Raw genomic sequence first — 57,671 nt, 5'->3', positions numbered from 1 at the left:
GCGAAGCTCGTCGGGGGCATCTGCTTGCTGTCGCCCACGACCACAACGGATTTCGCCCGTCCCATCGCGCCGACGGCATCGGCAACCCTGATCTGGGATGCCTCGTCGAATACGACGATGTCGAAAAGGCCCGGCCTGGCCGGGAAGAACCGTGCCACCGAGTCCGGGCTCATCAACGTACACGGCAGGATGTCGGTGATGAGATCTCCGAAGTTCTCCATCAGCGCGCGTATGCTCATGCCGCCGCGCCTTCGCTCCAATTGGCGGCGCAGCCCTCCGACCTGGCCGCTGGACGCGTCGGCGTTGAAGCGACGCCTGCTCAGCAGTTCGGCGGGAATAGCCCTGCGCAGCTCTTGACGAACTTCCTGGGTGCTCGTCGTGAAACGACGAATTGCTTTGTTGTGCGCCTCGATGTCGAAAGCGTTGAGCGCGCTGGCTTCCAAGCGTTCTGCAATCGAGGCGGCGGCCACGCCTCGGTCGAACGCCAGCGCGGCGTCTTCGGCAACAAGCTGCCCAGTGAGAATCGCTGACCGCGCAGCGTCCATGCCCGCGGCCCGCAGCGGCTCGATGTGACGCAACAGGTCGACCCAACGCTCGATTGATGCCGGACTGTCCAACTTTCGCGCGTCTCGCGTAGCCCACCAGCGGGTGATGAAGTTGTCTTGCTGCGCCCACGCCTGTTGCTGAGCCGGACTGGCGCCCGTCACCGTCGTGAGCGCGTTCCAGGCTATGGCCAGTCTGTCCAGCGGTTGGGCGAACGAGCCCACGGCCGTGTTTGCGTAGTACTCACGCAGATCGGCCCCGTGCGGCCGGTGACTGCTGGCTGACAGCGTGGCGAGGATCCACGTCACCGTTTCGATCCCGTGCTCGAGCTCGACGACGTGTTCGGGAATCAGGGGGTTCCATTGGTCACCCACCAGCATCAGAGGAATTGTCGCCACGCGGGCACGCAGATCACTCACCGCCGCGAAGGTCTCCGCCATCTCACCGGTGATCTGCGAAAGTGTCTTGAGTGGAACGGTTTCGGGAGCTACCACCAATGCGTCGGAAAGCATCGCCAGCACGGCACGACGGCGCTTCTTGCGCCCGAAGAAACCCGACTCGTCGGCGGCCACCGCCGCCTGGTGAATAGCCGGAATGTCCAAATCCATCGCAGCGGGGCTCGCAACGGCGAGCCAGTTAGGCCGCGCCGCTTGCAGTTTCTTCGCCAAAGTCCGAATAGTGGCCAAAGCCGACTTCCACGCGTCGCTTTGCAGCTGGTCCAGGCCTTCCAGGGGATAGCGTGGCGCATCGGCCAACGCGGCCCACGCCGCCAGTGCGGCTGCGCTTCCCGCACGCGCTATCTTCTCGAGTCCCAGCCCACGCTGTTGCAGATCGGCCAGCGCTTGGTCGAACTCGACTGCGGCCTGGTAAATCCGTTGCGCGTCCAGGCTTTGCGGCGATGGCGTATCGATGAAGCCCCACGGATGTCCCGGACCGGGCCGGGCGAGATCGGCTTTTTCGGGCAGCGACCGTAGAACGTCGCCCACGACCTTGAAGGTTTCCGGGCTCCCACTCGCGACGAGGCTGCGGGGCACCTCAAGCGGCGGCACCTCGTGGTCGGCGGCCAGCTCCGAAGAACGAGCCGTGTACAAAGACAGGCCCGCGGCATTTCTTTCGTGCAGACGCTCGGCGTACCGGGCCAGGCTGCGCCGGCTGGATTCGGCGACCTGACTGTTGGTGCGGAGCTTCTCTTTGTCGTGGCTAATGTGCAGCTCAAGTGCGACTTTGATCTGTTCCCGCACGGCCGCGGGCCGGGCCGACTTGTTGTGCAGGTCCAGCGAAAGTTCGCCGAGTCCAACCTCTTCGAGTCGTTTCTTGACGACATCGAGCGCGGCCCGCTTCTCGGCGACGAACAAGACGCGGCGGCCCGTCGCCATCGCGTGTGCGAGCAGGTTGGTGATCGTTTGGGACTTGCCCGTCCCGGGCGGGCCCTCCAGCACGAAGGTGCGTCCCCCAACGGCCTCGGCCACCGCGGTCAGTTGGGACGAGTCGGCCGGCACCGGCACGCGTGTGCCGAGTTCGTCGAGGTCGACGGGCGGGATATGGTCCACCGGGTCGCGGAACCGTTCCATGGGCGACTCGATGAGATGCGCCACCAAACTGTTGCGCGACAACTGCTTCCAAGATTCGTCAAGATCCTTCCACAGCGGGTACTTGGCGAACTGCAGCACCGCCAGGTGGACGCTCTCCTCCACCCGGAAGTGCAATCCCGCCCGGGCGACGGCGTGACGAACCGCGTCGAAGGTCTTCACCAGGTCGATGCCCGACGCATCCTCGGTAGGGTTCAGCAAATCGGGTATTTCCAACCCGAACGCCACGCGTAACTTTTCCACCAAACAGTAGTTGGGAGTTGACATCCCGGTCTCGTCGATCGTGAGCACGTAGCGCTCACCGCGGTTCGCTGTCGTCAGAGTTACCGGCACCAACACCAGCGGTGACCGAAGGTCACGGTCCGCGAAGTGCCAACTGAGCATCCCGAAGGCGAGGTACAAGTTGTTGGCGCCGGTTTCTTCGACGATGGTCTTGGCCTTGTAGGCCAGGTAGCGCAGCTTGCTCTTGTAGGCGGCTTCGGTGATGTCGATGTAGGCGCTGTGCTTCTCGGCGAGGAGAAGTTCACGCTCGCGCTCGGGAAGGTCTCGGCCGAAACGGATTCCCCTGGCCGTATCAACGCGGGGTATAACGTCGGACGCCAAAAGGTTGATCTTCGCCCCGGCGTTGACGGCGTCCTCGAAGCGGCCCAACGCCGGCCCCGGCACCTCGATGCGGTAACCCGCCCGTTCGGTGTAGTTGATGAGTTTGTTGCGAAGGCTCAAGTCGAGCAGCGCATTCTTCCATTGGCTGACCCGACGTGGGACATCGTCTTGTGCCGTGGGTGTTTCGGTACCGGGACGAGCTACATAGGGCGCGATGGTCGGGCCCGCTCCCGGCTCGTACTGGGTGACGATGACGTTCCCCTCGGCATCGGTCGTCCTGCTCGGTAACGGGAAGATCCGAGCGTTGCGAGCCTGCCGAATGTCGGTCACACCAAGGATTTCCGAGAGATCCCCCGCAAGGAACTTCATCCGAGGCGCACGCGCGGCGTCGGCAAAGGTGCACCCAGCGTGGGCTTGGGTGACCATGGTCGTTTCGATAAGGCCGATGTGTCCGAGATCGACCTGATTGGCGACGTCGACAACTTCTGTGGACGAGATCATGTCCAGAGCGGCGTCGCTGCGCCAGTACCCGAGGAAGGCGTGGCCCTTCAACACCCACAGTGTCGAGTTGATTCCGGCCTCTTCCAGTGCGGCTGCCATCGTGACCGTCGTGTCCAGGCAGGTGCCGAGCCTTCCGTCCAGCACTTCGGCTGGGGTGCGGACCTTCTGACCATCGGTACCCCAACTGGCCGGCGGCTCGGCGTAGCGGATGTCTCGAGCGCGCATCGCCTCGAAGACCGCCTGGGCGATGGCGTCGACCCGTTCGGGGTTCTCGCTCTGGTAGCCGTCGATCGACGAGTTTCCAGTCGCGTCGAGCAACCGGTCCGAGACGTCGGTCATCAAGGCCCTGATCGCGGCCGAGTTGGGCTGCACGTGCGCCGCCAGCATCTCCAGCGCGAGCTGCAGCGGGGTGGCCTTCCACTGATTGGCCGCCAGGATGGTGACGTCTTTGGATTCCTCCGCCAGAACGTTGCCGGCAGCGTCGCGCAGGACGACACGGATTGCGCCGGGGCCCTGATCCTCCACACGCAACATCGACGCCGGGTCGAGTTTCAAGTCGACGGTTTGAAGGATCGTCGGCTTGTGAGCTGCGAGATCCACGAACACCTGCTGCGGCCCGCCGAGTGACCCTTCGGCACTGACGACGTCAACTTCCACGACCGCGCTACGCACTTCTCCACCGCTGTATTCGATGGAGATGTGGTCGATGACAGGAATCCGGCAGTGGGCCATCGGGTAGCTGAGATCGGCGACGGCATGAATCTCGATGCGCGCCCTGTGCGCGGCGGCAGGCGGCACCGGCGGCTTGGCGACCGCCTGGGGTGGAGTGGCCAATCTGAACGGTTCGGCGTCCGGTTTCTCGGCTGGCTCGGGCTCCGGCGAGCCGCGGCCGACCAGCGCGGGAGATACCCCATGCTTCAGTTCGGCCACCTGTTCGGCCTGTGTTTGCTCCCCGATGGCGCGCAGCAGCAACTCGATCGTGTCGATCGCCCGGTAGGCGTCGGCCGCGCTGAACGCTTCGTTATGGGCCCACCGGTTTCGGATGTCGCGCAGTTCGCTTGCGTAGTTCTGCGCCTGCCGGGACAGATGCTGACTGAACGGGAAGCCGACGTCCCCCAGCCGTTCGGTCATGGCCCGGAGCATCAGCGAAAGATCGCGCTCCTGATACATGCCCACTCGACGTCCGGCGGCAATGTCCTTGCGCCGCAGCAGTTCCGTCCAGGAGACGCCAGGAGGCAACGCCTCGGTGAGCACGCGTTCGACGAAGGGCCTCAACCCACCGATCAGAATGCCGAGCGCCTCCCCCACCTGCTCGTGGTAGTCAACCTCGTCCACGGCCATTCCTTCCTAACCCGCCACTGTCTCCGCTACAGGCATGGTGGCGAGCATAGAACTGCGTTCCGACACACTGTCGCCGAGTAAGCACAGCGAAGACGTCGAGTGGGAAAGCTTCCAGACCTCGCTAAAAACGTCGACGGCCGGGCTGCACCAAGCTCACGCGATCAGGCGAAGACCATTCCGAATCTGTCGGTGCGGGCGCGCATACTGGCCGTTCAAGCCCCAGGACGATACAGACGAAGACTCAACAATTCCATCGCGGACAAATCGCCAACATCGACTCAGCAATCAGTAGGTTGGTGCCTGGACGCACTGCGACGAAGGGGTAGCTCACTGGTGAAGGACGGCCGTCGGGTCACCATCGCGGATTCGCAGTTTGCCCACGAGCAGCAGGGCCTGGACATCATCAAGCAGCTGCTCCCCGACGCTCCCCCATTCCGGGCCTGGTCCAATTTCGAGTTCCGCGACAACCGCGGCCGCTGGCATGAGGTCGACCTGCTCGTTCTGGCCCGCGACACGCTCTACCTGATCGAGCTCAAGCACTACCGCGGAATTCTCCGTGGCAACGACCACGTGTGGATGCGAGACGGCTACCGCGCCGAGAGGTCGGCGAGGAGGCCATCAGCAGAATCCCATATGTCCAGGAACTGGTGTTCCTGCACCACCCCGAGTTCAGGTGCGAGCTTCCGGAAAGTTCTAAAATCAATCTTTACGGCCTGGATAGACGCGAAGATTTGACCGGTCTCCCCGGCATCTCGGAACGCCTGCTGGCCCTGGCCAGAAACGAGCCGATCACCGAGCGCAACAGCCTGCTCATCGCCGGCCTGATGAAGGCCATCGGTCTCACTCCCCGCCGGCAACGCGAAGTCGGTTCCTGGATCATCGACGAACATCCGCTTGCCGACGGCGACGGCTGGCAGGACTGGCCGGCATTTCACCACGTCGACAGCGAACGCCACGCCCGCATCCGCTTCTACACCATCGGTCAGGGCACGACGTCCGCCGACGCACATGCCCGCAAGCAGGCCGTCACCCACGAATTCCACCTGCTGAACCGCCTGCGCTACGACGGGCTGCAGGTGCCCGAAGACATCGTCTATGAGCCGGAGCTGGGTGTCGGTCTGGTCTTCCCACAGCCCCAGGCCGACACACCTCTCGATCTGTGGCTGGCCGACAACAAGGCCAAGCTGTCCCTGTCCAGCAGCTCAATCTGATCGCGCGGATCGCCGACATCGTGCACTACGCGCACCGCCACCGGGTTGTCCATCGCGGGCTGAACCCCCGCTCGGTGACCATCCGGGAACGCGGTGACGAACTGCTCCCCCAAGTCGTCGACTGGGACAGCGCCGACGTCCTGCCCGCCAACCCCGATACGGCGGTGAGCCGGCTCTCCTCCGGGTCGCTGACGTTGATGGCGGGAGCCTCTAGCGACATCGCCCGGCTCTTCGCCGCACCAGAGGGCCGCTGCTGTTGCAGAAAACGACATGCCGAAAAACATCCATGCGGCGATTCGCTGACGGGAAGAATACTGCGGGGCGCCGCCAGCCGGAAAGTAAATTCGCGTATTGAAACGCGGGGGGACCCGGGGCGCCTCGGCAGCGTTCACGCTTAGCGCGTCACGCGGAATCGCTTCAGCCGGGCGGTTTCCCCGGCCACCAGCTTTACCTGCCCTTTGGGCACGCCGAGATGGCTTGCGAGAAGGCGGGTTACGGCAGCATTGGCCTTGCCGTCCACCGCACGTTCGGGCACGTAGATTGTCAGGTCGGCGTCGGTGCCGACCTCGACCAGTGGACCCTTCCGGCTCCCGGGCTTGACCCTGACGCTGATGATCTCGCTGCCTTGCACAACGCTCCCACGGGTACGAATTGGCTCCATCAGGCTAGCGCGTCTTCTCCCCCCGTCCCGCTGGGGACTTACACAAAGTAATGCATTCTGGCCTGATAGCCACTCCTGATTGCGTTTCCGTACAGTTCTCGATCGCACCGCGAACAGTGCTGTGCCCGGATCACTTTCGATTCAGCGGGCGAAAAGCGGACGAGCCTCCGTAAAGGGCTGAGCGCACATGTGACTAACCTCAACCCGCCTCAGTGACGCACCTCATAGCCTGACCGCCGCGAATTAGGGCATCCTAACTACTCGCTTGTTTCCAACAACTTGGACCCCGATGGCTTATCTCCACGTTGCTTATGACCTGACCCGCGACGAGGCGCGCCGACGCAGCGCCGTACTCGACGCGATTGGCAACGACTGGGATCCCATTGCTGCTCTCGCCGAGGAAGAGAAGGCCTACGACATGCTGTACTCCAACCTGGACGAGGAGCAGCAGCGGATCTACGACGAACTGGTCAGCGCCGGCGTCCTACCAAGGAGGACGGCCGACCGTGTTACCGATTGATCCGACCGCGGACCGAAGCCGCCGTGCATGGCTGCCCTGCCCGTGCTGCGATCACGGCGCCGAATGCGGTGTCTGCCGGGATAGCCGAAACTGCGATACGCACTGGCAGTACTTGCTGAGCAACAAGGGGACGGTGGTGCACCTGCAATGTCCGGATTGCGGATATCTCTGGTCGACCGATACCCGTCGGCGCACACCTCGACGGGCCGCCTGAGTCCTGCAGATTTCGGTTTCGGGTTTCGACGGGCGCAACGGCGTCCCGACGTACGAAAGATTCTGTCGGACTGACATATTGGCGTCTGGTGCTGCGACGTCGTCACCGTTTGCATGACTGTGCCGTATTCCTTCGTCGTAATGTACGGCCGCTCAACATATGGCCCTCTCGACCATATGCAGATGTCAGATCTGGGCGTGGTTGGGTGGGGGGACATCGGCCAGTTCCCAGGCTCCGATGTGGTGGTATTTCCAGTCGACCGGGTCGTGCACGCTGTGGGTACGCGCGTTGCGCCAGTGTCGGTCGAGTGCGAACCGCCGGTCGGTGCCGCTGGCCCCGGTCAGGGGGAACAGTTGGCTGGCGACGTCCACGGCGGTGTCGCTGGCAAAAGTCTTGGCTTGGGCGACCGCGATCGATCCGCGTGCCGCGGCTTCTGGGTTGGCGGGGTCGAGCCCGAGTTCGTCGAGCACCCCGGCGGCCCAGCGCAGTAGCTCGACCGCGGCGCGGGTGTGGGTGGCCAGTCGGCCGAAACGCCACCGGGTGTGCGGATCGTCGGCGGCGGTGCTGACCTGGCCGGCCCGGACCGCCTCGAAGAACGGTCTACTGCGGGTGCGCACGAACTCGCGGGCATCGGCCAGCGCACCCTGCGCGATCCCCGCCTCGATGGCGGCATGAACGAGTTGGGCGCGCGCCCCGAGCAGTTGTGGACGGGTGAACACCGACCAGTACGGCGCGACCAGCGTGTCCTCGACGCGGACCCCGTCGAAGGTGGTGGTCCCGCTGACGGTGGCGCGCTGTCCCATCGCCGCCCAGTCCTCGTCGACGAACACGCCGGGCGCGTCGCGTTCGACAAACGCGAGCACGACGCGGTCGTCGGGATCCAGTGCGCTGGCCGCCAGCCATCGGGAGGTGATCGCGCCGGTGCAGTAGTACTTGGTGCCTTCCAGTCGCCATCCGGTCGTATCGGGAATGAGGCGGGTTTTGAGGTCTTGGGCGTGATGGCCCCCGCGCTCCGCGAGCACGGGCGCTATCCGTCCGCCCGAAACTACTGCGGGCAGGATGCGTTCACGCTGCTCGGGGGTGCCGATGAGCCCGAGGATGTCGACGGCGAGATAGTGGCCCTGGGGAATTTGGGCCAGTGCCGGGTCGGCGGCGGCGATGATCCGGGTCACCTCGGCCAGGGTGCGTGGCCCCAGTCCGGCACCGCCGTCGGTCACCGGCACCGTGACTGCCGGCAACCCGGAGCTGTCGAAGGCGGCCAACTCGGCGTACGGAACCGCCCCGGCCTGGTCCCGCTGCGCCGCGCCCGCTCGTACAGAGGCGGCGAACGCTTCGGCGGCGGCGACGGCATCGGCGTGAGCAGCCGATGGCGACGACCCAGGCGTCATCGGACCGCGGCGGTATCGGCGGTATCGAGTGCTTCGGCGGCTTCGAGCTCCCGCACGAGCGGCAGCACGGTACGGCCGAACGCCTCGACTTCCTCCTGGAAATGCAGAAACCCGGCCAAGATCAAGTCGACACCGAGCTTGCGGTAGGCCACGATGCGTTCGGCGACCTGCTCGGCGGTCCCGATCAGCTGGGTGCGGAACCCGTCGTTGTATTGGACCAGGTCCTCGAAGCTGGAGTTGGCCCACATCCCTCGCTTGTCCGAGGTCGACGCCCCGGCCTGTTGCACCGCGGCGCCGAAGCTTCGGACCGCGGGCGTGTCGGCTTTGGCAATGATTTCTCGTAGGACCTCGCGTGCCTCGGACTCGGTGTCGCGGACGATCACGAATCCGTTCAAGCCGAATTTGGGACGCTCGCTGCGGCCGGCGGCGGCCGCAATGCGTTCCAGATCGTGCAACTGCTCGCTGACCCCGTCGAAGTCGTTGCCGTTGGAGAAGTACCAGTCCGAGTACCGCCCGCCGTTGTTGCGCGCCGCAGTGGAATTCCCACCCTGGAAAATCTCCGGGTGCGCCCGTCCCGGCACGGGCAGGGGCTTGGGTTGCAGGCTGAAGTCGCGGATGCGGTAGAAGTCGCCGGCCAGATTGGCGCGGTCCTGTGTCCAGATCGCCCTGAGCGCCTGGATGAATTCGGCGCTGCGCCGGTAGCGCTCGTCGTGTTCTAGCCACGGCTCGCCGAGCTTGGTGAACTCGTCTTTGAGCCAACCGCTGACCACGTTGACGGCGATCCGCCCGCCGGACAGGTGATCGGCGGTGGCCACCCATTTGGCCAGCACCCCTGGATGCCAGAGCCCTGGATGCACGGCGGCGATCACCTTGAGCCGCTGCGTGGCCAGCAACAGCGCCAGACTGAAACTTGTTGACTCGTGCTGGTATTCGGCACTGTAACTCGCGGTGTAACGGACCTGGGTCAGCGCATACTCGAAGCCGGCCTTCTCGGCCAACCGGGCCAACTCGACGTTGTACTCGTAACTCCAGTCGGTGCGCTGCTCGATGGTCGAGGTCACCAGGCCGCCGCTGACGTTGGGCACCCAGTAGGCGAACCGCAGGGGGACGCTGGGTCCGGTGTTCACTCTGCTATACCTCCGAAGTTGCGGTGAGCAGTCCACGCTCGGCGAGGATGGGCACCACGCCCTCACCAAAGGCGTAGGCCTCTTCCAGGTGCGGGTAGCCGGACAGGATGAATTCGTCTAAGCCCAGCTCGTGATATTCGGCGATGCGGTCGGCGACCTCCTCGTGGCTGCCGACCAAAGCGGTGCCGGCACCACCACGAACCAGCCCGACACCGGCCCACAGGTTGGGGGACACCTCCAAGCTGTCGATGCGGCCACCGTGAAGCTCCGTCATCCGCCGCTGGCCTTCCGATTGCGAGCTGCGCTGCACCTCCTGGGCGCGGCGGATCTGGTCGGGATCGAGCCCCGCCAACAGCCGATCAGCCTGAGCCCACGCTTCAGCCGCGGTGGGCCTGCTGATGACGTGCAGCCGGATGCCGAACCGCAACTCGCCCGACGCCGCACGCTGCGCGCCCAGATCCTTGACCCGCTTCCGCGCCGCATCGAGTTTCTCCGCCACTTGTGCCGGCGGCTCGCCCCAGGTCAGGTAGACGTCGGCGTGCTCGGCGGCCACATCCAGCGCAGCCGACGATGAACCGCCCAGGTAGATGTCGGGCCAGGTCGCGGCCGGCACGATCGTCGCATCCTCGACGAACAGGTGTTTCCCGGAATACGTGACGCGTTGCCCCGACCACAGGCGGCGGAAGATTGTCAAAAATTCGGCAGCCCGCTCATAGCGTTCGGTTTTGCCGAGGTCGTCGCCGAACCGGCGCTGCTCAGCGTCGTCGCCGCCGGTAACGACGTTGAGCAGCAACCGATTTCCAGAGATTCGCTGGTACGTCGCCGCCGCCTGGGCAACCAGGGTAGGCGCCTGCAGTCCCGGTCTGAACGCCACCAGGTACTTGAACCGCCGGGTGCGCTGGGTCAGTGCCGCGGTCAGCACCCATGCGTCTTCACACCAGCTGCTCGTCGGGGTCAGCGCCCCGGTGAATCCAAGCTGTTCGGCGGCGCTGGCTACCAGCGCCATGTAGTCGAGGTCTGGGGCGCGATCGGTGCCAAAGGCGTCGACGCGGCTGCCCTCGGCGCCGACGGCGTTGCCCAGGCTCAAGTCGGTGCGCGAATCACCGTTGGTGGGCAGAAACCAGTGCAGGGTGATGGCCATCTCAGCGGTACAGCGAGAACTCGGGGTGGCGGTGGTTGAGCACCCAGTCCCCCACTTCGCGGGCTTTGTAGGCCACCGGGTCGTGCAGGGTGTGGGTGCGCAAGTTGCGCCAATGTCGGTCGAATCCGTAGGCGCTGGTGGTGGCCCGGGCACCCTGAATCTCGAACAGACGGCTGGCGGTTTCCAGGCTGACCTTGGTGGACAGGTACTTGGCCTCGTAGACCGCGATGGCGGCTTCCGCGCGCTGGTCCTCGGTCAACGACGGACCGACGTCGACGGCCGCTTGCAGCGCGTCCCCAGCTCGGTCGGCCAGCAGCGCCGCGGCCCGCACCTCGCTGACCAATTCGCCCACGGTGTGCAAGATGTACGGGTCATCGGTGGCCCGTTCGACGCCTGAGCTTTCCCACGGCGACGCGTGTGCACGCGTCCACTCCAACGCCTCGGCGAGCGCGCCTTCGGCCGTGCCGACATAGAAGTTGACGAACGCCAGCTGCCAATGCGGGGTGATCAGCGTTTGATGCGGGGTCAGGGTGTTACCGATGAACGGCTCCTCGCCGAGCACCTCGTGATGTTCGATGCGCGCATCGACAACTCGGACCCCACCAGAATCGGTGAGTCGCTGCCCGATGTTGTCCCAATCGTCAAGGAAGGTGAATCCCTGACGTCCGCCGCGCACATCGAGCGACAAGAACACCAGTTCACCGTCCAACGCGGCCGTCACCGAGAGCTGATCGCCGGTGCTGGCGCCGCTGGCGAAGCTGCGGTAGCCGTTGAGGCGGAATCCGTCGCCATCGCGGGTCAGGACCAGGGCTGAGCCGCCCCGGGGATTCTGGATTCCTCCCCAGAACAGCTTTTCGCTCGCGTTGCGGCGGGATTGGGCATCAGCTTGGGCCGCAGTGCCGAACAGCCCGGCCACCCGGGTCTGGGCGTAGTGGTAGCCGATCAGGTGCGCGATCGAGGTGTCGCCCCGTGCAATCCGCCGAACGATCTGCACGGCCTGCGCGAAGTTGAGCCCCGAGCCGCCGTATTCGGCCGGCTCCTGGACCTGAAGGAGATCGTTGTGGCGCAGCAGCTCGATTTCCGCGCGTGGAGTCGCATTGGCCTTGTCGCGTTCGGCGGCGGTCCGTCGCAGCTCGTCGGCGACGCGATCAGCAGTGGCCAGCAACCCGGTGAAGACCTCACGGGAGGCAGGTGTGGCGGTGGCAGCAGCGGTGGCAGTGGCGGTGACAGACATGCCTTGATCCAATGCCGAGGGCGCGGCACGAGACAAACGCCGCGGCCATGTTTGCGTTGCGTCTTCCCGCGCTGAGCACCGGAATCAGCCTCTTCGGCCAAAAAAATCTACGTCGATTTAAGACGCGACGTTTGGCCTCGTCGCCTGCGCCGCCGGTTCAAGCGCCGAGCCGCCGGACTGCCATCGTGCGGAGGAACGTGGCACCCGTTGGTGCCAAACGACTTTCGCCAACAAACAGACCATCGCGTTTGCCCGGCGGTTGCTTGTTGAGCGCGCGGGCGTGCACGAGCGCGATCGTGCGAGCACGGAACTCGGCGTATCAAGCTGCACGGCATGCGCAACACGTCCATTCACTGATGCTCCACCAGGGCACCCCGATGCATATCGTCGCGGCGTGGCACGGCCACGACCCGGCGGAATCGCTGTCGATCTACAGCGATACCAGGCCGACGAGTTGCGGGCGGCGGGCGTGTCACTCTTCGGCTGAGCAGGTGCGTCACCGCTGACGTGCGGATAGCGGGACTCGTCGGTGCCGCGTTGCAGAATGAGGGCGTGTCCAGTCCACCGCGCGTGGACATGTCCTATTCGCACGACGATGACGAGCACAAAGATTGGGTCCTGCAACTCGCATATGGGTTGCGCGGCAGTCTGTCTCGATCGATGGGACAGTGCGCTGTGCAACCTGACACACTCCATGGAACGCACGACGACGCATATCGCGTGCTCGCCGTCGTATCCGAGACGTACAGCAAGAAGTGCAACGACCGTAGTGGCGGAGCGGCGATCGAGGCGCAGATGTTGTCAGCCCGGTTATTCGCCCAATTGGACTCCAACGCCGTCATACCCATCATCAGGAACTGCCCCCGACGCGGAGTTGCCTGCATTTCTCAGCGGTCGATCGGGCAGGACTTTCGACCGATGCGTCGCAATTCGACACCAGCAGCCGGACTGTCGAGCCTGGGATAGGCGACGCCGTGGTTCTACGCAACCGCAAAGAGCACTCCCCAGGAAACGACAAACCCGCTCCGATGCAGGTCAGAGCGGGTTTCCGCTAGTCGGGCTGACAGGATTTGAACCTGCGACCACTTGACCCCCAGTCAAGTGCGCTACCAAACTGCGCCACAGCCCGATGCCACCGAAACCACCGGCGGCAGGACGAAAGCCTACCGTAAACCGATTACTGCCCCACTACGCGACCTGCGAACCTGCGAGGCCCCGTCCTACAGACTGCGGAAGTCGTCGATGATCGACTGCGTCGCCTGCACGAGTACGATGGCTTCGAAGCCGGCCGCAATGCTGAACAGCGCGATGTCCGCCGCAATCGGCTTGCCGATCGCATTGACGAACCCCACCGGGTCACCGCTGAGCGCTTGGCCGATCCCTTCCGCGAAGAGCATGCCGTTGTAGGCCGGAATCGACGTCAGGGCCGCGGTCGCGAAGTCCGCAGTCGGCAGCAGCACCGAATAGCCGGTGGAGATCGCGCTGGTCAGGGCATTGGTCACCGACACCGGGGACACCGTGGCAAGCGGCGGCGCAAGCGATGCAGTCGCCTGCAGCAGCCCGGGCAGCGACGCGCCCGCCGCAGCCTCGGGCAGGTCGGCGACGAATGCATTCACTCCCTGCTGGGCGCCCTCCCCTAGGCGGGTTAGGACATAGATGGGATCGACCTCCGGGAACAAGCCGAACGGGGTGTGCACGTTCGGTGGCCCGGTCGACCAGCCCTGGTCGGGGCTGCCGTAGCCCAGGTTGACCAGGATCCTCAAGACCGGGTCGACGAGGTCCGCGAACGGCTTCCCGACGACTGGTATCGCGCGCAGACCCTGCGTGAGCGGCAGGTTCGGGTTGGGAATTATGTGATAGGTGTTCGTGGTGGGACCCACCGTGTTCGTCAGCGGAATGGCCGTCGCGATCTGCTCGGGCGTGAGGTCCGCATAGGTGCCATGCGCGAAGTAGATGCCCGCGAGCGCGTTGAGGTCGGCAAGGATGTTGATCGGGTACTGCGGAAAGTCGGCAAAGCCGTCGTACTCGATCGTGTAGACGTTTGTCGTAAAGCTGTTCGACGGGGTCGCGCCGTAGAACGTGAAACCCAAGCTCGGCATCACCAGACCGCTGAACCGCGAGAGCAGGCCGCCGTTGGGGTTCATGGGATCACCGAGCAACGAGAAGACGATCGGCAGCGGGCTCGGCGTCCCACTGGGGTTGAGCTTCATCATTTCCAGCGACGCGATGATGGAGCTTTGCGAAAAGCCCACGACGGCAACGTTATTCCCGGCAGTGAGTTGCTGCTGGATCGCCGCGTCCAGGATGGCGACGCCCTCGGACACCGAGATGTCTGGAATCAGGTTTTTGATTCCGGTGACCGGATAGAACGCCTCCGGAGTGAACAGGGATATCGCGTTGGCGACGGTGAAACTCGGGTAATGCGGCGTGATGTATTTGGAGACAACGGCTTCCACGTAGCTTGGTGATGGGATCGGGTTGCCGCTGCCACCGATGGCCAGCGTGACGTCTACCGCGGCGAGCGCGTTGACCGCCTCGGTTTGCGTATAGGCAGTCGTCGCGCTTGACAATGTCTGAACGAACTCGTTGTGAAACACCGTCGCCTGGTTGAAGACCGCTTGGGATTCCACGCCGAGCGCGCTCACCAATGTCGCGGCCGCCGCCGAGACCTCATCGGCCGCGGGGGCCAGCACACCGGTGGTCCACTGCGCCGCGGCGGTGGTCGCCTCGTTGATCGCCGTCCCGATCCGCGCCGCATCCGCTGCAGCAGCCGTCAGCATCTCGGGTTGGACGATCACGCAGGTCATCGGCCGATCCTTTGTGGCTGGAACTGGTTGGCGTGCGGAAGATCTGGTTGGTCAGACGATCCGACAAAACCAGGCCATCGCAGTGCGGTTGAAGAGAGCCTAGGACCAGATCGTCGGCGTGTCCGAGGTTTCGACGATCGGCCCCGAAAGCCGGGCCAAGCGCCAGCTACGGCCCATCCGGCTCACCCGTGCGCGCTCAGCGGCGCTTGGCGCCCCGCTTCTCACGCACCCGCACATTGATCCGGATCGGGCTGCCCTCGAACCCGAACGTCTCGCGCAGCCGACGTTCCAGGAACCGCCGGTATCCGGCCTCTAGGAAGCCCGTCGTGAACAGCACGAACGTCGGCGGCCGGGCGGTGGCCTGGGTGGCGAACAGGATCCGAGGCTGTTTTCCGCCCCGCACCGGCGGCGGCGTCGCCGCCACCACCTCTTTGATCCAGGTGTTCAGAGGCCCCGTCGCGATCCGGGTATCCCACGACTCCAACGCGCTTTCCATCGCCGGCACGAGCTTCTGCACGGCTCGCCCCGTCTTGGCCGAGATGTTGACCCGCTGCGCCCACCGCACCTGCACCAGTTCGCGGTCGATCTCGCGATCGAGCAGGTCACGACGGTCCTCGTCGACCAGGTCCCACTTGTTGTAGGCCAGCACCAGCGCCCGACCGGACTCGATGACCATGCTGAGCACCCGCAGATCCTGCTCGGTCAGCGGCTGCGACGCATCAATCAGCACGATCACCACTTCGGCGGAGTCGATGGCCCCGTGGGTGCGCACGGACGCGTAGTACTCGTGGCCGCTGGCCTGACCGACCTTGCGGCGCAGGCCCGCGGTGTCGACGAACCGCCAGATCTTGCCGCCAAGTTCAATGAGCGAGTCCACCGGGTCGACGGTCGTCCCCGCGACGTCGTGCACCACCGACCGCTGATCACCGGCCAGCTTGTTCAGCAACGAACTCTTGCCCACATTGGGCTTGCCAACCAGCGCCACCCGGCGGGGACCGCCCGTGCCTGCGGCCGACTCCCCCACCTCGGGCAGTGCGGCAAGCACCTCGTCGAGTAGGTCGGCCACGCCACGCCCATGCATCGCGCTGATCGGGTGCGGTTCGCCAAGTCCCAGCGACCACAACTCGGCCGCGTCCGCCTCGCTCCTGTCACTGTCAACCTTGTTGGCCGCCAAGAAGACTGGCTTACCCGAACGGAGCAGGATGCGCGCGGCCGCCTCGTCGGCCGTGGTGGCGCCGACAGTGGCGTCGACCACCAAGATCACCGCGTCAGCCGTGCGCATCGCCACCGAGGCCTGCTCGGCCACCAACTGCTGCAAGCCTTTTGCGTCGGGCTCCCACCCGCCGGTGTCCTGTACGACGAAGCGGCGTCCGGTCCACAGCGCGTCGTAGGAGACCCGGTCGCGGGTCACCCCCGGAACGTCCTGCACCACGGCTTCGCGCCGGCCCAGGATCCGGTTGACCAAGGTCGACTTGCCTACGTTGGGCCTGCCCACGATGGCCACCACCGGCGCGGGTCCGGCCTCGTCTTCGAACTCCTCTGATTCGCTGAGTTCCCAGTCGCTTTCGTCAACCCAGGTGCCGTCTTGGGTCATGACATCGCCCCGGTACGTTGCTTGACCAAATCCACTAGATGGTCGATCACCTGGGCCTCGGTCATGTCGCTGGTGTCGACGATCACCGCGTCGGAAGCCGGCCGCAGCGGTGACACCGCCCGGGTGGAGTCCAGGTGATCGCGCCGGCGGACGTCGGCGAGCACTCCCTCGTAGTTGTCGGCCAGACCCGCGGCGATGTTCTGGGCGTTGCGCCGCTGGGCGCGGGTCTCGGGAGATGCGGTGAGAAAGATCTTCACCGGCGCATCGGGGAACACCACCGTCCCGATGTCGCGACCTTCGACGACGATGTCGCCCGGCCCCTCGGCCATGGCGCGCTGAATGTCGACCAACCGGGTGCGCACCGACGGTACCGCCGACACCGCGGACACATTCCGGGTTACCTCGTCACCCCGAATCTGCGCCGAAACATCCTCTCCCGCAAGGAAAAAACTACTGGCGTCCGGGTCATACCCCACCGACAACTCAACCGTCGACGCGACGTCTCCGACCGCCTCGGGATCCTCCGGGTCAACCCCTGCGCGCATCACCGCCAAGGTCACCATCCGGTACATCGCCCCGGTGTCCAAGAACCTGGCACCCAGCCCGCGGGCCAATCCCCTTGACACAGAGGATTTCCCGGTGCCCGCCGGGCCATCGATCGCCACGACCATGCCCGTCACAGTCCGACCGCCTTATACAGTTGCCCAATCTCGTCCAGCCGCAAGGCACGAACGCTACCCGGACGCTGCTTACCCAGTGAAACCGCTCCGATGTCGGTGCGCACCAGCGCTTCCACCGGATGCCCCACCGCCGCCAGCATGCGGCGCACTATGCGGTTGCGTCCCTCGTGCAACGTAACCCGCACCAATGTCTTACCCGGAATCGCGTCTACCACCGCGAAATCATCGACCCGCACGGGCCCGTCGTCCAAATCGATGCCCGCGCGCAGTTTCTTGCCGACGCCACGCGGCACGGTCCCCGTCACCGTCGCGAGGTACGTCTTGGGTATCTCATGGGACGGGTGCATCAGCCGATGCGCCAGTTCCCCGTCATTGGTCAGCAGGATCAGGCCTTCTGTATCGGCGTCCAGACGACCGACGTGAAACAGCTTCTTGGTGCCACGGACTTTCCGTTCGATCAAGTCACCGATACATGGTCGGCCGCGATCGTCGGACATGGTCGAATGCATGCCGCGCGGCTTGTTCAGCGCGAGATAGACCAATGAGTCGTCGACAACCACCCGCGCACCGTCGACCTTGATCACCGAGGCATCGGGATCCACCCGGGTTCCCAACTCGGTGACCACCTGGCCGTCGACCTCGACGCGGCCCTCGATGATCAGCTTTTCCGCGGCTCGGCGCGACGCAATTCCTGCCTGGGACAAGACTTTCTGCAACCGGGTGCCGCGCGTTTCGTCAGACTCGATCATCAATCGTGGTCCACATCGAAGGCCAGGGATTCGTCGCTGGTCGAGCCACCGGCGAGTTTGCGGAAACGTGGCTCGCTGTCCAGGGATTCGGTCAGGTCGTCGATCGTGTCGACATCGGGAAGCAGCGGCGCGATATCGGGTAGGTCGGACAAGGACGACAGCCCCAACCGCTCCAGGAACAGGTCGGTGGTGGCGAAAGTCGTCGCCCCGGTGTCCTCGTCGGTGCCGACCTCGGTGATCAGGCCGCGCGCCAACAGCGTGCGCATCACGGCGTCGACGTTGACGCCCCGCACCGCACTGACCCTGGCCCGCGTGACCGGCTGGCGGTAGGCCACCACCGCCAGGGTCTCCAGGGCGGCCCGGGTCAGCTTGGTCCGCGTGCCGTCCAGCAACAGCTTCTCGACGTACGGGGCGAACCGCGCGCGGGTATAGAGCCGCCAGCCCTCACCGGTCTGGCGCAGGTCGATCCCGCTGTCACGTTCGGTGAGTTCCTCGGCCATCAGCCGCAATTTGGCCTCGATCCGGTAGACCGGCTGCTCGGTGGCGGTGGCCAGCGCTTCGGCGGACACCGGGGTGTCCACCACCAGCAGGAGTGCCTCCAGCACCCGGCCCAGCTCGTCGGGATCGAGCTCGGCCGGCTCAGCAATGTCCGGAAGGGCACTGCCCAGCTCATGAACGGGCGACTGGTCGGTCATCAATTGTCTCGCACTTCTACCAAGGCCTCGTGACTAGGTCGTTCCCCCGTCCACGAAACCTGGAGCACGCCAAGGGGCTCTGACTGGTCGAATGCTACCGCCCGCGACCGATACAGCTCGAGCAGCGCCAGGAACCGGCCGACGATCTCCACGGGCGCCGCGCAGTCCGCGACGAGCTCGGAAAACGTCGCCCACTGGCCAGTGCCACGTGCCTCGAGGATCTCCAAAATGCGTTTTGCCTGCTCGGGAACCGAGACCACCTGCTCGTGCAGGTGCCCGAGACCCACCGTCGGCACCGGACGCGGCGTGAACGCCACCGCGGCGATCTGCGCGAACCGCTCGACATCGACACCCAGCATCACCTCGGGCAGCAAATCGGCGAATCGGTCTTCCAACGACACCGCACGCGGGTAGCTGCGCATCGCGTTCGCCTCCAACTCGGCGAACATCTCCGCGACGTGTTTGAACGCCCGGTATTGCAGCAACCGCGCAAAGAGCAGGTCCCGAACCTCGAGCAGCGCCAGGTCTTCCTCGTCCTCGACCTGCGCCGCCGGCAGCAACCGAGCGGCTTTCAGGTCGAGCAGCGTCGCTGCGACCACCAAGAACGCCGTCGTCTCCTCCAGCTCCAACTGGGCACCGATCGACTTGGTGTAGGCGATGAAGTCGTCGGTGACCTGGTGCAGCGCCACTTCGGTCACGTCGAGGCGGTGCGCGAAGATCAGCTGCAGCAGCAGGTCGAACGGCCCCTCGAAGTTGCTCAGCCGGACCTGGAAGCCGCTCTCGGATGCCGCCTGATCTTTCTCCGGGCTAATCGGGACGCCGTTCACACGCCGAATCGGTGGATGAACTCGCGAGCCAGCGCGCGATAAGCGATGGCACCGCTCGACTTGGGGGCCCAGGTGGTGATGGGCTCGCCGGCGACGCTGGTCTCGGGAAAGCGGACCGTGCGGGTGATCACGGTGTCGAACACTAGGTCACCGAACCGCTCCACGACCCGGGCCATGACCTCACGGGAGTTGACGGTCCGCGGGTCGTAGCGGGTGATCAGGATGCCGCTGATCCGCAGTCGCGGGTTGAGCCGGTCGTGCACCTTGTCGACGGTATCGGTGAGCAGCGCCAGTCCGCGCAGCGAGAAGAACTCGCATTCGGTGGGGATGACCACACCGTCGGCGCAGGCCAGCCCATTGACGGTGAGCAGGCCGAGCGAGGGCTGACAGTCGATCAGCACGTAGTCGTAGCGGTCCAGCACCGGGTAGATGGCCCGGGCCACCGTCTGTTCCCGACCGACCTCGTTGACCAGCTGGATCTCCGCGGCGGACAGATCGATGTTGCTGGGCACCAGGTCCAGGTTCTTCACGCGGGTGTGCAGCAACACGTCGTCGATGGATACCCGTGGGTCGACCAGCAGGTTGTGCACGGTCTTTTCCAACTCGTAGTGCGGCACTCCCAGGCCCGCGGACAGGGCGCCCTGCGGGTCGAGATCCACCAGCAAGACCCGACGCCCCTGTTCGGCAAGTGCGGCGCCCAGGTTGATGGTCGACGTGGTCTTGCCGACGCCGCCCTTCTGGTTGCACATCGCGACGACCTTGGCCGGGCCGTGCGTCGTTCGGGGTGCAGGGTCGGGGATCGCCCGTGGCGGCCGGCCCGTGAGACCGAGCTCGACGCCGCTGGCGGGTTGATCGGTCATGCCCGGTCGCGGCGCGTGGTGACGAGCGTCAGGATGAACATCGCAGGAAAGTCTAACGGCTGGGTGCGCCAGCGCCGGACGACCCGCGGGCAAAGCAGCCCGCGCGTAAGTCTCAGCTCGTTGGCGTTGCTTGCCCCGGCCGGATCATGGCCGTCAGCTTCTCGCGTTGCTCACCGCGTGCAAGTGCCAGCAGCTGGTTCTCCAGGTGTGGCGGAATCTCGACGATGGTGACTTCGAAGCCATCCATCTCGGCGTGGTCGAGGAAGTACAGCAGGGCGCGAGCACCGGAGGTGTCCAAGTAGGTGACGCCGTCCAAGTTCAGCGCTATGTCGTGCCCCTTCTCGCGCAGGCTGCTGAATACGCCATCGGCAGACAGGAAGGACAGCGGACCATCGATTCGGAACACGCCGTCGCTGTCTTGGGTGATGGTGGCTTTGCGCTGTCGGCATCGCACCCCGTGGATGATCAGCGACATCACTATGCCGGTCGCCACCGCGACGGTGAGGTCGACGAGGACCGTGATGGCCATCGTCGTGAAGAGCACCGCGACGTCCCCCTTGGGCGACACGTGGATTTTCCGCATGGCCTCCCAGTCGAACATGCCGATCGCAGTGAGGATCAGGATCCCGGCCAGCACGGCCAGCGGGATGTACGCGACCGCAGCGCCCAGCCCGGCGACCAAAATGAGCAGCACCACGCTGTGAGTTGCCGCCGAGAGCGCGGTCCGGCCACCGTTTCGGACGTTGACCACCGAGCGCACGGTCGCGCCGGCGCTGGCCAACCCGCCGAACAGACCGGCGGCGATGTTTCCGATGCCTTGGCCGATCAGTTCTTTGTTGCTGCGGTGCCGGGTGCCCGTGATGTTGTCCATGACGACCGACGTCAACAGCGAGTCGATCGATCCGAGCAGACCGATCGCGAACGCGGACAGCAGAACCTGCACGATGATCGATCCGCTGAGATTCGGGACATGCAAGGCCGGCATGGCTTCGGGGATCTTCCCGATGTACTCGACCGTCCGGTTGATCCAGACCGGCCCGATGCGGATGTCTTGCAACCAATGCTGGACCAGCGGCAGCACCGCGGTGACGAGGAGAAGTACCAGCAAGCTCGGCGGAATCACTTTGATCAGCCGGCCCGACAGCACCAGAAGAACAAGTGTCACCAGGACTAACAGGAAGCTGCTGCGTACCTGCCCCAGCTGGCTTCCCATGATGATGAGCGCAATGCCGCCCATGAATCCCGAGATCACCGGGTGCGGTATGTACCGGATGAGCGAACCGATGCGGCAGACCCCGAACAGAATCTGAAACCCGCCGGCCAAGATGAACGCGACGAAGGCTGCCTCCAGCCCGTGGGTGGCGATGGTCGCCGTTGCGACGACGGTGATCGGCCCGGTGGGGCCGGTCACCTGCCCGGGCGTGCCGCCGAAGACCGCCGCGAAGAACCCGGCGAAGATGGCGCCGTACAGGCCGATGAGCGCACCTTCGGACGTTCCCGTCGCGGTGATTCCGAACGCAATGGCCAACGGCAGCGCCACAATTGCGACCGCAACGCCGGATAAGAGCTCATTTGCGATTCGACGAATCAAGGTGCGCGCCTCCGGTCGTAGCAGTCGTAGCAACTGAAAACCCGGCCCCGTTCGGGCCGAGCTGCCGACCAGATCTTCCCGGCACACCTGGTTTCAACAGTGCCGTATCGCCTCCCGAACGGCAAATCGTGTCGGTGAGGGCGGCATGAGGTGTCTATCGTGGGTTTTCATGGACCTCAAGCGGCGTATACCTCTCCTGCGGTGGTCGGTGTGGCGAATGGCCACCGGAGTCCGCAACGTCACCACGACCGGCCAGATCGGCGATGGGCGCGAAGCGGCCGCGGTCGACTACGTGCTCAGGAACGCCAAACGCGGCGACGTCGGCCACGTGCTGGCAACCATCGACAAGTACGCCTACGACAAGTCGATGCTGATGAACGTCGGCGACGAGAAGGGCCTCATCCTCGACGCCGCGGTGCGCCGCGCCGATCCGGCACTCGTCCTCGAGCTCGGCACCTACGTGGGCTACGGCGCGCTGCGGATCGCCCGGGCGGCGCCGAAGGCGAAGGTGTTTTCGGTCGAGCTGGCCGAGGCCAACGCAGTCAATGCCCGGCAGATCTGGGCCCATGCCGGGGTGGCCGACCGGGTGACGTGCGTCGTCGGCACCATCGGCGACGGTGGGCGCACCCTCGACACACTGGCCGACGAACACGGATTCACTGGTGGCGCACTCGATTTCGTGTTCCTCGACCACGACAAGAACGCGTACCTGCCCGATCTGCAGAGCATCGTGGATCGCGGTTGGCTACACCCGGGCTCGATCGTGGTCGCCGACAACGTCCGAATTCCCGGCGCGCCCAAGTACCGCGCCTACATGCGCGAACAGCAGGGCAAGTTGTGGAACACGGTGGAACACAAGACCCACGTGGAGTACCAGACCATGATGGCCGACCTGGTGCTGGAGTCCGATTACTTGGGCTAGTGGGCGCGCGGATGCGCGCCGGCCCACACTTCACGCAGTGCGTGCACGGTGACCAGGGTGTAGATCTGCGTCGTGGTCACCGAGGCGTGGCCCAGCAGCTCCTGAACCACCCGGACGTCCGCACCGCCCTCCAATAGATGTGTGGCGAACGAATGCCGCAACATGTGCGGCGACACACCCGCGCTGATACCCGCACGTTCGGCGGCATCCTGGAGCACCTGCCACGCGCTCTGCCGCGACAACCGGCCACCGCGCGAATTCAGAAAGATGGCCGGTGTGCCCCGGCCGCGGCGCGCCAGATCGGGCCGGCCGCGCACCAGGTAGGCGTCCAATGCCGCGACGGCCGGTCGCCCGATGGGCACCAGCCGCTGCTTGCCGCCCTTGCCACGCAACAACACCGACCGAGCCTGGGTGTCGATGTCGTCGACGTCGAGGCCGACGGCCTCGGAGATGCGCGCTCCGGTGGAGTACAACAGTTCCAGCAACGCCCGGTTGCGCAGCGTCAGCGGCCCGTCGGCCGCGTTGTCTCCCCCGGCCGCCTCCAACAAGGCCAACACCTCGTCGACCGTCAGGCTTTTGGGCAGCCGCCGGCCCGGGGTTGGCGGCCGCACGGCACGCGCCACGTCAACGTCGGCCAAACCTTCGGCGGCGGCGAACCGATGCAGCCCTCGCACCGCAATAAGTGCTCGCGCCGCCGAAACCGCAGACAGCGCAGGCGTTCCCGATTCGGGGTCGCCACGCCGTAGCGCCAGCAGGAATTCGCTGACGTCGTCCTCCGCGACCTTGCTCAGATCGCTGATTCCCCGATCCGCCAGGTGTTTGAGATACCGCCGCAGGTCGCGCCGGTAGGAGCTGAGCGTGTTCGCGGCCACGCCCCGCTCGATGGTCAGGTGGTCGAGATAGCCCTGCAGTTGGGATTCCAGCGTCAGAGCCGCCGTCATTGAGCGGCCTTCCGGGCGGCGAACGATCTCGGCCGGTCCGGCCACGGGGTATCCAGCGGGCGCGGTTGCGCGAAACCGCTGAGCACCGCGTGCGCGGCCAAAATCCCGGCAACGGCAATGGAATTGACGATTTCGCCGGTCAGCACCAACCCCGCCGCCTCAGCGACGGGATACCAGCGCATCGTCATGTCCGCCTCTTCGTGGTGCGCCTCGGGGCGGTCCACCTCATCGAGGCCGGTCGCCAGGTAGACCCGCACGGACTCATCGCTGAATCCGGGCGCGGTGTTGAGGTCGACGAGTACCTGCCAGGTGCCGGCCTTGAGGCCGACCTCCTCCTGAAGTTCGCGCTGTGCCGTCACGTGTGGATGCTCTCCGCTGACGTCGAGCAGACCGGCGGGCAGTTCCCACAGTCGGTGGCCACAGGTGTGCCGGTACTGGTAGATCAACGGGATCCTGTTGTCTTCGTCCAGCGCCACGATGGCCACCGCACCGTAGTGCTCTACCACTTCGCGTGCCGCGATGGTGCCGCCCGGCATCCGCACCTGGTCCCGGCGCAGCGCGAAAATCGCTCCCTGATAGAGGGTTTCGGACGATACGGTTTCGAAGACGTGGTCAGCCACGAGTAGCGGGTTCAGGAAGCGGCGGCGCCACACCCTCGCCCACACCCTTTCGCAAGTTATCCCTTTGCTCGTTGCCGTTGGACGCGTGCTGCTCGGGGATCTCGACGGGCAGCAACTCCGCCTCTTTGTAGTCAATGGCCGCACCGACAAAGGCCACGAACAGCGGATGCGGGCGCGTCGGTCGGCTCTTCAGTTCCGGATGGGCCTGGGTTCCGACGACGAACGGGTGCTGTTCTGGCGGATATTCGACGAACTCGACCAGATGCCCGTCGGGCGAGGTGCCGGAAAACCGCAGCCCGCTTTCGGCGATCTTGTCCCGGTAGGCGTTGTTGACCTCGTAGCGGTGTCGATGACGCTCGGACACCTGCGTTGCTTGATATGCCTGGGCCACAATCGAATCCGGTTCCAGCACCGCCGGGTAGGCGCCCAGGCGCATGGTGCCGCCGAGATCGGCTTCCCCGGCGACAATCTGCTCTTGATCGGCCATCGTGGAGATCACCGGATCCGGCGTGTCCGGTTCGAACTCAGCCGAGTTGGCCTCGGTGAGACCCACCGAGCGGGCGGCCTCGATGACAATGCACTGCAGGCCAAGACACAATCCGAGCACCGGCAGCCCGCGCGCACGCGCGTGCCGGATGGCGCCGATCTTGCCCTCGATTCCCCGAATGCCGAATCCGCCCGGAACCAATACCCCGTGCACGTCTTCGAGTGCGGAGGCGGCCCCAGCGGGCGTCTGGCAGTCATCGGAGGCGACCCAGAGGATTTCGACTTTGGCGCGGTGCTTGAATCCCCCGTGGCGCAACGCCTCACCTACCGACAGGTAGGCGTCGGATAGCTCAATATACTTGCCCACCAAGGCAATTCGCACCGTATCGTGCGGTTCGTGAACCCTGCGCAGCAGATCGTCCCATTCGGTCCAATCAACGTCTCGGAACGGCAGGTTGAGCCGCCGCACCACAAACGCGTCAAGTTCCTCACGATGCAGCACCTTGGGGATGTCGTAGATCGAGGGGGCGTCCGGAGTGGAGATGACACCGTCGATGTCGACGTCACACATCAGCGCGATCTTGTTTTTGAGCGCTTCGGGAACATTGCGGTCCGAACGCAGGACCAGCGCGTCGGGGGTGATACCGATGCTGCGCAACGCGGCCACCGAGTGCTGCGTCGGCTTGGTCTTGAGTTCTCCCGACGGCGCCAAATAGGGCACCAATGACACGTGCAGGAAGAAGACATTCTCGCGACCGAGGTCGTGGCGGACTTGGCGCGCCGCCTCGAGGAACGGCTGCGATTCGATATCGCCCACAGTGCCGCCAATTTCGGTGATCACCACGTCGGGGCGCACGCCGTTGGCGTCCGGTTCGGCCATCGCCCTGATGCGCCGCTTTATCTCATCGGTGATGTGTGGGATCACCTGAACGGTGTCGCCGAGGTATTCGCCGCGGCGCTCCTTGGCGATCACCGTCGAATAAATTTGGCCGGTCGTCACGTTCGCCGAGCCGGAGAGGTCGCGATCCAAAAACCGCTCGTAGTGGCCGACATCGAGATCGGTTTCGGCGCCATCCTCGGTGACGAATACCTCGCCGTGCTGGAACGGGTTCATGGTGCCCGGGTCGACGTTGAGGTACGGATCGAGCTTCTGCATCGTCACATGCAACCCACGTGCGGTGAGTAGCTGGCCCAGGCTGCTGGCGGTCAAGCCCTTACCCAGCGACGAAGCGACGCCCCCGCTGACGAAGAGGTGCTTGGTGACGGCTTGCGAATGCTTACGCAAAAGGGCGACCTCCGTGAAGACGGGCAGGGCGGTACGTCTTTGGGCCGTTGCTGGGCCTGCCGACCCACGGAAACCCACCCTAACATCCGCAGCCTTCCCGCGCGGGGAACACGCCCCGCCCGGTTAGCCGCAGAAATTTGCCCTACTGGGAAACGGTGACCGAAGTGGCTCCGTGTCCGGTGCCGTATTGACCCGTGTGACCACCCGCGATGAGGTCGTGCAGGGCCAGGATCGCGGTGATGCGACCGGGCGCGGCGTCGACGTCGTCGACGGTGCTGATGGCGGCCGCCATACCGGAGTCGGCGCGGGCCACGGCGACGGCGGCACTCCCCGTCGCCGAGCCCTCCCGGCCGGCGAGCACCGTGCCGGAGCCGTGCGGCGCGAGCGCGGCGGCGAATCGTGCCACGCTGACCCCCTGGTTTCCCGCGTCAGCCGGCAGCGCCCCGCCGGTCACGACGATCGCGGCGTTGGCCGAGTCCATGTGATCGCCGGGCTGATAGGTGATGAACCCGGTTTCCCGCAGCGCAGCCAGCACCGTGTCGCGCTGGGTGGCGTCGACCGCCGGGACGGGCGGCGCATCCGGCTTGGTGTTGACCAGCAAGGCGATGCCCAGCAGGTCGCCGGCCTGTGAGCCCTGGTCGACAAGCTTGGTGCTCAATTGGCTACCGGCGGGCAAGATGGACGAGTTCACCACCGACCGCAGCTTCTCCCCCGAGTTGGCTTCGACGAACTCCTGGGTCAGGGACACCGTCCCGGTGACCGCGCCGCCGGCCTGTCCCACGATCTTCGACACGGCCGCGACGTCGTCATCTTTGGCATCGGGGGTTCGGAAGATGACCACCGTCTTGCCGGCCAATGCGTCGTGCACCGTCCGACCCACCACTTGGGTATCGAAAGTGTTTGCCGCGCTCAGCTTTTCGTTCAGCTGGTTCTTCTGGTCGGTGAGTCCGCTGATCTGGCTTGCCAGGTCACGTTTCTCGTTACGCAGGGTGGAAAGCACGGTGTCCGAGAAGAAGCCGGAACCGAGAACGACTCCGATGGTCAGCGCCAAGAAGACGGCTGCCAACGAGATGACGTGGTGGCGTAGCGAGATCATGAAATCACCGTTCTTAGCGGGGCTACGAAACCAGGTGCTGCACCCAGAGAGTGAAGCGGTTCCAGTAGTCAATGATCCAGTGCAGGACCACCGAGTCGGTGCGAGACACCCACAGCACGACGATGATGGCGATCAGCATGGTCAGCGCCAGCAGCGCGATCGCACCGGCCGAGATGTGGTTGCGGTACAGGGTCGCCACGGCCTTGGCGTCCACCAACTTCTCCCCCACCCGCAGTCTGGTGAGGAAGGTCGACGGGTTGCTCTGCGTCTTGGTCCGGTCGAAGAACGTCTCGATGTTGGCGGTGTGACCGGCGGTGACGAGAAGCGCCGCGCCGTGGTGGTCGGCCAACAGCAGCGCCAGATCGGTCGCCGATCCGGCGGCTGGGAAGGTCATCGCCCCCACGCCCAGGTCCTGGATGCGTTCCAGGCCGGGCGCGTGGCCGTCGGCGTCGGCGGGCAACACCACCTGCGCACCGCACTTGAGCACCTCGGTGCTGATCTGGTCTGGGTCTCCGACGATCAACTGGGGTCGGTAACCGGCCTTGCGCAACACGTCCGCGCCGACACCCACGCCGACCAACACCGGTTGGTATTCCTTGATGAACGGCTTGAGCGCCTTGAGATCCTCGGCGGCAGTGGGCTCTTCGGAGACGATCACCACGTGCCGACGGCGCATGTCCACATCGATGTCGGGGATGCCGATCCCGTCGATCAGCAGAGGGCTTTCGCTGCGGATGAACTCGATTGTGTTGCCGGCGAAGGCCTCCAGGTGGGCGGCCAGTCCGCTCTTGGCCTCGCGCATCAGGTCGGCGATGTCGTGGTCGGTGCGTTCGATGCCGCGGATCAGCCGGCGATCGCCGGAGTACACACCGCCCTCGTACAGGCGGATCTTCGCCCCGTCCTTGACCTTCTTGAAGATTTCGGGGCCGGTCTCGTCGATCAGCGTGACGCCGTTGTTGACCAGGACCTCCGGACCGAGGTTGGGGTAGCGGCCCGACACCGACGGCGACGCGTTGACGACGGCGGCAATGTCGGCTTCCACCAGGGCGTCCGCGGTGATCCGGTCCAGGTCCAGAATGTCGAGCACGACGATGTCGCCGGGACATACCCGGCGCAGGAGTCGGTCGATGTTCTTGTCGACCCGGGCGGTGCCGACCAGTCCCGGCCGTGCCGTATTGCGAGTGAGCAGCCCTGACATCTTCATGGGGGGATTCTGTCCGCGAAGCGCGCGCGGATCGTGGAGGCGCGCCGTAACATCTGCACCATTAGTTGCATAGCGTCACTTTCGTAACAATTGCCCCACGGCGAGCGTGCGCGGTTGTACGGGGTTCGGCGGCGTGCCGTGTACAGACACGCACGCTCGCCGGACAGGAAATTCAGATCTCGTCGCGCTGGGCGGCGTCGAGAAGTTCGCGGGCGTGGGCGCGGCCGCTGTCGGACTCACCGAGGCCGGCCAGCATGCGGGCCAACTCCGCCACCCGGTCGTCATCGGTCAGGCGCCGGACGCCGCTGGCACCGTTGCGACCCGTGCTGTGCACCATCAAGTGGACATCGGCGTAGGCGGCTACCTGGGGCAAGTGCGTGACGACGATGACCTGGTGGGTGCGGGCCAGCCGCGCCAGCCGCCGCCCGATCTGCACGGCGGCCCACCCGCCGACGCCGGCGTCCACCTCGTCGAACACCATGGTGGTGCCGCTGGCCACCAACCCGGAGGTGGCGAGGACCACCTCCAACGCCAGCATCACCCGGGACAGCTCGCCGCCCGAGGCGCTCTTGGCCAGCGGCAACACCGTCATCCCGCGGTGCGCTGCGAAACCGAACTCGACCTGGTCGATGCCGTCGCCGCCGGCGCGGACCAGCTCACCAGTGGGCAGCCGAAGGGCGGCGGGATCGTCCTGGTCCGCGGTGTCTGCGGTGACGCCGATGGTGAACTCGGCGTCGGCCATGGCCAGTCCGGCGAGCTCCGCGGTCACCTCTTTGGCCAACCGCTTGGCGGCCTTGCGCCGGATCTTGCTCAGATCGACCGCGGCCTGGGCCACCTTGCCGGCAAGTTCGTCGGCGCGGCGTTCGAGGGCCGCCAATCCCTCCTCGGAGACGTCGAGCTGCGCCAGCTTCGCGCGTGCTTCTTCCGCCCAGCGCAACACCCCGTCGATGTCGGCGGCGTACTTGCGGGTCAGCGTGCGCAGCTCAGCCTGGCGAGCCAGTTTGGCGTCCAGCGAGCTGGCATCGGCCGGCAATCCGTCCAGATAGTCGCCCAGTTCGGCGGCGGCGTCGACGACCATGGTGAGTGCCTCGCCGATCTGTGCGGCCAATGCCTGCAGGGTGGTGTCGTCCGTGGATTCCAGCGCGGTCCGGGCCCGTCCCAGCCAGTCGGCGGCCCCGAATCCCTCCCCGTCGTCGGTGCTGCCGCTCAACGCCGCCCGTGCCCCGAGCGCGGCTTCGCGCAACGCGTCCAGTTCCGAGAGCCGAACGATGTCGTTGACCAGCGCGTCGTCCTCGCCCGGTTGGGGGTCGACGGTGTCGATCTCGTTCAGCGCGAATTTCAACCGATCCGCTTCTTGAGCGAGTTCCCGGGCGCGGTTGCGGCGGTCGGTGAGGTCGCGCCGCGCCGACAGCCACTCGTCGCGCAGCTTGCGGTACCGCTCCAGGGCGGGCGCGGCACCCGCGAACCGGTCCAGCGCGCCGCGCTGCTCGTCGGGCCGCATCAGTCGCAGCTGGTCGTTCTGGCCGTGCAGGGTGAGCAGTTCGTTGGTGAAGCCGCTCAGCGACTTGGCGGGCACACTGCGCCCGCCGAGGTAGGCGCGAGACGGTCCGTCGCGGCTGACCGAACGCAGCGCGATCACGCTGCCGTCCTCGTCACGCTCGGCTCCCGACGAATCCAGGATGGCGTCCAGTTGTGCGGCCGTTGCATCGTCGAGATCCGTGGTGGTGAAACGGCCTTCGACGACAGCGCGCTCGGCGCCGGATCGCACGCGGGTGGCGTCGGCACGGGCTCCGCCGAGCAGATGCAGGCTGGTCACCACCATGGTCTTGCCGGTACCGGTCTCGCCGGTCAGTACGGTCAGGCCGCGGCCGAACTCGGCGGTCGCGACGCTGATGGCACCCAGCGACTCGATGCGAATCTCGGTAAGCAACGGTTACTTCCCACGCCAACCTGTCACGGGCAACCGGAATTTTCGCACCAGGCGGTCGGTGAACGGCGCGCTGTCCAGCCTGGCCCATTTCACCGGTGTGGCGGAACGAGTGATCTCGACCCGGCTGCCGGCCGGCACCAGCATTTCGCGGCGCCCGTCGCAGAACAGCAGGGCGTCGTGTCCCTCCGCCTCGATCTCGATGGCTATGCACGCATCCGGGCTGGTCACCATCGGTCGGCCGAAGAGTGCGTGAGCGTTGTTGGGTACCACCAGGATTGCCTCAAGATCGGGCCACAGCACCGGACCGCCCGCCGAGAACGCGTACGCGGTGGATCCGGTCGGCGTGGACACCAGCACCCCATCGCAGCCGAAGGTCGACACGGGCCGACCGTCGATCTCGATCACGACCCCCAGCACACCCAGTCGCGGACCCTTCTCCAGGCTCGCTTCGTTCAGTGCCCATCCCCGTTGGATGACGGCGCCCTGCTGACAAACCGCCACGTCCAGAGTCAGCCGGTCTTCCACCCGGTAATCACGCGCGACGACATGCTCGAGCACCGCGTCGATGTGTTCGGCCTCGGCTTCGGCGAGGAACCCGATGCGGCCCAGGTTGACCCCCAACACGGGGATGTCGGCGTTGCGTGCCAGCTCTGCGGCCCGCAGGAAGGTCCCGTCGCCACCGAGAACCATGACCAGTTCACAACCTTCGGCGGCGTGTGGCTCGGCGACAACCTCGATGTTGACGCCCAGCACCCGCATGTCCTCCGGGTTCAGCTGCAGCGGTCCCCGGTCGACCGCTTCGGCGGATAGCGCACGCAAGCCAATGCCGTTGTCGCTCAGCACTTTCTCCACCCGGCGCGCCGTCTCGGTCGCCTCGTCTCGCCCGGTGTGCACCACCAGAAGGACGTTCCGCTCTGCGGTCACTGCGGCCCCTCCCGGACAGCCCGCGCGACGGCCTCCGTCAGATCATCGCCAGCGAGGCCACGATCGGTCTGGGCGCGCAACCACAGGAAGTATTCGACGTTGCCCGACGGGCCGGGCAACGGGCTCGCCGTCACCCCGACAGTGTGCCAGCCCAGATCTGTCGCGCGATGGGCCACCGCGAGCACCGCGTCAGCGCGCAGCGCCGGGTCGTGGACCACCCCACCCGGGCCGACCTGGCCTTTACCGACTTCAAACTGCGGTTTCACCATGGGAACGATATCGGCGTCCGGCAAAGCGCAGCCAACCAGCGCGGGCAACACGGTGGCCAACGAGATGAAGGACAGGTCGGCCACCACCAGATCGACCGGTCCGCCGATGGCCTCCGGTACCAGGTCTCGCGCGTTGGTCCGCTCGACCACCACGACGCGCGGATCGTTGCGCAGCGACCACGCCAGTTGGCCGTACCCGACGTCGGCGGCGACCACCTGGGCCGCGCCACGGTCGAGCAGCACCTCGGTGAATCCTCCGGTGGAGGCGCCCGCATCCAGGCACCGCCGACCGGCCACCGGGACCGCGAAGGCATCCAGCGCTCCGATGAGCTTGTGCGCTCCCCGCGAGACCCAGCTGCGTTCCCCGTCGGTGATGACGGTCAGGGCCGCGGTGACGTCCACCGCGGTCGCGGGCTTGACCGCCGGCAGACCGTCGATGCGGACCTTGCCGGCGCCGATCAACTCCGCGGCCTGCTGACGGGATCGCGCCAGTCCCCGCCGAACCAGCTCGGCGTCGACGCGGGCACGCCGTGCCATGCAGGCACTCAGCCTTTCTCCGCGGATTCCAGGGCTTGCAGCAACACGTCGTGCGCCTCGGAGAGGCGTCGTGCGATGTCTTCGAGCTCGGCAAGCGAGGGGCCGTTCGGGGCGTCCGCCACCTCCGGCAACTGGGCAACCAACGCCTCGATTTCGGCGCGAATCTGATCAGGATCGATAGTCATTGGATTCATACGGTAGTCACCGACTACGTGTCATGCAGCAGCGACCAGCGTTGCAGGACTTCGCGGGCCTGCGCGTCGCCTGCCTCGACGGTGAATGACTCGCCGTCCAGCTGCGCGCCCCATACCGCGCTGGCAACCGCACGCACCACCGACAGGTCATCGCCAGGCCGCTCTCCGTCCGCGCGCACCCGCACCGCTCCGGAGTCGACCTCTACCCGCCAGCCCGGCTGCGGACCCACCTTGAGGAGGTCGCCGTCCTTACGCAGGCAGCGCAGATCGTGAGCGATGTAGGTGGGCCGCCGAATCGGTTCGGCGTAGACGGCGTCGCGCGCGGTATTCACCCCGCTCAGCACCATCAGACTCGGCAATCCCGCGTTGTTGGCGCCCTCGATGTCGGTGTCCAGGCGGTCGCCGACCACCAGCGGCGCTCTGAAGTCACCGCGGCCCACCGCGTCGTTCATGAGTTGCGGCGCGGGCTTGCCGGCTACTTCTGGCTCGGCGCCCGTGGCGGCGCGCAGCGCGGCGACCAGAGATCCGTTGCCGGGCAACAAACCTCGCTCGGTGGGCAGGGTCGGGTCCACGTTGGCCGCCACCCACAGCGCACCGGCCCGAATGGCCAACGCCGCTTCCGCGAGATCCGGCCAACCCAGCGTCATCGACAGACCCTGAACGACGGCAACGGGGTCGTCGTCGTACTTGCGTACCGGCTGCAGCCCGACCGCGCTGATCTCGCCGGCCAGCGCGTCGGTGCCGACGATCAACACTTTCGAACCCGGTGGCACCCGATCGGCGAGCAGGCGGGCGGCGCTCTGGGCGCTGGTGACCACGTCGTCGGCGGTTACGGCGAAGCCGAGCTCGCGCAGATGGTCGGCGACTTCGTCGGCGCTACGGGAGGCGTTGTTGGTGACGAACAGCTTGCGGCTTTGTACCTCGTCGAGCACTTCGACCGCGCCATCGGTGGGCCGACGCCCGCGGAACACCGTTCCGTCCAGATCGATCAGCAAGCAATCATATTGCTGCGCAATGGTTCCCATTCAGCCGAGCTCTCCGACGCGGTCTTCGGCGTCGGTCACGCCTTCGGTGTCGGCAGCGGCGGATCGCAGGAACCACTGCAGCGCCTCGTCGTCGCGGCCCAGGGCGAGCAGTGTTTCGGCGTAGGCGTAGAACAGCCGTGCCGCGGTCGAACCGGTACGGGCGGGGTCGAGCTGCGGTGTCGACAGCACCGTCAGTGCCTGCTCCAGCTGTCCGAGGTCGGCGCGTGCACCGGCGGCCACGATGCGCAACTCGTCGGCGTCGTCGCCGCTGAGTTCGGCAGCTTCGGCGCCCCGGGCCAGTTCGATCGCACGCTCGGGCCGGCCGAGGCCGCGTTCGCAGTCGGCAATGAGCGCGAGCAACGAGGATTTGCTGCCCATCCTGCGGGCGGCCCGCAGTTCGGCCAGCGCCTGGGACCAGTCGCCGCAGTGGTAGGCGGCGATTCCGACGGCTTCGCGAATGGCGGCGATCCGGCTCGATCGCGCCCGGGCCGCACGCGCGTGACTGAGAGCGGTTTGGGGGTCTTCGTCGAGCAAGTGACCCGCGGCAACCAAATGCCGCGCCACGGCGTCGGCCGTGGCACGGTCCAAGGTGCTCAGTTCGCGCCGGATCTCCGGCGACAGCTGCTTTGCCTCGATGCCGTCTGGGATTGGCGGGCCCGGCTCGAGGGGACGCTTGCCGTCGTCCGGGCCGCCCCTGGGCTGAGCGGGACGCGCCCGGCCCGGACCGGACCAAGAACCATTGTTCCGACCGCCGCGCGCCGACCCTCCTGACGCCGGCCGCCGCGGTCGCTCGCCCCCGCGACTATGCCTGTCGTCGACCACTTAGATGAGGTTACGGGTATCCCTGTCGACGCGTGGGTGGGGGCTAGGCCTGGCTAAGCCTGCAGCCGGTCGGGCAGCAGCGGTGTCAGCAGCGCTGGGCAGTACGTCGCGATGGCGACGATGGTGAACGACCTTGCCGTCTGCGGCGACATACCGCTGCCGGCCGACAAATTGTCAGCGATCGCATCGAAGGATCCGTTCGGCTGCATCGCCATCGGGCACACCGAGCTACCGAGGGCCGTCGTGCTGACCGGTTGACCGTAGGAGATGCCGGCATTGTTCAAAGCCGCGAGGAATGCGTTGCCCATGATGTCGGCCTGAATCGGTGCCGCACAGCTGCCCGCGGTGCCAAACACGCTGGCGGTCAACGCGAGAAGCATCGAGGCCTGCCGGGCTCGAGTGGTCCGTGTCTTGCGATCTGACGGCACGGTGGTCATCGTGACAACAGTGGCGAACAAGAGTCACATTCGCGGCACAGTGAGGTAAATGTTTGCCCTCTAACGCCCGTCGCGCTTGCCTACTGCTTTTCCACCCCGGCGATATTCCGCTTGCCGCGGCGTAGCACCAGCCAGCGGCCGTGTAGGAAATCCGTTGGCTGCGGGGTCCATTCGTCACTGTCGACGCGAATGTTGTTGACCGACACGCCACCTTCGGCGATGGTACGTCGCGCCGCGCCCTTGCTGGCTGACAGTCCGGTAGCGACCAACAGGTCGACGATCCCGTCCGGGCCACCGGGCTGGATTTCGGCGACCGTCGTTTCGCGCAGTGCCGCAGCCAAAGTCGCCTCATCGAGGCGGTCCAAGTCACCTTGGCCGAACAGCGCCCGGCTGGCGTGCTCAACCGCTTGTGCGGCGGCCTCGCCGTGCACCAAGACGGTGAGCTCGGTGGCGAGGCGGCGTTGCGCGGCGCGCTGTTGGGGACGCTCCGCCGTCGCCTGCTCCAACTCGGCGAGTTCATCGGCCGAAAGAAAGGTGAACCAGCGCAGGTACCGGATCACGTCCGCGTCGGCGGTATTGATGAAGTACTGATACCAGGCGTACGGGCTGGTCAGCTCCGGATCCAGCCACAGGTTGCCGCCGCCGGTCGACTTGCCGAACTTGGTGCCGTCGGCCGCGGTCACCAACGGGACGGTGAGCGCATGCACTGCCGCGCCGTGCTTTTGACGCACCAACCGCACCCCGGCGATGATGTTGCCCCACTGGTCCGAACCGCCGATTTGCAGCGTGCAGTTGTGCCGACGGTGCAACTCGACGTAGTCGTTGGCCTGCAACAGCATGTAGCTGAACTCGGTGTAGGAGATGCCCTCGCCTTCGAGACGCCGCTTGATGGTGTCGCGATCCAGCATCACGTTGACCGAAAAGTGCTTGCCGATGTCGCGCAGGAATTCGATGGCCGACATGGCGGCGGTCCACTCGAGGTTGTTCTCGACGATCGCGCCTGTCCCGGACTTACCCGTGTCGTCGAAGTCGACGAACCGCTCCAGCTGCCCGCGGATCCGCTCGGTCCATTCGGCGACGACGTCGGCTTCGTTCAGGGTGCGCTCGCCTACCTCGCGTGGGTCGCCGATCATCCCGGTGGCACCGCCCGCCAACACGATGGGGCGGTGTCCAGCGCGCTGGAAACGCCGCAAGGCGAGCAGCGGGACCAGATGCCCCGCGTGCAGGCTGGCCGCGGTCGGGTCGAAACCGGCATAGACGGTGATCGGGCCGCGCTGCGTCTCGGCGGCCAGAGCATCGAGGTCGGTGGATTGCGCGATCAATCCGCGCCATTCCAGCTCGTCGAGGATCCCTGAAGACTCCCTACCCATGGCAGAGAGTCTTCCAGGATGGTTGCGGACGGCTCGGGTCAGGCGGCTAGTCAGGCGCGTAGGTGGCCGTGGACCTGGCCATTCGCTCAGCGAGATTCGAGCCGAATTGCGGGTGGGAACCGGGCGTTTAGTCCAGCGCCCCGGCTCATCGCGGCGCGGGCACAGGTCGGCGCCCATAAACTCTCGAACCGTTATGGACAACCGCTTTTTCCCGCTGGTCGTCGTCGCGGTGATGCTCGCCCTGGGGCTGACGCTGACGGTCGCCGACTTCCGGCGAGCCGCCACTTTGCGGCGCCCACTCCTGGTCGCGTTGATCTGTCAGGCGCTGCTGCTTCCGTCGCTATGCCTGCTGATCGCCGAGGCTTTGCATCTGCCGCCGGAGCTGGCCGTAGGGCTGATGCTCATGGCGGCCACCCCGGGCGGCATGCTGGCCAACGTCCTCAGCCACCTGGCCAACGGCGACCTGGCGCTCAATCTGACGTTGACCGCCATCAATGCCGTCCTGTCCATCTTCGCCATCCCGGCGATCCTGGCGTTCTCCATGCACTGGTTCCTGGACCAGTCCCGGCTGATCCCACTGCAGTTCGACAAGTTCTTCAGCGTCTTTGCGCTGGTGCTGATACCGACCGCGATCGGCGTTGCGATACGCCATCGCTTTCCCGACCTGGCTCGGCGGGCGCAAACCCCGGTCAAGGTCATCGCGGCGCTGCTGCTGGTGGTTGCCGTAGGCGCGGGTCTGGCTCGCGGTCAGACGACCGTCGGGGAGCATTTCGGTGTGCTCAGCGCGGCAGTGGTGTTGTTCTGTGCGGTCAGCCTGACGGTCGGTTATCTGGCCCCGCGCTGGATGCGCCTCGCTCCGCGTCAGTCCATCGCCATCAGCCTGGAGATCGGACTGCACAACGCCGTGGTGGCGATCGGCATAGCCCTGAGCCCCCAACTACTGAACAGCGCTGAGATGGCCACCCCCGCCGCCATTTACGGCCTGCTCGCTCCGCTCATTGCACTGACGTTCCTCTTCGTCGTACGGCGTCTCGATCCCGCCTATCGCGCCACCGCCGGCGCCGACACCGTCGACGTTTGATCCGTCCCTCAGTCGCTGGCACCCAGCACGGGCGCACGCGGGCTGCGCCGGTAGGCCGACACTTCCGGCCGGTCGGCAACCCACAATCGCCACGGCCGGTCGGCGGCCTGGCTGACCCCGACCCGCGGACCGGCAACCGCCGGCAGCGGGTCGTTCAATCTGATCTGCACCGGGCTATCCGGATCAAACAAGTCGATTCCGTTGTCGTCCATGGTGATCCCCAGCGCGGAGCATAGGTTGCCGGGGCCGCGTGCGAGCGCAGCGGTACGCACCAACTCGCCGCGCCGGGCGCGGGCGACCTCCAATCCGTTGTCGATGGCGCAGGCCCGCAGCAGGACGGCCGCGGCGGTGCCGTCCGGTCCGCAGGCAACATTGGCGCAGACGTGAATGCCGTGGCTGCGGTAGGTGTACAGGCGCCCGGGTGGCCCGAACATGACACCGTTGCGCCCACTTAGACCGCGGTAGGAATGCGCCGCCGCGTCCGGCCACGGACCGTCCGGCACTCCCCCGTACGCCTCGACCTCGACGATGGTCCCGCTGACCCCGCGTGCGGTGATGGTCGCGCCCAGCAGTCGGTGCGCGGCCTCGACCGGGTCCACCAGCAGCTGCTCAGCGCTCACCGGACCGATTCTGCCCGGGCCCTTGACACGCCGGAGATGGGGGCGGATTATTCATCATATGATGACTTCATCACGCGATGAATTTATGGCAGGCATCACACAGCCAGCCGTCCGCATTGAGCACTTGCGGGTGATTCGCGGCAAACGCACTGCGCTGCATGACCTTTCCGTCGACATCGCCGCCGGTGCCATCACCGGACTGCTCGGACCCTCCGGGTGCGGCAAGACCACGTTGATGCGCAGCATCGTCGGCACCCAGGTGATTGCCTCGGGAAACGTCACCGTGCTGGGACACCCGGCAGGGTCCGCGGCGCTGCGTCGCCAAGTCGGATATCTGCCGCAGGATCCGGCGATCTATGACGACCTGCGGATCATCGACAACGTCCGCTATATCGCCGCGCTGTACGGATTCGACGGTTCGACCGCCGACGAGGCCATCGACCGGGTGGGCCTGTCGGACCATCGAACCGCCTACTGCGGCAACCTCTCCGGCGGTCAGCGCACCCGGGTGTCGCTGGCGTGCGCGCTGGTGTGCCGGCCGGCCCTGCTGGTGCTCGACGAGCCGACGGTAGGACTGGATCCCATACTGCGCGTTGATCTTTGGGAACAGTTCAGCGAGCTTGCCGACGGCGGCACCACGCTGCTGGTCTCCAGCCACGTGATGGACGAGGCCGACCACTGCGGGGATCTGCTGCTGATGCGTGAGGGGCACCTGGTTGCCCACACCACGCCAGACCGATTGAGAGAGGAAACGGGATGCACGTCACTGGAGGAAGCGTTTCTGTCCATCATTCGGCGCAGCACCGCGCTGCAAGCAAAGGCCGGTCCCAGGGCAAGTTAGGCCTCAAGGGATATACCGCGACCACGGTGCGGATCTTGCGGCAGTTGGGCGCCGATCACCGCAGCGTGGCCATGATCCTGGTGGTGCCGAGCGCGATCATCACGCTGATGTACTTCATGTTCCAAAACGCGCCGCACCGCCCCGGCGCCCCGACACCGTTCAACGGGGCGTGCTTGATTCTGCTGGGCCTCTTCCCGCTGTTGCTGATGTTTCTGATCACCTCGATAACCATGCAGCGTGAGCGCGCCTCGGGCACCTTGGAGCGCATCCTGACCACCCCGCTGCGCCGACTCGATCTGCTGGCGGCGTACGGAACCGCGTTTTCGATCGCGGCGGCGGCCCAAGCTACCTTGGCGTGCCTGGTGTCGTTCTGGTTCCTCGGATTCACCACCGAGGGAAACCCGTTCTGGGTGTTCGTGATTGCGATCATCAACGCGGTTCTGGGTGTGGGTCTGGGCCTGCTGTGCAGTGCGTTCGCGCGCAGCGAATTCCAAGCCGTACAATTCATGCCCGTGGTGATCGTGCCGCAATTGCTGTTGGCCGGAGTCATCGTTCCGCGCGCGGCGATGCCGGATTGGCTCGAGTGGATCAGCAATGTCATGCCGGCCAGCTACGCACTCGAAGCGTTGCAGCAGGTGGCCGCGCATCCGGAACTGACCTATACGGCAGTGCGCGACATGGTCGTTGTGACGGGGTTCGCGCTCGCGGCGATGTGCCTGGCCGCGGCGACGTTGCACAGGCGGACGCCTTAATGGCTCCACGCCGGCCAGGGCGACCCGCCGGAAGCTCGGACACCCGGGAGCGAATCCTGGCCTGCGCGCGGGACCTGTTCGCGCTCAACGGCATTGATCGAACTTCGATCCGGGCGGTGGCGGCCAAGGCCGGGGTCGACGCCGCGCTGGTACATCACTACTTCGGCACCAAACAGCAACTGTTCGCCGCCGCGATCCATCTACCGATCGATCCTATGCAGGTCATCGACCAGTTGAGAGACACCCCGGTCGAGGACCTCGGGTATCGGTTGTCGTCGATATTGCTGCCGCTCTGGGACTCCGAGTTGGGCGCCGGGCTGATCGCCACCCTGCGCTCGCTCATCGCGGGCGACGAAGTGGCCTTGGCGCGCACGTTTCTGCAAGACGTGATCGGTACGGAAGTGGGTTCACGGGTCGACGATCCCCCGGGCAGCGGCAGGATCCGCACCCAGTTCGTCGCCTCGCAATTGATGGGCGTGGTCATGGCGCGCTACATCGTCAAGATCGAGCCGTTCGCGTCGCTGCCCACCGACCAGATCGCCCGGACGATCGCACCGAACCTGCAGCGCTACCTCACTGGGGAGCTGCCGGACCTCGCGCGATAAGCAGCGCGTGCTCCTCTTCGTCGACATCCCGGGCCTCGTCGATCAGCAAGACCGGGATGCCGTCCTCGATGCGGTAGGCACGCCGCAACCGCGGGTTGTACAGCAGCTCCCCGCCATCGTCAGCAACCAGCAGTAGCGGACCGCGGTCTTGCGGGCACACCAGAATGTCCAGCAGCGTCTGGTCAAGCATCGCTGTGCTCGTGCTTCTTGCTCAACTCGCTGCGCACGGCCGGCGTCATACGCCGGAATTCCTTGCTGGCAGAGTCGAAGTGCCACACCTGGCGTCCCGGCTTCGGCAGGCCCGCCGCGCGTAGGGCGCTGACAACGGGGCGGTAGGTCGTGGGGCTCAGTGGCAGTTCGGGCACCACGTGCACGACATCCGGGCCCAAACCCACCGGGATCTTGCTGACCGCCTCGGTCAGGTCGGCGGCCGTGACGGTCGCACCCTGGCACAGCGTCACCGCCGAAACCGCGACATCTTGGCCATTCACCGTGACGCCGTAGGTCGATGCCAGGTCGACGCCGTTGACCCGGCCGAACGCGTCGTTGACCGGGTCAGGGTAGACGATCCCTCGCGCGGTGTGGACCTCCAAGCCGCGCCGGCCGACCAACCAGTAGTCCCCGTCCTCGTCGCGGTAGAACAGGTACTCGGTAGAAATCCAGGTGTCGCCCGGAGCGAAGACGCCACGCTTGACCGACGCAGTGGGATCGATCGGTCCGCGCGACTGAGCCAGCAAGACCCCGACCTGGTAGGCGTCGGCCACCTGAACGTAACCCCGCTCATCCTCCAGGATCAGGTCGTGTTCGGCGTCGTAGGCACCCAGTTCGACGCGGCCGGCGCCCGGCAGCGGGCGGCCCTTGCTGCCGACCTTGGCGCCGGACACGTTGGCCAGCACCGCCAGCCCGTCGGTGGTGGCGAAGAATTCGACGACATGCGCCGGCGCGAAAGCGTCAACGACGCGCTCCCACAGCCCGGTTGGCATGCCCGAGCCGATGAACAGCCGCACGGGGTGGTTACCGTGCAACGCGAAGTCTGGGTCGTCGACCACCTCCCGCATCATCGCCCAGGTGTAGGACACGACCGTGACTCCGTACTGCCGAATCTCCTGGACGAAACGCTCCGGCTTCAGTCCGCGGGACAGTGCGATACGGGTGCCACCGACGACCGCGGCACCCAGGTTCACCAGCAATGCGGCCTCGTGGTGTAGCGGCGTCAGGCAATACACGGTGTCTTTGCGGTCGAGCGAAGCCGTCGAGGCCGTTCCGAACGCGGACACCGCCCACCGGTAGTTGGTGATCTGCTTGGCTACCAACTCACCGCTGGCCGCGGTGAATGCGATGGCCGCCAGGTCGCGCGCCAACCCCGGGTTGGGCCGATACCAGGCGGGCAGCTCGACGGCGTCCGGATCGATCTTCTCCATGTCGATGACTTGGCCTGTTTGCAAGGCATCTTCCGGCAGATCCAGATCACGGGACTCACCGCCGCCCAGCACCAACACCTGCCCCGGCAGCGTGCGCGCTGCTTCGAGATTCGTTGGGTCGGTGAGGATTTCGGTCACGCGCCCCAGCCGGAAAGATTCGGCCAGATCGACGTCCGGGCGCATTACCACGGCGACGGCCCCCAACCGGGACAACGCCGCGATCGCCACGAGCGCGCTGGGCCGGGTTTCCATCAGGATGCCTACCCGGTCGCCCTGCCGCACTCCGACTTCGATGAGGCCGCGAACGACGTTGTTTATCCGTCGGTTCACCGCTTCATAGGTGTGCACGCGGCCGTCGAACAACAGGAATTCGCCCTGCGGATGGTCGCGGGCCTGCTCATCGATGATGCGGCCCAGCGAGATGCGGGTGTGGTCGTTGAGCTGTCCTAGCCGGGCCAAGCGCGGCAGGGTGCGGGCGGTTTCGACGGCCAGGGTGCGGACGGATTTGTTGGCGGCGACGACCGCGTCCGCGGCGCCGCGGGCGGCGGCCAACGCGGCCTCGGAGACCTCCCCCAAGCCATGGGCGAGGCGTGAGCTAAGCGCGACGCCACTGTCGCTGTGCTCGACCGACTGTTCGACCATGGGGCTGATCTGCGCCGGCTTGTCGCCCTTGCCCTCGATCCAGCGCACCCACTCCGCCACGGTCGGCCAACTTTCCCGTGCTGCCCTGGATCCCACGACGAGACCGAAATGCCCAGTCCTGATGGAACATTCGTAAACCTCGGCGTTCGGCGCGGCGCGCTTGATGCCACGCACCGCCGCCGGCTGGCCGATGTCGTCGACCTCGCCGACGAAGGCCAGAATCGGGCAGGTGATGTCGGTGAGTGTCACCATTTGCCCATTGATGGCGAAGCCGCCGGTCATCATGCGGTTGTGGGCGATGAATTGCTTGAGTAGCTCCGAGATTGCGGGGCCAGACCAGGCGATCCAGCCTTCACGCTCGAGAAATCGGCGCTGCTGTTCGCGGGGCAGCAGAGCCTCGCGGTCATGTAGTTGGCGGACGAAGTCGACCCGGGCCTTGGCGGTCTTGAGCGGGTCCATCATCTGAAAACCGGTGCGCGCCAACCAGCTCGGGATGCTGATGCGGTTGAACACGTGGTCGGCCATGAAGTCGGCGATCGCCGGGGCCATGTTCGGCGGCAGGCCCATCGGAAGCGCCGCCAAGGTGTCCACCGGGGAGCCGAACGCCACGATGCTGGCCAGCGCCTTGGAACGCCGGTACGCGCCAACCTGGTAGCACCACATCCCGCCTTGGGAATAACCGACGAGGTGGACGTCGCGACCGGTGACCTCGTTCACCGTGTCGATGGCCTGACTGAGTGCGACGATGTGGTCGGCCAGGTTGCGGCGCATGCCGCCCTCGACCTTGTCGGGTGAGCCGAAGTCGATGACCCAGGTGTCCAGTCCGCGCGCATGCAAGATGCCGACCGCGCCGTCCTCGCGGGTCACATCCCACATGTCGGCCGACATCATCATCGGATGCACCATCAGCACCGGCGGGCCGACGGGCGGCTGGCCGGGCCGGTTGTCCGGTGGGAAGTATCGCCGCAGCTTGTACATCGGAACGCTCTCGACGATCTGCGAGGGCGACGGGACACTGCCGGTTTCCAACCCGCCCAACCGCAGCACCTCTAGACCGTTCTGGGCTGTGGCAACCAACCGCTCTACCGGGCGTGTCACCATCGACAAATTGAGATCCACAGCTGCTCCTGAGTGCTCAGACTTGGCCTTGACCAGCGTGAACATCATGGCACATCACCTTTGGGCCGCTTGCCATTAGGCAAGGGGTCGTTCGATCAGTGGCGTTTGCGCCCAGGAGAGCGCTACTTCAGTTGTCGAGCAATTGGTTCGAGAACCCAGACGGTGCCGATAACGTCGAGATCGTGGCCATGACGACTGAGACCAAGGGAAGTGGCGGTGTTCGGGTCGAGAAGCGCGGACCCGTGACGACTGTGATCATGAACCGACCGGAAGCCCGTAACGCGGTCAACGGATCTGCTGCATCTGCACTGTTCGCCGCGTTCGAGGAGTTCGACAATGACGACTCCGCGTCGGTCGCTGTGCTGTGGGGGGAGCACGGAAATTTCTGCTCCGGCGCGGATCTGAAAGGGGCCGAGACCGGTGACTTCAACCCAGTCAACCCAACCGGTCCAGGACCGATGGGTCCTACCCGAATGACCCTGTCAAAACCGGTGATCGCAGCAGTCAGTGGCTATGCCGTTGCCGGCGGTCTAGAGCTGGCGGTGTGGTGCGATCTACGAGTCGTCGAGGAGGACGCCACGTTCGGGGTGTTCTGTCGACGCTGGGGATTGCCGCTGATCGATGGCGGCACGGTTCGCCTACCCCGGCTGATCGGGCACAGTCGGGCGATGGATCTCATCCTTACCGGCCGCTCAGTCGACGCGGCCGAGGCGCTGGCCATCGGCCTGGCGAATCGCGTTGTGCCAACCGGTACCGCCCGCGAGGCCGCAGAAGATCTAGCCGCCGAACTTGCGGCGTTGCCACAGAACTGCTTGCGCTCCGACCGCCTGTCGACCCTCTATCAGTGGGGTCGCAGCGAGGCCGAAGCTATGGACTTCGAGTTCGCCAGTCTGTTGCGCTCGGTATCCGAATTGCAGTCAGGCGCAAAGCGGTTCTCCGACGGGGCGGGCCGACATGGCGCCAAAGCGTAAGGCTTCGATTACGCCAGGACAGGCGCCCTCAGCATTTGGAGACGGTGCCTGACGTCGAGCGAGGTGTGCCAGGCCGCCAGCGTCAGCACCACATGAACCGCGAGATACATCGCGTCCCGACCACCCCATAGTGGCGTTCGTCCAGCCCACACCGTTCCCACCAATACGAGCACCTCGACGCTCAGCAACACCGACCAGATTGCTCGCCACAGCAAGGCCGACTGCAACCGGCGTTGGTTGACCTGGATAGCGGCATCGCGGAGGCTCGGATCACTCGGGACCGGTCCGCTCAGCGCAGCCGCTACGACCGTCGCTTGCCGTGCCGGGTCGACGCCGCTGAGAGCCTTGACCATGAGGGCGTGCGATCGTTCGGTGAACGCGGTGACCACGACAGCGCCCGTCAGGATGGCCGCGGCCGTCGCCATCAACGGTGCCCACCAGGGCTGTTCGGCATTGACCGGCATACCGTTGGCACACCAGCCCACGATGTGGAGAGAGGCGTTCACGCTCGCCGCCGTCAGGGCACGTTCCCACCAGGACATCAGCAAGAACCGAGTCCACACGGCGCTGCCTTTCTCACGGGTCTGACAGGTCGCCCACGCGACCGGGACGGACCGAGAAAGATTCGACGCAACCCCTTGACGGATTCTCAACAAATCCTTGGAGCCCTGGCCAGGGGCCTCAACGGCGCCCTGGCGTTCCCCGGTAGGTTTTGCCCCGTGGCACACCTGCTCGGAGCCGAGGCCGTACACCTGGCTTATCCGACCCAGGTGATCTTCGAGTCGCTCACGCTCGGGGTCAACGACGGCGCCCGCATCGGTATCGTCGGCCGCAACGGCGACGGCAAGTCGAGCTTGCTCGGCCTGCTCACCGGCCAGGTGCAACCGGACTCCGGCCGGGTCACTCGACGAAGCGGCCTGCGGGTGGGCGCGCTGAGCCAAGCGGACACCCTGGACCCGGAACACACCGTCGGCTGGACACTGGTCGGCGACCAACCCGAACATCAGTGGGCCGGCAACGCCCGCATCCGTGACGTCGTCGCCGGCTTGGTATCCGACATCGCCTGGGACGCAACCGTTGCCACGCTCAGCGGGGGGCAGCGACGACGCGTGCAGCTGGCCAAACTGCTGGTGGGCGAATGGGATGTCATCGCCCTCGACGAGCCCACCAACCACCTCGACATCGAGGGCATCACCTGGCTGGCGGGCCACCTGCGACAACGCTGGGCCCGCAACACCGGCGGCCTCCTGCTGGTCACCCACGACCGCTGGTTCCTCGACGAAGTCGCCACCACCACGTGGGAGGTGCACGACGGGATCGTCGAACCGTTCGAAGGCGGGTACGCGGCGTACGTCTTGCAGCGCGTCGAGCGCGACCGCATCGCCGCCGCGGCCGAAGCCAAGCGGCAGAACCTGATGCGCAAAGAGCTGGCGTGGTTGCGTCGCGGTCCCCCGGCGCGGACGTCCAAACCGAAGTTCCGGATCGAGGCTGCCAACCAGCTCATCGCCGACGTGCCACCCTTGCGCAATACCGTCGAGCTGGCCAAGCTGGCGACGGCCCGGCTCGGCAAGGATGTCATCGACCTCCTCGACGTGTCCGTCTCGTTCGACGGACGCGAAGTTCTGCGCGACATCGAATGGCGCATCGCCCCAGGCGAACGGACCGGGATCGTCGGGGCCAACGGCGCCGGCAAATCCACCCTGCTGGGCCTGATAGCCGGCACCGTGCAACCCACCAAGGGACGCGTCAAGCGCGGCAAGACCGTCCAATTGGCCGTGCTCGACCAGCAGGGCGACCGGCTCAGCGCGATCGCCGACGACCGGATCGCCGACGTGCTGGCGGGGCTGCGCGGCGGTTATGAGGTCGAAGGACGCGAGGTGACTCCGGCGCAGCTGTTGGAGCGGCTCGGCTTCGGCCGCGGACAGCTGTCCGCACGGGTCCGCGAGCTGTCTGGTGGTCAACGGCGACGGCTGCAGCTGATGCTCACCTTGCTGTCCGAACCGAACGTGCTGCTGCTGGACGAACCGACCAACGACGTCGACACCGACATGCTGACCGCCACCGAAGACTTGCTGGACTCCTGGGCGGGCACGCTGATCGTCGTCTCCCACGACAGGTATCTGCTTGAACGCGTCACCGACCAGCAGTACGCCGTTCTGGACGGGCGGCTACGGCACTTGCCCGGCGGCATCGACGAATACTTGCGCCTGGCCGACAAAGACAAGCCGGGTGCCGCCCCCGGAGCCGCTGCAGTGGCCAAACCACCGCAGCAGCAAGCCATGTCTGGCGCTCAGCGGCGCGCAGCGGAGAAGGAATTGGCCGCGATCGATCGTCAGCTGGCACGGCTGGCCGAACGAATCGAGCGCAAACACAACGAAATCGCGGCTCATGACCAGTCTGACCACGTCGGCATCAATCGGCTGACCCAAGAGCTGCGGGCCCTCGAAGACGATGTTGCAGCGGCCGAGGAACGGTGGCTGGCCCTATCGGAGGTGCTCGAATGACCGCATACAGCCCGCTGCCTTACCGACCCGGAGAAGCGCTACTGGCCACCTACCGGCGCCGCGGTCCCGTGGTGAACGCCGGCGTCGGTCGACACGGCTACACCTATCTGCTTGGCGCCGAGGCGAATAAGTTCGTCTTCGCCAACGCCGATGCCTTCAGTTGGCGGGAGACCTTCGAGAACCTGGCGATCGTAGACGGCCCGACGGCGCTCATTGTCAGCGACGGCGACGACCACCGTCGCCGACGCAGTGTCGTGGCTCCAGGGCTGCGGCACCGGCAGATCCAGGAATACGTACACATCATGGCCGCCAACATCGACCGCGTCATCGACGGTTGGCGCCCGGGACAACCACTCGATCTCTACCAACAGCTCCGCTCGGCGGTCCGGCGCAGCACCGCCGAGTCATTGTTCGGCCAGCGCCTGGCCGTCCACGCCGACTTTCTCGGCGAGCAACTCCAACCATTGCTGGATCTGACCCATCAACTCCCGCAGTTGGCGCAACTGCATCGGCGCCTGACCACTCCCCGTTGGCGACGAGCAATGGCGGCCCGGCAGCGCATCAACGACTTGATCGACACCCAGGTCGCGGACGCCAAAATGCAGCCTCGACCGGACGATCACCTCATGACCATGCTGATCAACGGCCGCGGCGAAGAGGACTACGCGCTAAGCGATGACGAGATCCGTGATGCGATCATCTCCCTGATCACCGCCGGCTACGAAACCACCAGTGGCGCGCTGGCCTGGGCGGCCTACAGCCTGCTGACTCTGCCGGGCGCCTGGGAGACCGCGGCCGACGAAATTGACCGCGTGCTCCGGGGGCGGGCACCGACGGCGCAAGACCTCACCGCGCTCACCTATCTCAACGGCGTTGTGCAGGAGACGCTCCGGCTCTATTCGCCGGGGGTGATCTCGGCCCGCCGGGTAATGCGTGACCTGTCGTTCGACGGACAGCGCATCCGTGCCGGACGAATGCTCATCTTCAGCGCCTACGTCACCCACCGTCTCGACGAAATATGGCCAGACGCAACCGAATTCCGGCCAGAGCGCTGGGACTCCGGAAGGCCCGACTATCGCAAACCGGCTCCGCACGAGTTCATCCCGTTCAGCGGAGGGTTGCATCGGTGTATCGGTGCGGCCATGGCCACCGCCGAAATGACCGTGATGCTCGCCCGACTCATCGCCAGGACGACACTGGAGTTACCCCCGCAGCGCATTCGGCCGGCAAATCTCGCCTCGTTGTCCCCTAAGCCCGGATTGACCGTCGAAATCAGGGAATTACTGCCAGCGCAATAGCACCAGTTCTGTGCAGAATCCGGGCCCCATCGCCATCATCAATCCCGGACTACCACTGGGCGGACGCTTTTCGATGGTGTCGCGCAGAATGTGCAGCACCGAGGCTGAGGACAAATTGCCAATTTCGCCCAGCGAGCGCCAGGTCAGCTCCAGCGCCTCCGGGGACAGCCCGAGGCTGTTGGTGATCGCATTGATGACTTTGGGACCACCAGGATGGCTCACCCACGCCCCGATGTCATCCCGGGTCAAGCGATGGTCGGCCAAGAAGCCGTCCACGTCGTCAAGCAAGTACTGGTCGATGAGGTTCGGCAGGTCGGGCGAAAGCCGCAGCTGCAGGCCGTTGGAGCTGACGTCCCAGCCCATGATGTGCAACGAATCGGGGTACATGCGACTGCGCGCGTCGACTATTTCCGGCCCGCCGGTGCGCACCTTTTCGGCGCGCCGGTCGCCCACGGCGACCACCGCGGCGGCGCCGTCGCCGAACAACGCCGTGCCGACCAGACTCGACACCGTCGGCTTGACGGCCGGATAGGTGAGCGAACACAGTTCAACCGCCACCAGAACCGCCACCCCGTCGGGAGCACCGCGCAAGTAGTCGTGCACGCGACCCACCCCGGCCGCTCCAGCGACACACCCGAGGCCGAACATCGGCATTCGGCGCACGTCAGGACGCATGCCGAGCCGGCCGGCGATGCGCGCGTCCAGCGACGGAACCAGAACCCCGGTGACCGTCGTGGTAGCGATCATGTCGATGTCCTGCGGTCGCAACCCCGCTTCCTCGAGCGCGCCGAGCAGGGCCTCACAGCCGAGGTCTACGGCCTTTTCGATGAAAATCTCGTTCGCCTCACCGAAATCGGTGAGGGTCGGGTACTCCTGCAGCGGCATGACGAAGTGCCGGCTCTGTACTTTCGCCGCGGCGTGCAGGCGCCGAACGATCTCTTCGTGCTCCTTGAGGCCAGGGAACTCGACGAACTGGTCGGTTATCTCGCTCTGGCTGTACCGATGCGGCGGCAACGCCCCGAACACCCCTGCGATGACGCTCATGCCCCTGCTTTCTTCGCACTGCACGCTAATTTACGTGTGTCTAATAGACCCGTTCGACCCGCAAAACTACATTCAAAGTTTAGGTGAGGTTAAGCAGGCGCGCAAAGCCTCATATATTAGACGTTTGTGTTATTTCTATCACGCGTTCTCATCGCTGTCCGCAATATTCAGTGCCATCGCAATTAGCGCGTCCGGACTCAGCGAGTCTATTACCTCATCATTCACAATGGGCGTGAGCAGGTCTTTTTCCGGCGCCGCCAGCGCCAATAGCTTGTCTAACAGACCAGTTTTTCGAAGTTCTTGAATGGGAATTCGCATCAACAACGAGCGAATCTTTTCGTCGTCCGATTCGTCGGGTGGATTGTCAGACAGTTGTTCAGCAAGGTATGCCGCCAGCGCGATGGGTGTCGGATAGTCGAAGATCAGCGTCCGCGATAATGGCAGCCCGGTCTTGCTTTTGAGCCGGTTTCGCAGGTTGACCCCGGCCATCGAGTCAAAGCCCAGGTCCTGGAAAGCGGAATCGATGCTGACGTCCTGGCCGCTCGAGTGGCCGAGCACCATGGCCGCTTGGGTGCACACCAGCTCCACCAGTTGGTTAACGCGCTCTGCCGGGCCGAGCGCCCGCCACCATTCGGCGAACGAGGCGGCGCCTTCGTCATCCACTGCCGAGTTCGGTGCCGCCTCCGGGGTGGTCCCCAACCAGAATCGGCGGCGCTGGAAGGCATAGGTAGGCAACTCCACCCGCCGCACGTCTACCCCGTCGAACGTGGAACCCCAGTCGACATTCACACCTGCGGCGAACAGCGCGCCGATGGCGGTCAGCGCCGAAGTGGTCTCCGGGCGATCTTTGGCCATGGTGACCACGGCCGCATCGGGATCGAATGACTGCTGCACGGCCGCGATCAATCCGGCTGCGGGGCCTGACTCGACGAACACCCTGGCACCCAGCGACGCCAACGTTCGGACACCGTCGGCGAAGCGCACCGGCCTGCGCACATGCGCGGCCCAATACTCCGGCGATCCGTAGCCGGCACCCGCAAGCTCACCAGTCATGTTTGATATCAGGCCAACCCGCGGTTGGGCGACCGAGATGCCGGTCAACGCCGCGGCGAATGGCTCGACCATCGGCTCCATCAGCTCGGAATGGAATGCGTGCGAAACCGCCAATCGATTCACCCGCCGGCCCAGCTTTGCGAAGTGATCGGCCAGCGCCTCGGCCGCGGCAGCCGCACCCGAAATCACCACCGAGTCAGGCGCATTCACCGCCGCAATGCACACACCCCGCTGTAGCAGGGACAGCACTTCATCCTCGTCAGCAGATACCGCAATCATCACGCCGCCGGCGGGCAGTCCCGCCATCAGCCGCGCACGCGTGGCGACCACTTTGGCGGCGTCGGCAAGCGAGAGCACGCCGGCCACGTGGGCCGCGCTGATCTCGCCCACGGAGTGGCCGATCACGAAGTCCGGCACCATACCGAAACTTCGCAGCAACTCCGCCAACGCCACTTCGACGGCGAACAGCGCCGGTTGCGCGAACTCGGTATTTTCCAACAGCGTCGCGTCCTCGCCCCACAGGACCTGGCTCAGCGGCAGCCGAAGATGTGCGTTCAACGCCTGTGCGGCCTCGTCGAAGGCCCGCGCGAAGGCCGGGAATCGTTGGTGTAGTTGCCGCCCCATTCCCAGCCACTGGGCACCCTGGCCGGGAAACACCAACACCGTCTTACCCAACGACCGCGCGGTACCCGTCACCACATCGGCCGCGGGCTCGCCCGCGGCTAGCGTGGCCGACGCGGCCAGCAGTGTGTCGCGATCGGCCCCTGTCACGACCGCCCGGTGTTCGAACACCGACCTGGTGGAAATCAGCGACCACCCCACGTCGGCAACACGCAACTCCGGATGCGCGTCGCAATGCGTGAGCAGCTTTTGTGCCTGTCCTGCCAATCCCGCAGCGGAACGCGCCGACAGCACCCACGGGACGTCCGCAATGTCCGGATTACCGTCGTTGGCATCGACTTTCGGTGCAGGGGCTTGCGGCGGGGCTTGCTCGATGATCAGGTGGGCATTGGTCCCACCCATCCCGAACGACGACACTCCCGCGCGACGCGGCTGATCGCGCCAAGGGGTCAGCGTGGTACCGACCTGCACGCCAAGGCCCTTCATATCGATGCCGGGTTTAGGTCTGGTGTAGTTGAGACTTGGCGGTATTTCCGCGTTTTCGATCGCCAGGACCGCCTTGAGCAGACCCGCGACCCCAGCCGCGGCGCCCGCGTGGCCGATGTTGGTCTTGACGGACCCGAGGGTCACCGGGTGTTGCTGACGATCGGCGAACACTTCACCGAGCGCGGCGAGTTCGACCGGGTCGCCGACTTCGGTTCCGGTGCCGTGGGCCTCGACGTATTGAATGTCCCCGGCCCGCAGCCCCGCGTCGGTCAGTGCGCGACGGACGACGTCGGTTTGCGCGGTGGCCGACGGCACGGTCTGCGCGGTGGTGCTGTGTCCGGCGTTGCCGACCGAGCCGCCCCGGATGATCGCGTGGATTCGATCCCCGTCGTTGAGCGCGGCATCCAGCGGCTTCAGCAGCAGCACGGCGCCGCCCTCTCCCCGCACGTATCCGTCGGCGCGCGCATCGAAGGCGTAGGTGTGGCCCGTCGGCGACAATGCACCGAATTCCCTTTCCAGTGCCGCCGTTTCGCTCGCCAGGTTGAGGTGAATGCCGCCGGCTACCGCCAGAGTCGACTCGCCGCTGCGTAGGCTTTCGCAGGCCAGGTGAACGGCCACCAGTGACGACGATTGACCGGAGTCGACGGTCATGCTGGCTCCGTGCAGCCCGAAGACGTAAGAGATCTTGTTGGCGATCATCCCGCGGCTGAGCCCGGCGAACGTGTGGTGATCGAGATCGTCGCCGGTGTCGCTGAGCGCCAGGACGGCGTAGTCGTCGTTCATCGCGCCGAGGTAGACGGAAACATGTTGGCCGCGCAGCGTTTCCGGCTTCACGAAGGCGTCTTCGAGACACTCCCAGGTCAATTCCAGCGCCAGGCGTTGACGCGGATCCATGGCACGGGCTTCGCGGGGGGAGATCCGAAAGAAGTCCGCATCGAATTCGGCGGCGTCGTAGGGCAATTGGCTGGCCTCGCGCCCGTCGCGAAGAAGGCGCCAGAACTCAGCCGGAGTTGCGGCGCCCGGAAACCTGCATGCGAGCCCGATGATTGCCACCGCCGCCGGTCGCACCGCCACAGCCTATTCCTCTTCCAGGATGGCGAAGAGTTCGCTGTCGGTGGCGGTGGCGAGGTCGTCGTTGAAACCAACGTCGTAAAAGGGTGCGTCTGTGTGGTCCGGTGCGGGTTCCGGGCCCGCCAGCGTGTTGAGCACGGCCTCGATTCGCGCCCGCAGCTGCGCCTTGTACTCCGGCTTCAGGCCGGGTTGTTCGGCCAGCGTCTGGAGTTCGCGGGCAATGTGGTCGAACCGGGCCAACGGGTCAGGCTGGTCTAGCGCGGGAGCCGCGGCGAGAAGGGCATCCAGATGCTCGGCCAGGGCTGCGGGTGTGGGATGGTCGAAGATCAGGGTCGGCGAAAGCGTCAGCCCGGTCGCGGTCTTGAGCCGATTGCGCAACTCGACCGCCGTCAGCGAATCGAACCCGAGATCTTGAAAGGCACGGTCGGCATCGATGTCGGCCGTGTTGTTCCCGAGCACCGCCGCGGCACTGGCGCAGATCAGGTCGGCCAGTTCGGCGTGGCGCTGCTCCGGTGTCAGCCCGTGCAGTCGTGAGCGGAGTCCCGACATCGACGCCGCAATGCTGGTCTGCTCGATGAACCGCCGTGTCGGGCGGGCGATCAACTGTTGCAGCAGCGGAGGTACGTCATCGTGGGCGGTGAGTGCGGCCGTGTTGAGTCGGGTGGCCACCACCGTGGGGCGGTCCGCCACCAGCGCCGCGTCGAACAGTTGTAGTGCGTCGTCGGCGGTCAAGGCGGCGAGCCCGACCCGGCTCATCCGGGCTTTGTCGCGGTCCCCCAGGTGTCTGGTCATCTCCGACGCTTGCTCCCACAGCCCCCATGCCACGGACAACCCGGGCAATCCGCGGGTACGACGGTGCACGGCCAGCGCGTCGAGGAAACTGTTCGCCGCGGCGTAGTTGCCTTGCCCTGGTGCGCCGACAATGCCCGCCAACGACGAGAACATCACGAACACCGACAGATCCAGATCCGCCGTCAGCTCATGCAGATTCCACGCCGCATCGACTTTGGCCCGCAGCACCGCATTCATCCGCTCCGGCGTCAGCGACGAGATCAGTCCATCGTCGAGTGTTCCGGCGGCGTGGATGACCCCGGTGAGCGGCGAACTTTCCGGCACGCCGGCCAGCAGTGCCGTCACGGCGTCGCGGTCAGCGACGTCGCAGGCAACCACCGACACCGTCGCGCCGGCCTGCTCCAGGTCGGCGACCAACTCTGCGACCCCGTCGGCGGCGGCGCCTCGACGGCCGGCGAGCACCAGGTTGCGAACCCGGTAGCGACTGACCAGGTGTCGCGCCAGCCAGCCGCCGGCCATGCCGGTGCCCCCGGTGATCAGGACCGTGCCGTCGGCTAGTTCACGAGGCATGGTCAGCACGACCTTGCCGATGTGGCGAGCCTGGCTGACAAAGCGGTAAGCGTCCGCTGCACATCGCACATCCCACGTCTTCGTCGGCAGCGGCTGCAGCGTGCCGGCCTCGAACAGGGCCAGCAGTTCGGTCAGCATTCGCTGAATGTGTTGCGGCCCAGCCTCCATCAGATCAAACGCCCGATAGTGCACCCCCGGATGCTGGTCAGCCACCAGCTGCGGGTCGCGCAGGTCGGTCTTGCCCATCTCGATGAAGCGGCCGCCGCGGGTCAACAGCCGCAGCGACGCATCGGTGAACTCACCGGCCAACGAGTTGAGCACCACGTCTACCCCGGTGCCCCCGGTAACCGCGAGGAACTTCTGTTCAAACTCCAGGGTTCGCGAATCCGCGATGTGGTCGTCGTCAAAACCGACGGACCGCAACACATCCCACTTGCTGCGGCTCGCGGTGGCGAAAACCTCGACGCCCCAGTGCCGAGCCAGCTGCACCGCGGCCATCCCCACACCCCCGGTCGCGGCGTGCACCAACAGTTTCTCCCCGGCCCGCAGACCCGCCAGTTCAGACAAGCCGTAGAACGCGGTCAGGAACACCACCGGCACACCCGCTGCGGCATCCAATGACCACCCCGCGGGTATCGCGGTCGCCAATCGGGCATCGATCACCGCTTCAGAACCTGCCACCCCGAACAGCCCGAGTACCGCGTCGCCGACGGCAAAGCCCGTTACCCCCGGTCCGACTTCGGTGATGTACCCGGCGCCTTCGGCGCCCAATTCGCCGCCGCCCGGATACATTCCCAACGCCACCAGCACGTCCCGGAAATTCACACCAACGGCGGCCAGCTTCACGCGCACCTGGCCTTCGGCCAACGCCGTCGGCGGCTGAGGCTGCACCACCAGGTCCTGAAGCGTTCCGCCGCCGCCCGGGGCAAGCCGCCAATTTCCGGGCGGCAACTGCAGCGTCGGCCCCTCCGGCCGCTCGAGCCCTTTCGTTCCCGAGCCCGTCTTCGCCAGCCGCGCCGCGTACACCATACCGTTGCGCACCGCCAATTGCGTTTCACCGCAACCGATCAACGCAGCGGGATCGACCGAGCCGTCGGAATCGAGCAGGATGATGCGACCCGGGTGCTCGGCCTGCGCCGAGCGCACCAACCCCCACACCGCCGCGCCCGCCAGATCGGTGACGTCCTCACCCGCCAGCGCCACCGCGCCGTGCGTCTGCACCACCAACACCCCGGTGCGATCACCAGCCACCCACAACTGCAACATGCCCAATGCTTCAGTGGTGGCCGAATGCACCGACTCCACCACTCCCCCGACGGGTGAACTCGGCTGCCACACCTCCGCCTCGTCACCGGCAGGGGCGTCAATACCGTTGCTGTTCAGCGGAACCGGTGACCATGTCACCTCCAACAGCCCGCTGGTGGAGGAACGGGCGGTCACCGTCGACAACTGCTCGGCCGATACGGGGCGAACCACCAACTCCCTGACCGACAACACCGGTAGACCCGCCGCGTCGGCCAGTTCCAGCGAAAGTCCTTGCGTTCCCACAGGAGCCAGTCGCACCCGCACGTGCGAAGCGCCCATGGCGTGCAGCGATACACCCTGCCAGGAGAACGGCAACACCGCCTGCGCCTGCTGGCCGGTCACCCCGAGCGCATGCAGGCCCGCGTCCAACAGGACCGGATGAAGTCCGAAGCCGCTCAACGTCAAACCGGTGTCAGCGGGAACGGCGACCTCGGCGAAGACCTCGGCGCCCCGCCGCCACACCCCGCGCAGCCCACGGAAGGCGGGACCATACGCGTAGCCACGCTCGGCCAGCCCGGCATACGCATCGGTCACATCCACCGGCGCGGCCCCGACCGGCGGCCAGACAGACAAGTCCGCGCCCGGCTGCACCGCCGCGTCCCTCAGCGACCCTTCGGCGTGCAGCGTCCAGGGCGAATCCGACTGCACATCAGTCGAATACACCGATACAGCTCGGGCTCCGGTCTCGTCGGCGCCGCCCACCACCACCTGCACCCGCACCCCGCCGTCGGCCGGCAGCAGCAGTGGGGCGGACAAAGTCAACTCGTCGATCGCCGAGCAGCCGACCTCGTCGGCTGCCCGCAAAACCAGCTCCACGAAGCCCGATCCGGGAAACAGCACCACCCCGGCGACCGCATGGTCGGCCAACCAGGGCTGCGTACCGAGCGACAATCGGCCCGTCAACACCACGCCACCGGAATCGGGGCGCTGAACCACCGCCCCCAGGAGGGCATGCTCGGCTTTGGCCAGGCCCACGCCACTGACATCCGCCGTGCCGAGCATGTCGGGCGACAGCCAATAGCGCTGCCGTTGAAATGGATACGTCGGTAAATCTACTCGCCGGGTGCGCAGTCCGGCGAAGGTAGCGGGCCAGTCGACCGGTAATCCTAGGGAAAACAGCTGACCCGCCGCACCGAGGAGCGATTCGACTTCGGGACGGTCTTTGGCCAGCGTCACCACCGAAATCGCCTCGTCGGCGACCAGCGACTGCTCCACCGCAGCGGTCAGGCCGCGACCGGGACCGGCCTCGATGAACACCCCGGCACCGACCGCTTCCGCGGCCCGCACCCCGTCGATGAAGCGCACGGGTTGCCGCACGTGGTCCACCCAGTACTGCGCCGACCCGTACCCGGCGCCGGCCAACTTGCCAGTCAGGTTGGAGACCAGCGCGATTCGCGGTTCCGCCGGTCTGATCCCGGCGAGCAGATCGGCAAACCGCTCGAGCATGGGTTCCATCAGTTTCGAATGAAACGCATGTGAGACCGCTAGCCGGTGCACGCGTCGACCCGACTCGGCCAGCCGATCCATCACCGCCGCTACCGGGTCTTGCGCACCCGAAAGCACGACGGCGTCAGGGCCATTGACGGCAGCAATGCTCACCTCTTCGGTGAGCAACGGAGTCACCTCTGCCTCACTGGCGGCCACCGCGACCATCACCCCACCGGCGGGCAACTCCGCCATCAGTCGAGCGCGGCCGGCGACCACGGTGGCCGCATCGGAAAGCGCCAACACGCCGGCCACGTGCGCCGCGGTGATCTCACCCACGGAGTGACCCATCACGACGTCCGGTACCACACCCCAGTGCCGCAACAATGCGGCCAGGGCGACCTCGACGGCGAACAACGCGGGCTGTGCGAACTCCGTGCTTTCCAACAGCCGCGCATCGCTGCCCCACATCACGTTGCGCAGCGGCAACCGCAGGTGTGGTCCCAGCGCCGAGACCGCCTCGTCCAGCGCCTCGGCGAACACCGGAAATCGTTCGTAGAGTTGCTGTCCCATCCCCAACGCTTGGGCGCCCTGACCGGGGAACACGAGTACCTTCTTGCCCACGCCCCGGGCACGGCCGACGACGACGCCGGCACCGGTCTCCTCGGCGGCCAGACTGGTCAACCCGGCGAGCAGTTGCTCGGGTCCGCCCACCACGACCGCTCGATGGTCGAACACCGACCGCGTGGTCACCAGCGACCAACCCACGTCCGCCGGCCGCGGCCGGTCGTCGGTGCTCACGTGAGCCAGCAGCCGCCTGGCCTGGTCGGTCAGTGCCCGCGGTGTACGTGCGGACAGCACCCACGGCACCACCGCGTCATCGTGCTCGGCCACAATGTTTTCCGGGCTTTCCGGATCCGATGGCTGCGCCGGCGTTGGTGCCGGTGCTTGCTCGAGGATCACGTGCGCGTTGGTGCCACTGATGCCGAATGACGACACGCCCGCCCGACGCGGTTGATCGCCGGCCGGCCACGGGCGCGCCTCCGTCAACACCGACACCGCACCCGACGACCAATCCACGTGTGGCGTAGGCACATCCACGTGCAGAGTCTTCGGCATCAACCCATGCCGCATGGCCTGGACCATCTTGATGACCCCGGCCACGCCGGCCGCGGCCGACGAGTGACCGATGTTGGACTTGATCGAACCCAGCCACAACGGTCGATCCGCTGCGCGGCCCTGCCCGTAGGTCGCGAGCAGGGCTTGCGCTTCGATGGGATCCCCCAATGTGGTTCCCGTTCCGTGGCCCTCGACGATGTCGACCTCCGCGGTGGTCAACCCCGCGCTGGTCAGGGCCGCCTGGATCACCCGCTGCTGCGCGGGACCGTTCGGGGCGGTCAATCCGTTGGAAGCACCGTCCTGATTCACCGCGGAACCGCGCAGCAGCGCCAGCACGGGATGACCCAGTCGCTGCGCATCGGCCAGCCGTTCCAAGACAAGCACTCCGCCGCC

General features: G+C 66.0%; 46 protein-coding genes and 1 tRNA gene (1 of these 47 running past the window's edge). 12 read left to right on the top strand and 35 right to left on the bottom strand.

Annotated features, from left to right (window positions below; all coding sequences use genetic code 11):
• Positions 1 to 4,571, bottom strand: partial view of an anti-phage protein ProA gene (proA, locus tag BST27_RS13465; RefSeq protein ID WP_069417247.1) — the 5' portion only. Its footprint begins 1,837 nt before the window's first position; 4,571 of the gene's 6,408 nt are visible here — the first part of the coding sequence; its start codon is at positions 4,569 to 4,571; its stop codon lies beyond the left edge, outside the window.
• A 339-nt stretch (positions 4,572 to 4,910) separates the two neighbouring features.
• Between proA and BST27_RS33705 the strand changes: the two genes are divergently transcribed.
• Together BST27_RS33705 and BST27_RS33700 are read left to right on the top strand one after the other, a co-directional pair.
• Positions 4,911 to 5,312 carry an NERD domain-containing protein gene (locus BST27_RS33705; RefSeq protein ID WP_069417201.1) on the top strand — a complete coding sequence of 134 codons (402 nt, stop codon included), beginning with the start codon at positions 4,911 to 4,913 and terminating at the stop codon, positions 5,310 to 5,312.
• Entirely contained in the window at positions 5,309 to 5,788 is a 480-nt protein-coding gene (locus BST27_RS33700; RefSeq protein ID WP_069417200.1) for a hypothetical protein, read from the top strand. The genes BST27_RS33705 and BST27_RS33700 overlap by 4 nt, the downstream gene beginning before the upstream one ends.
• Before the next feature lie 394 nt (positions 5,789 to 6,182).
• On the opposite strand, the gene BST27_RS13455 is transcribed toward BST27_RS33700, so the two are convergent.
• Positions 6,183 to 6,419 (bottom strand): DUF167 domain-containing protein, encoded by a 237-nt coding sequence (locus BST27_RS13455; RefSeq protein WP_232007115.1) that lies wholly within the window; start codon positions 6,417 to 6,419, stop codon positions 6,183 to 6,185.
• Between the two features lie 319 nt (positions 6,420 to 6,738).
• Here BST27_RS13455 and BST27_RS13450 point away from each other — a divergent pair, with 319 nt between their 5' ends.
• The gene (locus BST27_RS13450; protein WP_069417198.1) at positions 6,739 to 6,969 is read left to right on the top strand and encodes a DUF6400 family protein; all 231 of its coding nucleotides are present in this window, start codon (positions 6,739 to 6,741) and stop codon (positions 6,967 to 6,969) included.
• Positions 6,970 to 7,368: 399 nt separating this feature from the next.
• Here the strand turns inward: BST27_RS13450 and BST27_RS13440 are convergent, their stop codons facing one another.
• The 4 genes from BST27_RS13440 to BST27_RS13425 are packed head-to-tail and all read right to left on the bottom strand — an operon-like array spanning position 7,369 to position 12,073.
• Positions 7,369 to 8,571 carry an acyl-CoA dehydrogenase family protein gene (locus BST27_RS13440; protein ID WP_069417197.1) on the bottom strand — a complete coding sequence of 401 codons (1,203 nt, stop codon included), beginning with the start codon at positions 8,569 to 8,571 and terminating at the stop codon, positions 7,369 to 7,371.
• Positions 8,568 to 9,698, bottom strand: coding sequence for a dimethylsulfone monooxygenase SfnG (gene sfnG, locus BST27_RS13435; protein ID WP_069417196.1), 1,131 nt, complete (start codon positions 9,696 to 9,698; stop codon positions 8,568 to 8,570). Before sfnG ends, BST27_RS13440 begins: the two co-directional genes overlap by 4 nt.
• A 4-nt stretch (positions 9,699 to 9,702) precedes the next feature.
• A complete protein-coding gene (locus BST27_RS13430; RefSeq protein WP_069417195.1) occupies positions 9,703 to 10,839 on the bottom strand; it encodes an LLM class flavin-dependent oxidoreductase in 1,137 nt (378 codons plus the stop codon).
• 1 nt (position 10,840) lies between these two features.
• Positions 10,841 to 12,073, bottom strand: coding sequence for an acyl-CoA dehydrogenase family protein (locus BST27_RS13425; RefSeq protein WP_069417194.1), 1,233 nt, complete (start codon positions 12,071 to 12,073; stop codon positions 10,841 to 10,843).
• A 552-nt stretch (positions 12,074 to 12,625) separates the two neighbouring features.
• On the opposite strand from BST27_RS13425, the gene BST27_RS13415 reads away from it, so the two are divergent.
• Positions 12,626 to 13,039 carry a hypothetical protein gene (locus BST27_RS13415; protein ID WP_139805145.1) on the top strand — a complete coding sequence of 138 codons (414 nt, stop codon included), beginning with the start codon at positions 12,626 to 12,628 and terminating at the stop codon, positions 13,037 to 13,039.
• A gap of 89 nt (positions 13,040 to 13,128) precedes the next feature.
• Here the strand turns inward: BST27_RS13415 and BST27_RS13410 are convergent.
• The 9 genes from BST27_RS13410 to BST27_RS13370 form a co-directional block, all read right to left on the bottom strand.
• Positions 13,129 to 13,202: transfer RNA gene (locus BST27_RS13410), tRNA-Pro, on the bottom strand.
• Between the two features lie 91 nt (positions 13,203 to 13,293).
• Positions 13,294 to 14,880, bottom strand: a complete 1,587-nt coding sequence (locus BST27_RS13405; RefSeq protein WP_069417192.1) for a PE family protein — start codon at positions 14,878 to 14,880, stop codon at positions 13,294 to 13,296.
• Between the two features lie 196 nt (positions 14,881 to 15,076).
• Positions 15,077 to 16,474, bottom strand: coding sequence for a ribosome biogenesis GTPase Der (der, locus tag BST27_RS13400; RefSeq protein WP_069417191.1), 1,398 nt, complete (start codon positions 16,472 to 16,474; stop codon positions 15,077 to 15,079).
• On the bottom strand, positions 16,471 to 17,145 hold the full coding sequence (gene cmk, locus BST27_RS13395; RefSeq protein WP_069417246.1) for a (d)CMP kinase: 675 nt from the start codon (positions 17,143 to 17,145) through the stop codon (positions 16,471 to 16,473). Before cmk ends, der begins: the two co-directional genes overlap by 4 nt.
• Before the next feature lie 5 nt (positions 17,146 to 17,150).
• Positions 17,151 to 17,903, bottom strand: coding sequence for a pseudouridine synthase (locus tag BST27_RS13390; protein WP_069417190.1), 753 nt, complete (start codon positions 17,901 to 17,903; stop codon positions 17,151 to 17,153).
• Positions 17,903 to 18,598, bottom strand: a complete 696-nt coding sequence (scpB, locus tag BST27_RS13385) for an SMC-Scp complex subunit ScpB (protein ID WP_069417189.1) — start codon at positions 18,596 to 18,598, stop codon at positions 17,903 to 17,905. Before scpB ends, BST27_RS13390 begins: the two co-directional genes overlap by 1 nt.
• Positions 18,598 to 19,425 (bottom strand): segregation/condensation protein A, encoded by an 828-nt coding sequence (locus tag BST27_RS13380; protein WP_170062313.1) that lies wholly within the window; start codon positions 19,423 to 19,425, stop codon positions 18,598 to 18,600. The genes scpB and BST27_RS13380 overlap by 1 nt, the downstream gene beginning before the upstream one ends.
• Positions 19,422 to 20,285: a ParA family protein gene (locus BST27_RS13375; protein WP_069417188.1), complete on the bottom strand. Its 864-nt coding sequence runs from the start codon at positions 20,283 to 20,285 to the stop codon at positions 19,422 to 19,424. The genes BST27_RS13380 and BST27_RS13375 overlap by 4 nt, the downstream gene beginning before the upstream one ends.
• Before the next feature lie 112 nt (positions 20,286 to 20,397).
• Positions 20,398 to 21,876: a SulP family inorganic anion transporter gene (locus BST27_RS13370; protein ID WP_069417244.1), complete on the bottom strand. Its 1,479-nt coding sequence runs from the start codon at positions 21,874 to 21,876 to the stop codon at positions 20,398 to 20,400.
• A 169-nt stretch (positions 21,877 to 22,045) separates the two neighbouring features.
• Here BST27_RS13370 and BST27_RS13365 point away from each other — a divergent pair, with 169 nt between their 5' ends.
• Positions 22,046 to 22,798 carry an O-methyltransferase gene (locus BST27_RS13365; protein WP_069417187.1) on the top strand — a complete coding sequence of 251 codons (753 nt, stop codon included), beginning with the start codon at positions 22,046 to 22,048 and terminating at the stop codon, positions 22,796 to 22,798.
• On the opposite strand, the gene xerD is transcribed toward BST27_RS13365, so the two are convergent.
• The 13 genes from xerD to tyrS form a co-directional block, all read right to left on the bottom strand.
• The gene (gene xerD / locus BST27_RS13360; RefSeq protein WP_069417186.1) at positions 22,795 to 23,739 is read right to left on the bottom strand and encodes a site-specific tyrosine recombinase XerD; all 945 of its coding nucleotides are present in this window, start codon (positions 23,737 to 23,739) and stop codon (positions 22,795 to 22,797) included. The genes BST27_RS13365 and xerD overlap by 4 nt on opposite strands.
• Entirely contained in the window at positions 23,736 to 24,359 is a 624-nt protein-coding gene (locus tag BST27_RS13355; RefSeq protein ID WP_069417243.1) for an NUDIX domain-containing protein, read from the bottom strand. Before BST27_RS13355 ends, xerD begins: the two co-directional genes overlap by 4 nt.
• The gene (gene pyrG / locus BST27_RS13350) at positions 24,352 to 26,130 is read right to left on the bottom strand and encodes a CTP synthase (protein WP_069417185.1); all 1,779 of its coding nucleotides are present in this window, start codon (positions 26,128 to 26,130) and stop codon (positions 24,352 to 24,354) included. Before pyrG ends, BST27_RS13355 begins: the two co-directional genes overlap by 8 nt.
• A gap of 142 nt (positions 26,131 to 26,272) precedes the next feature.
• The gene (locus BST27_RS13345; RefSeq protein WP_069417184.1) at positions 26,273 to 27,226 is read right to left on the bottom strand and encodes a copper transporter; all 954 of its coding nucleotides are present in this window, start codon (positions 27,224 to 27,226) and stop codon (positions 26,273 to 26,275) included.
• A gap of 22 nt (positions 27,227 to 27,248) precedes the next feature.
• Positions 27,249 to 28,430 carry a putative cytokinetic ring protein SteA gene (steA, locus tag BST27_RS13340; protein ID WP_069417183.1) on the bottom strand — a complete coding sequence of 394 codons (1,182 nt, stop codon included), beginning with the start codon at positions 28,428 to 28,430 and terminating at the stop codon, positions 27,249 to 27,251.
• Positions 28,431 to 28,602: 172 nt separating this feature from the next.
• On the bottom strand, positions 28,603 to 30,360 hold the full coding sequence (gene recN, locus BST27_RS13335) for a DNA repair protein RecN (protein WP_069417182.1): 1,758 nt from the start codon (positions 30,358 to 30,360) through the stop codon (positions 28,603 to 28,605).
• Positions 30,361 to 30,363: 3 nt separating this feature from the next.
• Positions 30,364 to 31,284, bottom strand: a complete 921-nt coding sequence (locus BST27_RS13330) for an NAD kinase (RefSeq protein ID WP_069417181.1) — start codon at positions 31,282 to 31,284, stop codon at positions 30,364 to 30,366.
• On the bottom strand, positions 31,281 to 32,090 hold the full coding sequence (locus BST27_RS13325; protein ID WP_069417180.1) for a TlyA family RNA methyltransferase: 810 nt from the start codon (positions 32,088 to 32,090) through the stop codon (positions 31,281 to 31,283). Before BST27_RS13325 ends, BST27_RS13330 begins: the two co-directional genes overlap by 4 nt.
• Before the next feature lie 8 nt (positions 32,091 to 32,098).
• Entirely contained in the window at positions 32,099 to 32,275 is a 177-nt protein-coding gene (locus tag BST27_RS13320) for a hypothetical protein (RefSeq protein ID WP_139805142.1), read from the bottom strand.
• A 23-nt stretch (positions 32,276 to 32,298) separates the two neighbouring features.
• Positions 32,299 to 33,309, bottom strand: coding sequence for an HAD-IIA family hydrolase (locus tag BST27_RS13315; protein ID WP_069417178.1), 1,011 nt, complete (start codon positions 33,307 to 33,309; stop codon positions 32,299 to 32,301).
• The gene (locus BST27_RS13310; RefSeq protein WP_083148499.1) at positions 33,310 to 34,131 is read right to left on the bottom strand and encodes a tetratricopeptide repeat protein; all 822 of its coding nucleotides are present in this window, start codon (positions 34,129 to 34,131) and stop codon (positions 33,310 to 33,312) included.
• A 53-nt stretch (positions 34,132 to 34,184) separates the two neighbouring features.
• Positions 34,185 to 34,568 (bottom strand): DUF732 domain-containing protein, encoded by a 384-nt coding sequence (locus tag BST27_RS13305; RefSeq protein WP_069417177.1) that lies wholly within the window; start codon positions 34,566 to 34,568, stop codon positions 34,185 to 34,187.
• 80 nt (positions 34,569 to 34,648) lie between these two features.
• Complete coding sequence (gene tyrS / locus BST27_RS13300) at positions 34,649 to 35,938, bottom strand: tyrosine--tRNA ligase (protein WP_069417176.1); 1,290 nt, start codon at positions 35,936 to 35,938, stop codon at positions 34,649 to 34,651.
• Between the two features lie 193 nt (positions 35,939 to 36,131).
• Here tyrS and BST27_RS13295 point away from each other — a divergent pair, with 193 nt between their 5' ends.
• Positions 36,132 to 37,019 carry a bile acid:sodium symporter family protein gene (locus tag BST27_RS13295; RefSeq protein WP_069417175.1) on the top strand — a complete coding sequence of 296 codons (888 nt, stop codon included), beginning with the start codon at positions 36,132 to 36,134 and terminating at the stop codon, positions 37,017 to 37,019.
• A gap of 8 nt (positions 37,020 to 37,027) precedes the next feature.
• On the opposite strand, the gene BST27_RS13290 is transcribed toward BST27_RS13295, so the two are convergent.
• Entirely contained in the window at positions 37,028 to 37,639 is a 612-nt protein-coding gene (locus BST27_RS13290) for a DNA-3-methyladenine glycosylase (RefSeq protein WP_069417174.1), read from the bottom strand.
• Between the two features lie 58 nt (positions 37,640 to 37,697).
• On the opposite strand from BST27_RS13290, the gene BST27_RS13285 reads away from it, so the two are divergent.
• The 3 genes from BST27_RS13285 to BST27_RS13275 are packed head-to-tail and all read left to right on the top strand — an operon-like array spanning position 37,698 to position 39,837.
• Entirely contained in the window at positions 37,698 to 38,480 is a 783-nt protein-coding gene (locus tag BST27_RS13285) for an ABC transporter ATP-binding protein (protein WP_069417173.1), read from the top strand.
• Complete coding sequence (locus BST27_RS13280) at positions 38,396 to 39,232, top strand: ABC transporter permease (RefSeq protein WP_069417172.1); 837 nt, start codon at positions 38,396 to 38,398, stop codon at positions 39,230 to 39,232. The genes BST27_RS13285 and BST27_RS13280 overlap by 85 nt, the downstream gene beginning before the upstream one ends.
• On the top strand, positions 39,232 to 39,837 hold the full coding sequence (locus tag BST27_RS13275; protein ID WP_069417171.1) for a TetR/AcrR family transcriptional regulator: 606 nt from the start codon (positions 39,232 to 39,234) through the stop codon (positions 39,835 to 39,837). Before BST27_RS13280 ends, BST27_RS13275 begins: the two co-directional genes overlap by 1 nt.
• Here the strand turns inward: BST27_RS13275 and BST27_RS13270 are convergent.
• Both BST27_RS13270 and BST27_RS13265 read right to left on the bottom strand, forming a co-directional pair.
• On the bottom strand, positions 39,806 to 40,027 hold the full coding sequence (locus BST27_RS13270) for a Trm112 family protein (RefSeq protein ID WP_069417170.1): 222 nt from the start codon (positions 40,025 to 40,027) through the stop codon (positions 39,806 to 39,808). The two genes, BST27_RS13275 and BST27_RS13270, sit on opposite strands and share 32 nt — an antisense overlap.
• The gene (locus BST27_RS13265; protein ID WP_139805150.1) at positions 40,020 to 43,064 is read right to left on the bottom strand and encodes an acyl-CoA synthetase; all 3,045 of its coding nucleotides are present in this window, start codon (positions 43,062 to 43,064) and stop codon (positions 40,020 to 40,022) included. The genes BST27_RS13270 and BST27_RS13265 overlap by 8 nt, the downstream gene beginning before the upstream one ends.
• 143 nt (positions 43,065 to 43,207) lie before the next feature.
• Here BST27_RS13265 and BST27_RS13260 point away from each other — a divergent pair, with 143 nt between their 5' ends.
• Positions 43,208 to 43,990, top strand: coding sequence for a crotonase/enoyl-CoA hydratase family protein (locus BST27_RS13260; RefSeq protein WP_069417240.1), 783 nt, complete (start codon positions 43,208 to 43,210; stop codon positions 43,988 to 43,990).
• 8 nt (positions 43,991 to 43,998) lie between these two features.
• Here the strand turns inward: BST27_RS13260 and BST27_RS13255 are convergent, their stop codons facing one another.
• The gene (locus tag BST27_RS13255; RefSeq protein WP_069417169.1) at positions 43,999 to 44,553 is read right to left on the bottom strand and encodes a hypothetical protein; all 555 of its coding nucleotides are present in this window, start codon (positions 44,551 to 44,553) and stop codon (positions 43,999 to 44,001) included.
• A 156-nt stretch (positions 44,554 to 44,709) separates the two neighbouring features.
• Here BST27_RS13255 and BST27_RS13250 point away from each other — a divergent pair, with 156 nt between their 5' ends.
• Positions 44,710 to 46,494, top strand: coding sequence for an ABC-F family ATP-binding cassette domain-containing protein (locus BST27_RS13250; protein ID WP_069417168.1), 1,785 nt, complete (start codon positions 44,710 to 44,712; stop codon positions 46,492 to 46,494).
• Between the two features lie 14 nt (positions 46,495 to 46,508).
• A complete protein-coding gene (locus BST27_RS13245; protein WP_139805149.1) occupies positions 46,509 to 47,792 on the top strand; it encodes a cytochrome P450 in 1,284 nt (427 codons plus the stop codon).
• Here the strand turns inward: BST27_RS13245 and BST27_RS13240 are convergent.
• From BST27_RS13240 to BST27_RS13230, 3 genes are all read right to left on the bottom strand, one after another.
• Positions 47,775 to 48,860 (bottom strand): type III polyketide synthase, encoded by a 1,086-nt coding sequence (locus tag BST27_RS13240; protein ID WP_264000804.1) that lies wholly within the window; start codon positions 48,858 to 48,860, stop codon positions 47,775 to 47,777. The genes BST27_RS13245 and BST27_RS13240 overlap by 18 nt on opposite strands.
• A gap of 114 nt (positions 48,861 to 48,974) precedes the next feature.
• Positions 48,975 to 52,064 carry a type I polyketide synthase gene (locus BST27_RS13235; RefSeq protein ID WP_069417239.1) on the bottom strand — a complete coding sequence of 1,030 codons (3,090 nt, stop codon included), beginning with the start codon at positions 52,062 to 52,064 and terminating at the stop codon, positions 48,975 to 48,977.
• Positions 52,065 to 52,073: 9 nt separating this feature from the next.
• The coding region (locus BST27_RS13230; RefSeq protein ID WP_139805141.1) for a type I polyketide synthase at positions 52,074 to 57,671 on the bottom strand (5,598 nt) is incomplete at its 5' end.

The organism is Mycobacterium intermedium (assembly GCF_002086275.1).
Taxonomy (GTDB): Bacteria; Actinomycetota; Actinomycetes; order Mycobacteriales; family Mycobacteriaceae; genus Mycobacterium; species Mycobacterium intermedium.
The sequence above is the reverse complement of the archived record's forward strand: the minus strand, read 5'-3'. Positions and strand labels throughout refer to the sequence as shown.

Excerpts from the sequence above, each read along its gene's own strand:
- BST27_RS13320 (WP_139805142.1), bottom strand. The coding sequence starts at position 32,275 with ATGACTATCGATCCTGATCAGATTCGCGCCGAAATCGAGGCGTTGGTT.
- BST27_RS13280 (WP_069417172.1), top strand. The coding sequence starts at position 38,396 with ATGCACGTCACTGGAGGAAGCGTTTCTGTCCATCATTCGGCGCAGCAC.
- BST27_RS13425 (WP_069417194.1), bottom strand. The coding sequence starts at position 12,073 with ATGTCTGTCACCGCCACTGCCACCGCTGCTGCCACCGCCACACCTGCC.
- BST27_RS13275 (WP_069417171.1), top strand. The coding sequence starts at position 39,232 with ATGGCTCCACGCCGGCCAGGGCGACCCGCCGGAAGCTCGGACACCCGG.
- BST27_RS13440 (WP_069417197.1), bottom strand. The coding sequence starts at position 8,571 with ATGACGCCTGGGTCGTCGCCATCGGCTGCTCACGCCGATGCCGTCGCC.
- BST27_RS13325 (WP_069417180.1), bottom strand. The coding sequence starts at position 32,090 with ATGGCACGGCGTGCCCGCGTCGACGCCGAGCTGGTTCGGCGGGGACTG.
- BST27_RS13365 (WP_069417187.1), top strand. The coding sequence starts at position 22,046 with ATGGACCTCAAGCGGCGTATACCTCTCCTGCGGTGGTCGGTGTGGCGA.
- der (WP_069417191.1), bottom strand. The coding sequence starts at position 16,474 with ATGACCCAAGACGGCACCTGGGTTGACGAAAGCGACTGGGAACTCAGC.
- BST27_RS13295 (WP_069417175.1), top strand. The coding sequence starts at position 36,132 with ATGGACAACCGCTTTTTCCCGCTGGTCGTCGTCGCGGTGATGCTCGCC.
- BST27_RS13375 (WP_069417188.1), bottom strand. The coding sequence starts at position 20,285 with ATGACCGATCAACCCGCCAGCGGCGTCGAGCTCGGTCTCACGGGCCGG.
- BST27_RS13450 (WP_069417198.1), top strand. The coding sequence starts at position 6,739 with ATGGCTTATCTCCACGTTGCTTATGACCTGACCCGCGACGAGGCGCGC.
- cmk (WP_069417246.1), bottom strand. The coding sequence starts at position 17,145 with ATGGTCGTGGCGATCGATGGCCCGGCGGGCACCGGGAAATCCTCTGTG.
- BST27_RS13260 (WP_069417240.1), top strand. The coding sequence starts at position 43,208 with ATGACGACTGAGACCAAGGGAAGTGGCGGTGTTCGGGTCGAGAAGCGC.
- BST27_RS13285 (WP_069417173.1), top strand. The coding sequence starts at position 37,698 with ATGATGACTTCATCACGCGATGAATTTATGGCAGGCATCACACAGCCA.
- BST27_RS13345 (WP_069417184.1), bottom strand. The coding sequence starts at position 27,226 with ATGATCTCGCTACGCCACCACGTCATCTCGTTGGCAGCCGTCTTCTTG.
- scpB (WP_069417189.1), bottom strand. The coding sequence starts at position 18,598 with ATGACCGACCAGTCGCCCGTTCATGAGCTGGGCAGTGCCCTTCCGGAC.
- BST27_RS13405 (WP_069417192.1), bottom strand. The coding sequence starts at position 14,880 with ATGACCTGCGTGATCGTCCAACCCGAGATGCTGACGGCTGCTGCAGCG.
- BST27_RS13265 (WP_139805150.1), bottom strand. The coding sequence starts at position 43,064 with ATGTTCACGCTGGTCAAGGCCAAGTCTGAGCACTCAGGAGCAGCTGTG.
- BST27_RS13390 (WP_069417190.1), bottom strand. The coding sequence starts at position 17,903 with ATGATCGAGTCTGACGAAACGCGCGGCACCCGGTTGCAGAAAGTCTTG.
- BST27_RS13315 (WP_069417178.1), bottom strand. The coding sequence starts at position 33,309 with ATGGGAACCATTGCGCAGCAATATGATTGCTTGCTGATCGATCTGGAC.
- BST27_RS13305 (WP_069417177.1), bottom strand. The coding sequence starts at position 34,568 with ATGACCACCGTGCCGTCAGATCGCAAGACACGGACCACTCGAGCCCGG.
- xerD (WP_069417186.1), bottom strand. The coding sequence starts at position 23,739 with ATGACGGCGGCTCTGACGCTGGAATCCCAACTGCAGGGCTATCTCGAC.
- steA (WP_069417183.1), bottom strand. The coding sequence starts at position 28,430 with ATGAAGATGTCAGGGCTGCTCACTCGCAATACGGCACGGCCGGGACTG.
- BST27_RS13270 (WP_069417170.1), bottom strand. The coding sequence starts at position 40,027 with ATGCTTGACCAGACGCTGCTGGACATTCTGGTGTGCCCGCAAGACCGC.
- tyrS (WP_069417176.1), bottom strand. The coding sequence starts at position 35,938 with ATGGGTAGGGAGTCTTCAGGGATCCTCGACGAGCTGGAATGGCGCGGA.
- BST27_RS13430 (WP_069417195.1), bottom strand. The coding sequence starts at position 10,839 with ATGGCCATCACCCTGCACTGGTTTCTGCCCACCAACGGTGATTCGCGC.